General features: G+C 72.6%; 48 protein-coding genes, 1 tRNA gene and 3 pseudogenes (2 of these 52 cut by a window edge). 25 read left to right on the plus strand and 27 right to left on the minus strand.

Going from position 1 to position 56148, the window contains the following annotated elements:
• Positions 1-85: the 5' portion of an HdeD family acid-resistance protein gene (locus ACIA5F_RS15880; RefSeq protein ID WP_399353166.1), read on the minus strand. Its footprint begins 569 nt before the window's first position; the window shows 85 of its 654 coding nt (coding positions 1-85); its start codon is at positions 83-85; its stop codon lies beyond the left edge, outside the window.
• Positions 86-171: 86 nt separating this feature from the next.
• Here ACIA5F_RS15880 and ACIA5F_RS15885 point away from each other — a divergent pair, with 86 nt between their 5' ends.
• Positions 172-957, plus strand: coding sequence for an enoyl-CoA hydratase/isomerase family protein (locus tag ACIA5F_RS15885; protein ID WP_399353167.1), 786 nt, complete (start codon positions 172-174; stop codon positions 955-957).
• Here the strand turns inward: ACIA5F_RS15885 and ACIA5F_RS15890 are convergent.
• Positions 920-1502 (minus strand): annotated as a pseudogene (locus ACIA5F_RS15890) (DJ-1/PfpI family protein). The gene ACIA5F_RS15885 and the pseudogene ACIA5F_RS15890 overlap by 38 nt on opposite strands.
• 119 nt (positions 1503-1621) lie before the next feature.
• Here ACIA5F_RS15890 and ACIA5F_RS15895 point away from each other — a divergent pair.
• Entirely contained in the window at positions 1622-3259 is a 1638-nt protein-coding gene (locus ACIA5F_RS15895; RefSeq protein WP_399353168.1) for an ABC-F family ATP-binding cassette domain-containing protein, read from the plus strand.
• 30 nt (positions 3260-3289) lie between these two features.
• On the opposite strand, the gene ACIA5F_RS15900 is transcribed toward ACIA5F_RS15895, so the two are convergent.
• From ACIA5F_RS15900 to ACIA5F_RS15920, 5 genes are all read right to left on the minus strand, one after another.
• Entirely contained in the window at positions 3290-4069 is a 780-nt protein-coding gene (locus tag ACIA5F_RS15900; RefSeq protein WP_399353170.1) for an SDR family NAD(P)-dependent oxidoreductase, read from the minus strand.
• A gap of 30 nt (positions 4070-4099) precedes the next feature.
• Entirely contained in the window at positions 4100-5278 is a 1179-nt protein-coding gene (locus ACIA5F_RS15905; protein ID WP_399353172.1) for an MAB_1171c family putative transporter, read from the minus strand.
• Entirely contained in the window at positions 5268-5768 is a 501-nt protein-coding gene (locus ACIA5F_RS15910; RefSeq protein ID WP_399353174.1) for a hypothetical protein, read from the minus strand. The genes ACIA5F_RS15905 and ACIA5F_RS15910 overlap by 11 nt, the downstream gene beginning before the upstream one ends.
• Before the next feature lie 285 nt (positions 5769-6053).
• Complete coding sequence (locus ACIA5F_RS15915; protein ID WP_399353176.1) at positions 6054-8585, minus strand: Tex family protein; 2532 nt, start codon at positions 8583-8585, stop codon at positions 6054-6056.
• An 81-nt stretch (positions 8586-8666) separates the two neighbouring features.
• On the minus strand, positions 8667-9530 hold the full coding sequence (locus ACIA5F_RS15920) for a hypothetical protein (RefSeq protein ID WP_399353178.1): 864 nt from the start codon (positions 9528-9530) through the stop codon (positions 8667-8669).
• A gap of 445 nt (positions 9531-9975) precedes the next feature.
• On the opposite strand from ACIA5F_RS15920, the gene ACIA5F_RS15925 reads away from it, so the two are divergent.
• Positions 9976-11583, plus strand: coding sequence for a M1 family metallopeptidase (locus ACIA5F_RS15925; protein WP_399353180.1), 1608 nt, complete (start codon positions 9976-9978; stop codon positions 11581-11583).
• Between the two features lie 109 nt (positions 11584-11692).
• Here the strand turns inward: ACIA5F_RS15925 and ACIA5F_RS15930 are convergent, their stop codons facing one another.
• A complete protein-coding gene (locus ACIA5F_RS15930) occupies positions 11693-13345 on the minus strand; it encodes a bifunctional aspartate transaminase/aspartate 4-decarboxylase (protein ID WP_399353182.1) in 1653 nt (550 codons plus the stop codon).
• Between the two features lie 56 nt (positions 13346-13401).
• Positions 13402-15081: an aspartate-alanine antiporter gene (gene aspT / locus ACIA5F_RS15935; protein WP_399353184.1), complete on the minus strand. Its 1680-nt coding sequence runs from the start codon at positions 15079-15081 to the stop codon at positions 13402-13404.
• Positions 15082-15269: 188 nt separating this feature from the next.
• Here aspT and ACIA5F_RS15940 point away from each other — a divergent pair.
• Positions 15270-15687, plus strand: a pseudogene (locus ACIA5F_RS15940) (MerR family transcriptional regulator); the annotation flags it as partial.
• Here the strand turns inward: ACIA5F_RS15940 and ACIA5F_RS15945 are convergent.
• The 4 genes from ACIA5F_RS15945 to ACIA5F_RS15960 all read right to left on the minus strand — a co-directional run bounded on the left by ACIA5F_RS15945 (position 15681) and on the right by ACIA5F_RS15960 (position 20962).
• Positions 15681-17849, minus strand: coding sequence for a 3-hydroxyacyl-CoA dehydrogenase NAD-binding domain-containing protein (locus tag ACIA5F_RS15945; protein WP_399353186.1), 2169 nt, complete (start codon positions 17847-17849; stop codon positions 15681-15683). The pseudogene ACIA5F_RS15940 and the gene ACIA5F_RS15945 overlap by 7 nt on opposite strands.
• Positions 17850-17931: 82 nt before the next feature.
• On the minus strand, positions 17932-19146 hold the full coding sequence (locus tag ACIA5F_RS15950) for an acetyl-CoA C-acetyltransferase (protein ID WP_399353188.1): 1215 nt from the start codon (positions 19144-19146) through the stop codon (positions 17932-17934).
• Positions 19143-20414 (minus strand): CaiB/BaiF CoA transferase family protein, encoded by a 1272-nt coding sequence (locus ACIA5F_RS15955; RefSeq protein ID WP_399353394.1) that lies wholly within the window; start codon positions 20412-20414, stop codon positions 19143-19145. The genes ACIA5F_RS15950 and ACIA5F_RS15955 overlap by 4 nt, the downstream gene beginning before the upstream one ends.
• Positions 20415-20569: 155 nt before the next feature.
• Positions 20570-20962 carry an MmcQ/YjbR family DNA-binding protein gene (locus ACIA5F_RS15960; protein ID WP_399353190.1) on the minus strand — a complete coding sequence of 131 codons (393 nt, stop codon included), beginning with the start codon at positions 20960-20962 and terminating at the stop codon, positions 20570-20572.
• 96 nt (positions 20963-21058) lie between these two features.
• On the opposite strand from ACIA5F_RS15960, the gene ACIA5F_RS15965 reads away from it, so the two are divergent.
• Positions 21059-22258: a saccharopine dehydrogenase family protein gene (locus tag ACIA5F_RS15965; protein ID WP_399353192.1), complete on the plus strand. Its 1200-nt coding sequence runs from the start codon at positions 21059-21061 to the stop codon at positions 22256-22258.
• 86 nt (positions 22259-22344) lie between these two features.
• Here ACIA5F_RS15965 and ACIA5F_RS15970 read toward each other — a convergent pair whose 3' ends face one another.
• Entirely contained in the window at positions 22345-23022 is a 678-nt protein-coding gene (locus ACIA5F_RS15970; protein ID WP_399353194.1) for an endonuclease V, read from the minus strand.
• Positions 23023-23046: 24 nt separating this feature from the next.
• Here ACIA5F_RS15970 and ACIA5F_RS15975 point away from each other — a divergent pair, with 24 nt between their 5' ends.
• The gene (locus ACIA5F_RS15975; protein WP_399353196.1) at positions 23047-23346 is read left to right on the plus strand and encodes a YciI family protein; all 300 of its coding nucleotides are present in this window, start codon (positions 23047-23049) and stop codon (positions 23344-23346) included.
• Positions 23347-23418: 72 nt separating this feature from the next.
• Here the strand turns inward: ACIA5F_RS15975 and ACIA5F_RS15980 are convergent, their stop codons facing one another.
• Complete coding sequence (locus ACIA5F_RS15980; RefSeq protein WP_399353198.1) at positions 23419-24522, minus strand: WD40/YVTN/BNR-like repeat-containing protein; 1104 nt, start codon at positions 24520-24522, stop codon at positions 23419-23421.
• A 120-nt stretch (positions 24523-24642) separates the two neighbouring features.
• Here ACIA5F_RS15980 and ACIA5F_RS15985 point away from each other — a divergent pair, with 120 nt between their 5' ends.
• From ACIA5F_RS15985 to ACIA5F_RS15995, 3 genes are all read left to right on the plus strand, one after another.
• Positions 24643-25113 carry a (4Fe-4S)-binding protein gene (locus ACIA5F_RS15985; RefSeq protein ID WP_399353201.1) on the plus strand — a complete coding sequence of 157 codons (471 nt, stop codon included), beginning with the start codon at positions 24643-24645 and terminating at the stop codon, positions 25111-25113.
• Between the two features lie 326 nt (positions 25114-25439).
• Positions 25440-27080: an ABC-F family ATP-binding cassette domain-containing protein gene (locus tag ACIA5F_RS15990; RefSeq protein WP_399353203.1), complete on the plus strand. Its 1641-nt coding sequence runs from the start codon at positions 25440-25442 to the stop codon at positions 27078-27080.
• A gap of 419 nt (positions 27081-27499) precedes the next feature.
• Positions 27500-28471 (plus strand): acyl-ACP desaturase, encoded by a 972-nt coding sequence (locus ACIA5F_RS15995; protein WP_399353205.1) that lies wholly within the window; start codon positions 27500-27502, stop codon positions 28469-28471.
• A 413-nt stretch (positions 28472-28884) separates the two neighbouring features.
• Here the strand turns inward: ACIA5F_RS15995 and ACIA5F_RS16000 are convergent, their stop codons facing one another.
• Together ACIA5F_RS16000 and ligD are read right to left on the minus strand one after the other, a co-directional pair.
• Positions 28885-29163, minus strand: coding sequence for a WhiB family transcriptional regulator (locus tag ACIA5F_RS16000; RefSeq protein WP_399353207.1), 279 nt, complete (start codon positions 29161-29163; stop codon positions 28885-28887).
• Positions 29164-29354: 191 nt separating this feature from the next.
• Complete coding sequence (gene ligD, locus ACIA5F_RS16005; RefSeq protein ID WP_399353209.1) at positions 29355-30377, minus strand: non-homologous end-joining DNA ligase; 1023 nt, start codon at positions 30375-30377, stop codon at positions 29355-29357.
• Positions 30378-30452: 75 nt separating this feature from the next.
• Here ligD and ACIA5F_RS16010 point away from each other — a divergent pair, with 75 nt between their 5' ends.
• The gene (locus tag ACIA5F_RS16010; protein ID WP_399353211.1) at positions 30453-31532 is read left to right on the plus strand and encodes an ATP-dependent DNA ligase; all 1080 of its coding nucleotides are present in this window, start codon (positions 30453-30455) and stop codon (positions 31530-31532) included.
• Here ACIA5F_RS16010 and ACIA5F_RS16015 read toward each other — a convergent pair.
• Complete coding sequence (locus tag ACIA5F_RS16015) at positions 31484-32587, minus strand: NAD(P)/FAD-dependent oxidoreductase (RefSeq protein ID WP_399353213.1); 1104 nt, start codon at positions 32585-32587, stop codon at positions 31484-31486. The genes ACIA5F_RS16010 and ACIA5F_RS16015 overlap by 49 nt on opposite strands.
• Positions 32588-32652: 65 nt before the next feature.
• Between ACIA5F_RS16015 and ACIA5F_RS16020 the strand changes: the two genes are divergently transcribed.
• Positions 32653-33285 (plus strand): cupin domain-containing protein, encoded by a 633-nt coding sequence (locus ACIA5F_RS16020; protein ID WP_399353215.1) that lies wholly within the window; start codon positions 32653-32655, stop codon positions 33283-33285.
• 103 nt (positions 33286-33388) lie between these two features.
• Complete coding sequence (locus tag ACIA5F_RS16025) at positions 33389-33898, plus strand: NUDIX domain-containing protein (protein ID WP_399353217.1); 510 nt, start codon at positions 33389-33391, stop codon at positions 33896-33898.
• A 90-nt stretch (positions 33899-33988) separates the two neighbouring features.
• On the opposite strand, the gene ACIA5F_RS16030 is transcribed toward ACIA5F_RS16025, so the two are convergent.
• The 4 genes from ACIA5F_RS16030 to ACIA5F_RS16045 all read right to left on the minus strand — a co-directional run bounded on the left by ACIA5F_RS16030 (position 33989) and on the right by ACIA5F_RS16045 (position 39318).
• Positions 33989-34657 (minus strand): GPP34 family phosphoprotein, encoded by a 669-nt coding sequence (locus ACIA5F_RS16030; protein WP_399353219.1) that lies wholly within the window; start codon positions 34655-34657, stop codon positions 33989-33991.
• Positions 34658-34766: 109 nt separating this feature from the next.
• Positions 34767-36827 carry an MDR family MFS transporter gene (locus ACIA5F_RS16035; RefSeq protein ID WP_399353221.1) on the minus strand — a complete coding sequence of 687 codons (2061 nt, stop codon included), beginning with the start codon at positions 36825-36827 and terminating at the stop codon, positions 34767-34769.
• A gap of 72 nt (positions 36828-36899) precedes the next feature.
• Positions 36900-38255, minus strand: a complete 1356-nt coding sequence (locus ACIA5F_RS16040) for a 6-phospho-beta-glucosidase (protein ID WP_399353223.1) — start codon at positions 38253-38255, stop codon at positions 36900-36902.
• Between the two features lie 76 nt (positions 38256-38331).
• Positions 38332-39318: a helix-turn-helix domain-containing protein gene (locus tag ACIA5F_RS16045; protein WP_399353225.1), complete on the minus strand. Its 987-nt coding sequence runs from the start codon at positions 39316-39318 to the stop codon at positions 38332-38334.
• A gap of 219 nt (positions 39319-39537) precedes the next feature.
• On the opposite strand from ACIA5F_RS16045, the gene ACIA5F_RS16050 reads away from it, so the two are divergent.
• The 3 genes from ACIA5F_RS16050 (at position 39538) to ACIA5F_RS16060 (ending at position 42015) form a co-directional block, all read left to right on the plus strand.
• Complete coding sequence (locus ACIA5F_RS16050) at positions 39538-40206, plus strand: helix-turn-helix domain-containing protein (RefSeq protein ID WP_399353227.1); 669 nt, start codon at positions 39538-39540, stop codon at positions 40204-40206.
• Positions 40207-40270: 64 nt separating this feature from the next.
• Positions 40271-40828, plus strand: coding sequence for a toxin-antitoxin system, toxin component (locus ACIA5F_RS16055; protein ID WP_399353228.1), 558 nt, complete (start codon positions 40271-40273; stop codon positions 40826-40828).
• Entirely contained in the window at positions 40825-42015 is a 1191-nt protein-coding gene (locus tag ACIA5F_RS16060) for an MAB_1171c family putative transporter (RefSeq protein WP_399353230.1), read from the plus strand. The genes ACIA5F_RS16055 and ACIA5F_RS16060 overlap by 4 nt, the downstream gene beginning before the upstream one ends.
• A gap of 66 nt (positions 42016-42081) precedes the next feature.
• Here the strand turns inward: ACIA5F_RS16060 and ACIA5F_RS16065 are convergent, their stop codons facing one another.
• Positions 42082-42858 carry a hypothetical protein gene (locus ACIA5F_RS16065; RefSeq protein ID WP_399353232.1) on the minus strand — a complete coding sequence of 259 codons (777 nt, stop codon included), beginning with the start codon at positions 42856-42858 and terminating at the stop codon, positions 42082-42084.
• 123 nt (positions 42859-42981) lie between these two features.
• Positions 42982-43515 carry a hypothetical protein gene (locus tag ACIA5F_RS16070; protein WP_399353234.1) on the minus strand — a complete coding sequence of 178 codons (534 nt, stop codon included), beginning with the start codon at positions 43513-43515 and terminating at the stop codon, positions 42982-42984.
• A gap of 460 nt (positions 43516-43975) precedes the next feature.
• Between ACIA5F_RS16070 and ACIA5F_RS16075 the strand changes: the two genes are divergently transcribed.
• Positions 43976-45490 carry a YfcC family protein gene (locus ACIA5F_RS16075; protein ID WP_399353236.1) on the plus strand — a complete coding sequence of 505 codons (1515 nt, stop codon included), beginning with the start codon at positions 43976-43978 and terminating at the stop codon, positions 45488-45490.
• Between the two features lie 132 nt (positions 45491-45622).
• On the opposite strand, the gene metG is transcribed toward ACIA5F_RS16075, so the two are convergent.
• The gene (gene metG / locus ACIA5F_RS16080) at positions 45623-47341 is read right to left on the minus strand and encodes a methionine--tRNA ligase (RefSeq protein ID WP_399353238.1); all 1719 of its coding nucleotides are present in this window, start codon (positions 47339-47341) and stop codon (positions 45623-45625) included.
• Positions 47342-47844: 503 nt separating this feature from the next.
• Between metG and ACIA5F_RS16085 the strand changes: the two genes are divergently transcribed.
• The 8 genes and pseudogenes from ACIA5F_RS16085 to ACIA5F_RS16120 all read left to right on the plus strand — a co-directional run bounded on the left by ACIA5F_RS16085 (position 47845) and on the right by ACIA5F_RS16120 (position 53994).
• A complete protein-coding gene (locus ACIA5F_RS16085; RefSeq protein ID WP_399353240.1) occupies positions 47845-48366 on the plus strand; it encodes an RNA polymerase sigma factor in 522 nt (173 codons plus the stop codon).
• A gap of 956 nt (positions 48367-49322) precedes the next feature.
• Positions 49323-50042: pseudogene (locus ACIA5F_RS16090) on the plus strand (IclR family transcriptional regulator C-terminal domain-containing protein); the annotation flags it as partial.
• 681 nt (positions 50043-50723) lie between these two features.
• Positions 50724-50990: a hypothetical protein gene (locus ACIA5F_RS16095; protein ID WP_399353242.1), complete on the plus strand. Its 267-nt coding sequence runs from the start codon at positions 50724-50726 to the stop codon at positions 50988-50990.
• The gene (locus ACIA5F_RS16100) at positions 50971-51483 is read left to right on the plus strand and encodes a DUF6879 family protein (RefSeq protein ID WP_399353244.1); all 513 of its coding nucleotides are present in this window, start codon (positions 50971-50973) and stop codon (positions 51481-51483) included. The genes ACIA5F_RS16095 and ACIA5F_RS16100 overlap by 20 nt, the downstream gene beginning before the upstream one ends.
• 12 nt (positions 51484-51495) lie before the next feature.
• Complete coding sequence (locus ACIA5F_RS16105) at positions 51496-52341, plus strand: helix-turn-helix domain-containing protein (protein ID WP_399353246.1); 846 nt, start codon at positions 51496-51498, stop codon at positions 52339-52341.
• An 820-nt stretch (positions 52342-53161) separates the two neighbouring features.
• A complete protein-coding gene (locus tag ACIA5F_RS16110; protein WP_399353248.1) occupies positions 53162-53374 on the plus strand; it encodes a DUF397 domain-containing protein in 213 nt (70 codons plus the stop codon).
• A 9-nt stretch (positions 53375-53383) separates the two neighbouring features.
• A complete protein-coding gene (locus ACIA5F_RS16115) occupies positions 53384-53566 on the plus strand; it encodes a hypothetical protein (protein WP_399353250.1) in 183 nt (60 codons plus the stop codon).
• A 113-nt stretch (positions 53567-53679) separates the two neighbouring features.
• The gene (locus tag ACIA5F_RS16120; protein ID WP_399353252.1) at positions 53680-53994 is read left to right on the plus strand and encodes a hypothetical protein; all 315 of its coding nucleotides are present in this window, start codon (positions 53680-53682) and stop codon (positions 53992-53994) included.
• An 86-nt stretch (positions 53995-54080) separates the two neighbouring features.
• Here ACIA5F_RS16120 and ACIA5F_RS16125 read toward each other — a convergent pair.
• Positions 54081-54168 (minus strand) — tRNA-Leu (locus tag ACIA5F_RS16125).
• A gap of 204 nt (positions 54169-54372) precedes the next feature.
• A complete protein-coding gene (locus tag ACIA5F_RS16130; RefSeq protein WP_399353254.1) occupies positions 54373-55314 on the minus strand; it encodes a beta-ketoacyl-ACP synthase III in 942 nt (313 codons plus the stop codon).
• Positions 55315-55538: 224 nt separating this feature from the next.
• Here ACIA5F_RS16130 and fdhD point away from each other — a divergent pair, with 224 nt between their 5' ends.
• Positions 55539-56148: the 5' portion of a formate dehydrogenase accessory sulfurtransferase FdhD gene (gene fdhD / locus ACIA5F_RS16135; protein ID WP_399353256.1), read on the plus strand. Its footprint extends 269 nt past the window's final position; the window shows 610 of its 879 coding nt (coding positions 1-610); the start codon lies at positions 55539-55541; its stop codon lies off the right edge, out of view.

The raw sequence follows: 56148 nt of genomic DNA on the forward strand, positions 1-56148 counted from the left end.
AACCGAGCAGGGCCAGCAGCCCGAACCCGCGCCTGAGCTTCTTCCTGTCGCGTGCGGTCCGGGGGCCGGTACGGTCTGCGCCCATGGACGTGCCACCTTTCAGCACCCCCCGGACGGACCCCGTTGACTCTCCCGATCATAGGATCGACGGCCCGGTATAGCATCCGGCGCATGGACGCACCCCTGGACCCGGCGCCGGCCGCGGCTCTCCTGCACACGGTCGCCGACGGGGTCGCGACCGTCGCCGTCTCCCACCCCGCCAAGCGCAACGCCATGACGGCCGCGATGTGGCGCGCGCTCCCGGAACTCCTCACCGGCCTGGCGGCCGACCCCGCCGTACGGGTGCTCGTCCTGACCGGGGCGGGCCCCACCTTCTGCGCGGGGGCGGACATCTCCTCGCTGACGGGCGCCGAGGACCTACGGGCGCTGTCGGTGGTGGCGGAGGAGGCGCTGGCCGCCTTCCCGAAGCCCACGCTGGCGGCGGTCCGGGGATTCTGCGTGGGTGGCGGGAGCCAGCTCGCGGCAGCCTGTGACCTGCGGTTCGCCGAGGAGGGGGCGTCGTTCGGGGTGACCCCGGCCAAACTGGGCATCGTCTACCCGGCCTCCTCCACCCGGCGGCTGGCCGGCCTGGTCGGGCCGTCCTGGGCCAAGTACCTGCTGTTCTCGGCCGAGTTGATCGGCGCGGAGCAGGCGCTGCGGGCCGGGTTCCTCAACGAGCTGCTGCCCGCCGGGCAACTGGACAAGCGGGTGGCGGAGTTCACCCGCGTCCTGGTCTCCCGCTCACGGCTGACCCAGGCGGCGGCCAAGGAGTTCGCGGACGGCCGCACGGACCGGGAGGCGTACTGGGAGGACCAGTACGCCGGGAGCGGCGACACCGCCGAGGGTGTCGCCGCCTTCCTGGAACGGCGCCCGCCGGTCTTCAGCTGGCCGGAAGAGCCGGAAGGGGCGGCCGGGTAGCGCGCAGCGCGGCGACGATCTCCGCCGGGGCCTTGTCCGGGGAGCCCGCGTCGTAGGGCGGCCGGGGGTCGTACTCGATCATCAGCTGCACGGTCTGCGCGACCGTGTCCCCGGCGATCCGGCCGATCAGGTCGAGCCCCATGTCGATCCCGGAGGACACCCCGGCGGCGGTGACGTACTTGCCGTCGTACACCACCCGCTCCCCGGTGGGCTCGACGCCGAAGGGGACGAGCTGGGTCGAGGTAGAGCCAGTGGCCGGTGGCCCGGCGCCCGTCCAGCAGCCCGGCGGCGGCCAGCAGGAGCGAGCCGGTGCACACCGAGGTGGTCCAGGTGGTGGTCGCGTCGACGGCGCGCAGCCAGTCGAGGACGACCGGATCGGCCATCTCCACCTCGGGGTACGGGCCGCCGGGCACGACGACGATGTCGGGACGGGTCACCTCGCCGAGCGCCCGTTCGGCGACGAGCGAGAGCGCGCCGGCGTCCGTCCGAGCACGTTGCGCCGCTGCATGCCCTCCATGGTGTGGCGGGGAGCGGATGGCCGCAATGACGGATCTCCCACCTGTCCGGCCATGCCCGCCGGGGGCGCCGGGGACCGGCCGCGGACCGGCCCGGGGGCTTCGGCCGTCGTCCGGTGGCGGGTGGTCGCGGATAGGATCGGCAGATCATGACTGCAACCCTCGTCGCCAAGAAACTCACCGCCGCGCACGGTGAGCGCACGCTCTTCGCCGATCTCGACCTCGTGGTCGCGCCCGGCGACGTCATCGGTCTCGTCGGCGTCAACGGCGCCGGCAAGTCCACGCTGCTGCGCCTGCTCGCCGGGCTGGACACCCCCGAGACCGGCGAGCTGCGGCTCTCCCCGCCCACCGCCGCCGTCGGCCACCTCCCGCAGGAGCCGGAGCGCCGCCCCGGGGAGTCGGTGCGCGACTTCCTGGCCCGGCGCACCGGTGTCGCCGCCGCGCAGGCGGAGCTGGACGAGGCGACGCAGGGCCTGGTGGACGGGGTCCCGGGCGCGGACGACGCGTACGCGAACGCCCTCGACCAGTGGCTGAACCTGGGCGGCGCCGACCTGGACGAGCGGGCCCAGGAGGTGGCCGCCGAGCTCGGTCTCGCCGTCGGCCTGGACCTCCCGATGACGGCGCTCTCCGGCGGCCAGGCGGCCCGCGCGGGCCTCGCCTCGCTGCTGCTCTCGCGCTACGACGTCTTCCTGCTCGACGAGCCCACCAACGACCTGGACCTGGACGGCCTGGAGCGGCTGGAGCGGTTCGTCAAGGGGCTGCGCGCGGGCACCGTCGTGATCAGTCACGACCGCGAGTTCCTGACCCGGACCGTCACCAAGGTCCTCGAACTCGACCTGGTCCAGCAGCGGATCAACCTCTACGGCGGCGGCTACGACGCCTACCTGGAGGAGCGCGAGCGCGCCCGCGACCACGCCCGCGAGGAGTTCGAGGAGTACGCGGGCAAGAAGTCCGCCCTCGAAGGCCGGGCCCAGATGCAGCGCAACTGGATGGACAAGGGCGTGCGCAACGCCCGCCGCAAGGCGAGCGACAACGACAAGATCGGCAAGAACCTGCGCGGCGAGTCGAGCGAGAAGCAGGCCGCCAAGGCCCGCCAGACGCAGCGCGCGATCGAGCGGCTGGACGTCGTCGACGAGCCCCGCAAGGAGTGGGAGCTGCGGATGGAGATCGCGGCGGCGCCGCGCTCCGGCTCGGTCGTCGCCACCCTGCGCGAGGCGGCCGTGCGACGCGGGGACTTCTCCTTCGGTCCGGCCAGTCTCCAGATCGACTGGGCGGACCGGGTGGCGATCACCGGCGCGAACGGCGCCGGGAAGTCCACGCTGCTCGCCGTCCTGCTGGGCCGGCTGGCCCCGGACTCCGGCGCCGCCACCCTCGGTTCGGGCGTGCTGGTGGGCGAGGTGGACCAGGCGCGCGGGCTCTTCCTCGGCGACGAACCGCTACTGGAGGCGTTCTGCGCGGCGGTCCCGGAGACCGAGCCGGCCGAGGTGCGCACCCTGCTGGCCAAGTTCGGGCTGAAGGCGGTCCACGTGCTGCGCCCGGCCGCCACCCTCTCCCCCGGCGAACGCACCCGGGCGGCCCTGGCACTGCTCCAGGGGCGCGGGGTGAACCTGCTGGTGCTGGACGAGCCGACCAACCACCTCGACCTCCCGGCGATCGAGCAGCTGGAATCCGCACTGGAGGCGTACGAGGGGACCCTGCTGCTGGTCACCCACGACCGCCGCATGCTGGACGCCGTCCAGGTGACCCGCCGCCTGCGCGTCGCGGACGGCGAGGTCACCGAGGTGTAGCCGCCGCCGCGCGCCCGGCCGGGCCGGGGGTCAGTGCTCCCGGTCGGCCGGGGCCCGGCGGGCGCGGGCCAGGTGGCGGGCGACGAAGGTGCGCGGGAGGTGGCGCACGGCCAGGGCGTAGGCCCGGTAGCGGCGGCCGGTGATGCTGAGCGGGCGGCGCAGCGCCAGGTCGCGCAGGGCGCGGGCCACCACGGCCTCCGGCTCCAGCCAGAGCGCCGCGCCCAGGGAGCTGACGTCCATCCCGGCGCGCGCCTGGAACTCGGTGCGGGTGAAGCCGGGGAGCACCGCCAGGACCCGGACCCCGTACGGTTCCATGTCCACCCGCAGCGATTCGCTGAAGGCGGTGACCCACGCCTTGGCGGCCCCGTACGTCCCGGTCGGCAGGAGCGCGGCCACCGAGGAGACGTTGACGACCGCGCCCCGGCGGCGTTCGCGCAGGCCGGGCAGGACGGCGTGGGTGAGGCGGAGCGGGACCTTCACGAGCAGGTCGAGCATCCGCTCCTCGTCCTCGACCGGCTGGTACGGGAAGGGCGCGGGGAGCCCGAAGCCCGCGTTGTTGACGAGGATGTCCACGGGCCGGGTCCGGTCGGCCAGCCGCCCGGCGACCGCCGCGCACTCCCGGTCGTCCAGCAGGTCGGCGGGGAGCACCTCGACGACCGTGCCGAACTCCCGGGCCAGTTCCCCGGCGACGGCGTCGAGCCGTTCCTTGTCGCGGGCGACGAGGACGAGCCGGCAGCCCTTGGCCGCGAAGCCCCGGGCGAAGGCTGCGCCGAGTCCGGCGCTGGCCCCGGTGATCAGTACGGTGGTCATGCCGGTGTCACTTCCCGGTGGTGGTGCGGGTCACGGAGCGAAGGCCGTGGTGGACGGCGAGGCGTAGGCCTGGGCGACGTCGACGAGGAAACGCGCCTCGTCCTCCAGGCCGCCGCCCTCCTCCGAGGTCTGGATGGCCGGGGGCAGTTCCAGCCCGGCCGCGTCGCCCGCCTGTCCGGGCAGTCCGGCGAGCTTCACCTGCCGGGCCTCCTTCAGTACGCAGGCCAGCGCCGCCGCGGTGCGCCGCTGTTCGGGGACGCCGCTGCCCGCGACATGGGTGCGGGCGAGTTCCGGCACGCCCGGGGCGACGTACTCCCCCAGGATCAGGATCGCGTCGCGCGTCTCGATGACCTTGCGGTACACGAGCAGGTTGCGCGGGACCGGTGGCCACAGCAGTTCGACCACCCGGCCGGAGCGCGGTTTGGTGAGGGCCACGTGCGGCACGGCCTGGACCAGGTCGCGCCAGAGCGGCCAGAGCCGCCAGGCGGTGGTGATGTCGGCGGCGGTGCGGCGGAAGGTGAACAGGGTCGGCACGAGGATCGCGGCGGCGCGCAGCAGGCCGTGCAGGTTCATCAGCAGCGGCAGGGCGGGCATCGCCCAGACGGCGGCGAACAGGGCCTTGAGCAGGTACGCGAACCAGAACAGTCCGGCGAGCGCGGTGCCGAGCCCGAACAGTCGCAGTCCGGCGGCCAGTCCCCGGCTCTCGGTGCGGCGGCTGTAGCGCCAGCACAGGAAGACGCAGGCGGTGTTGGCGACCAGGTGCGCGGAGATCAGGACCAGCCAGTACGCGAGGGAGGGGACCGGGTCCCCGGCCGTCGGCATGGTGTGCGTGCCGTGCGCGGGCGCGACCAGGTCCAGTACCACGAGCGAGGTCAGCCAGCCCAGGGTGCCGAGCCCGGCGGCGAGCTGGAAGAGGCGGCCACGGGTGGCGGAGGCCACGAAGTAGAGGACGGCTCCGGCCGACAGCACGCCGATGAGGTTGCGGACCAGGCCGACGCCGTGCGAGTAGCCGGGGTCGCGCAGGGCCCAGGTGACGACGGCGGGGAGGTTCAGGGTCATCGCGGCGGCGGCGGTGGCGACGGCGAGCCAGAGGCCGCGCTGTTGCGGGGAGCGCAGGGCTCCGGGGGCGCGGAGCAGGACCGCGACCCACAGGCACACCACGCTCGGGACGGCGAGCCAGTCGCCGAAGGCCGTCAGTTCAGCCCCCATGGGTGCCCCGCTCGTACCCCATGGCGGACTCCAGCCGGGCGAGGGTGTCACGGGCCTCGGTGGAGGACGGGGAGCCCGCGCCCGCCGTACGGATGCGGATCATGCTGGCGAGCATCTCCGCCTCCTGCTCCTGACGGGTGGTGTAGTTGGTGCGTCCCAGGACGACGGGGGCGTGGCCGTCGGTCTCCTCGCCCTCCAGCGAGTGGTGACCGAAGAGGATGTGCCCGATCTCGTGGAGCACGATGTGCTCCCGGTGGAGGGGGGTGGTCTGGGCCTCGTAGAAGACGTAGTCCACGCTGGCGGTACCCACCCACAGCCCGCAGACCCCGGACTCCGCCGCCTCTTTGGGGAGCGGATGGAGCCGGATGGGGCGGCCCCGCTGCTCGGCTATGCGGGCGCACAGCCCCTCCAGGGAGAACGGGTGGGTCAGGTCCAGATGGCCGAGAATCTTCTCGCACCTTTTACGCAGGCTGAGTCGCGGGTGGGGCATATGATCCCTCTTCGGACCCTTTCTCGGGCAGCGTCGGTAGGCGTGCGTGGGCATGGGCATGGTGTCCTGTGCCTTCAAGGCGGCCTCGGGAAAGTGGGGGGAATCCGGTCCTGAGAGGGAGAAACGGAAGCCCGACCGCCGGTTGGCGAACGGGCGTTCCACCATGCCTACAGATTTCCTACGGGAGTTGGCAAGGGATGCCCCGGCCCGGGGAATCAATTCGGCCATCCGGTTTCGGGTGCCGCGCGCACCGTGGTACGCGCGGCGACGGACCGGGAGGGAGCGTCAGCGCTTGCGCCGCTCCTCGGGTCCGGTGAGGCCCGCGCGGCGCAGGGCGTCGGCCATCGCGCTGTTGCCCGGGGCCCCGGCGCCACCGCCCTGCCGCTGACCTCCCTGACCCTGACCTTGTCCTTGTCCTTGCCGCTGGCCCTGGCCCTGGCCGCCCTGGCGCCTGCCCTGGCCGTCCTGCCGCCGGTCGGCCTGGCCCTGACCCTGGCTCCGGCCTTGTCGCTGCCCCTGCCCCTCGTTGCGGCCCTGGCCGTCCTCGCGACCGCCGGCCGTACCGCGCTGGCGGGGCGGACGGCCGCCGCCACCGCGCCGGCCGGGGGTGCCCGGACCGTCGGCCCCGGCCTCCGCCTCGTCCTCCAGCCGCAGGGTCAGGGAGATCCGCTTGCGCGGGATGTCCACGTCCATGACCTTCACGCGCACGATGTCACCCGGCTTGACCACGTCCCGGGGGTCCTTGACGAAGTTCTTCGACAGCGCCGAGACATGGGCCAGCCCGTCCTGGTGGACGCCGATGTCGATGAAGGCGCCGAAGGCGGCCACATTGGTGACCACCCCTTCCAGGACCATCCCGGGGGCCAGGTCGCCGATCTTCTCCACGCCCTCCTTGAAGGTGGCCGTCCGGAAGGCGGGGCGCGGGTCGCGGCCCGGCTTCTCCAGCTCGCGCAGGATGTCGGTGACCGTGGGCAGGCCGAAGACCTCGGTGACGAACTGCTCCGGCCGCAGGGAACGCAGTACGGCGGTGTTCCCGACCAGGGACGCCACCTCCCCGCCCGCCGTGCGGCCCATCGCCCGGACCACCGGATACGTCTCGGGGTGCACGGCGGAGGCGTCCAGCGGGTCGTCCCCGCCGCGGATGCGCAGGAAGCCCGCGCACTGCTCGTACGCCTTCGGGCCCAGCCGGGCCACGTCCTTGAGGCCCTTGCGGCTGCGGAAGGGGCCGTGGGCGTCGCGGTGGGCCACGATGTTCCCGGCGAGCGTGCCGCTGATGCCCGACACGCGCGAGAGCAGCGGTGTGGAGGCGGTGTTGACGTCGACACCGACGCCGTTCACACAGTCCTCGACGACCGCGTCGAGCGAGCGGGAGAGCTTCACCTCGGACAGGTCGTGCTGGTACTGGCCGACGCCGATCGACTTGGGGTCGATCTTGACCAGCTCGGCCAGCGGGTCCTGGAGGCGGCGGGCGATGGAGACGGCGCCGCGCAGCGACACGTCCATGTCCGGGAGTTCCTGCGAGGCGAAGGCCGAGGCCGAGTAGACCGAGGCGCCCGCCTCCGAGACCATCACCTTGGTGAGCTTCAGCTCGGGGTGGCGGGTGATGAGCTCCCCGGCCAGCCGGTCGGTCTCGCGGGAGGCCGTGCCGTTGCCGATGGCGACCAGCTCGACGTCGTGCTCCTTCGCCAGCCGGGCGAGCTTGGCGAGGGACTCGTCCCACCGGTTGGCGGGCACGTGCGGGTGGATCACCTCCGTGGCCACGACCTTGCCGGTCGCGTCGACGACGGCGACCTTCACCCCGGTGCGGAAGCCCGGGTCCAGGCCGAGGGTGGCCCGGGTCCCGGCGGGCGCGGCGAGCAGCAGGTCGCGCAGGTTCGACGCGAAGACGCGCACCGCCTCGTCCTCGGCGGCCTGGCGCAGCCGGGTCCGCAGGTCGAGACCGAGGTGCACCAGGATCTTCGTGCGCCAGGCCCAGCGGACCGTGTCGGTGAGCCACTTGTCGCCGGGGCGGCCGTGTTCCGAGGGGACCGCGATGCCGAAGCGGCGGGCGACCATGGACTCGTAGGCCGAGGGCCCGGGGAGGTCGGAAGGCTCCTCCGGTTCCAGCGTGAGGTCGAGGACCTCCTCCTTCTCCCCGCGCAGCAGGGCGAGGACGCGGTGCGAGGGCAGCGCGGTGAAGGGCTCGGCGAAGTCGAAGTAGTCGGCGAACTTGGCGCCCGCCTCCTCCTGGCCCGCGCGGACCCTGGCGGCGAGCCGGCCCGCGCCCCACATGCGTTCGCGCAGTGCGCCGATCAGGTCGGCGTCCTCCGCGAACCGCTCGGTGAGGATGGCGCGGGCGCCCTCCAGGGCGGCGGCCGGGTCGGCCACGCCCCGGGCGGCGTCCACGAACGCGGTCGCCACGGCGGCCGGTTCGGCCTGGGGGCCGGTGAGCAGGGCATCGGCGAGGGGCTCCAGACCGGCCTCGCGGGCGATCTGGGCCTTGGTGCGCCGCTTGGGCTTGAAGGGCAGGTAGATGTCCTCCAGCCGGGCCTTGGTGTCGGCCGCGTCGATGCGCGCCCGGAGGGCGGCGTCGAGCTTGCCCTGCTCGCGCACGGAGTCGAGGATCGCCGCGCGCCGGGCCTCCAGCTCGCGCAGGTACCGCAGCCGCTCCTCCAGGGTGCGCAGCTGGGCGTCGTCGAGCATCTCGGTCGCTTCCTTGCGGTAGCGCGCGATGAACGGCACGGTGGAGCCGCCGTCGAGCAGCTCGACGGCGGCCCTGACCTGCCGCTCCCGTACGCCGAGCTCCTCGGCGATCCTGCCTTCGATGGACGTCGTCACGATCGGGTTCCGCCTGCCTTCGTCTGCACTGGAAGGCTGCCAATTGTGGCAGGTGACGGTGGCGGACGCGGGGAGCCCTGCTCAGCCCCGGCCGATGAGGTCGGCGGGGAAGGCCCCGGCCTGGGCCGCCTTCGCGACGAAACCGCCGACGATCTCGGTGAGCCGGGCCACGCCGTCGGCGCCGAGGTGGCGGTAGGGGGCGGAGTCGAGCCGGTCGGTGTCGCTCTCCACCTGTTCGCGCAGGTCCTTGCCCTCCTCGGTGAGGTCGCCGGCCGCGTCGAGCAGGCCGCGCTCGCGCAGGCGGCCGACCGCGGCGTCCAGGTCCTCCTGCTCCCAGCCCCGGGTGGTCCTGACCCACTTCGGGGTGAGGCCCTGGCCGCTGGCGGTGTGGGCGGCCATGGCCTCCAGCGGGTCCAGCCCGGCGAGGAGCAGGGCGGCCACGTGGCCGTCGCCGCGGTGTTCGCGCAGCAGGGTGGTGGCGTGCCACAGGCGCAGGTGCGGTTCCCCGGGGACGGGGAGGTCGGCGTGGGCGGAGCAGAGCGTGCGGGCGGCCCGGGTGCAGCCCTCGGTGGCGCGCAGGGCGAGCTCGGCGGCCTCGGCCAGCTCGGGCGAGTCGACGGTCTCGGGGCCGAGCAGCCGGCGCAGCGTGCTGTCGGCGGCCCGCAGCCGGGCGGCGAGGACCTCCTCGGGCGTGGCGGTCTCCCAGACGGCGGGCAGGTGCCGGGCGACGAGGTCGTGGCGGTAGCCGAGGAAGGCGGCGGACACCACGCCCGCGCCGACGGTTCCCATCGCGGCGGCGCGGGTGACGAGGGTGACCACCAGCGGGTCGGTGATCCCGAGGGCGGCGAACTCCTTGGCGAGGTCCGGCGAGAAGTAGACGCTGGAGTGGAACGGGTTGATCGCGCTCTGGGAACAGCGACGGACGGTGTGCAGATCGAAGGTCATGGCCTGAAGATTACCGACGGTCACGTAGGCGCGGAAGGCCGGAACGCGCCTCACCGGTCGCCCCGTTCCGGGCGCCACCGGCCCGTTCCTGGTCCGGAAAAGGGCCCGTCCGGCACTCCGCACAGCCGCCGGAAGTGTGGTTTCCGGCCATTCTCCGGCGGCTTCCGGCACCGGCCTTCCCGTGCCCGCAGCCGGTCCGCCGCGCCGGTTCCCCGGCCCGCGCGACACCTTCCGGGGCCCTGTGCCTGGCGCGTTCGCGCCGTTCCCCGGGCCACCCGCCCGCCTCCGGTCCGGGCCCGCCCGGGGCTCCGGCCGGACCGCGCGCCACCGGCCTGTGTCGGCCGAATGGCGATCATGTGACAGCAGGGACCATGGACATGACGAGGGGCTCCGGGCATGAATACGCTCGAACGGAACCTCCTCTCCTCACCACTTGGAGCCCTTCGTGCACCGTAAAGTCATCGCCCCGAGCGTCCTCGCCGCCTCCCTCCTGCTGGTGATCCCTGCGTCGGCGGCGAGCGCCGGTCCGGGCGCGCCGGGTATCGGCGATCCCTACTACCCGGCCAGCGGGAACGGCGGCTACGACGTCTCCCACTACGACCTGAGACTCAAGTACCAGCCGAAGACGGACCTCCTCGAAGGCACCGCGACGCTCCTGGCCACCGCCAAGCAGGACCTGTCCCGCTTCAACCTCGACTTCGGTCTCCAGGTCAGCGAGGTCCGCGTCAACGGCGCCAAGGCCACGTTCGCCACCTCCGGCACCCAGGAGCTGGAGGTGACCCCGGCCAAGCCGCTGGCGCGCAACACCCCGCTGACGGTCGTCGTCAAGTACGCGGGCAAGCCCTCGGAGCTCAAGGTCGACGGCTGGACGGCCTGGCACCGCACCCCGGACGGCGGGGTCGCGGCGCAGGAGCCCGACTCGGCGATCTGGTGGTTCCCGAGCAACGACCACCCGCTCGACAAGGCCACCTTCGACGTCTCCGTCAACGTCCCCGACGGCACCCAGGCCATCAGCAACGGCGTGCTCCAGTCGCAGAGTTCCCGGCTCGGCTGGACCCGGTACAACTGGCGCTCCAACAAGCCGCAGGCCACCTACCTGGCCACCCTCGCCGTCGGCAAGTTCGACATCACCACCGACAGGACGGCGAGCGGGCTGCCGATCCTCAACGCCTACAGCAAGGACCTCGGCGACTACGCGGGCGCGGCGCGCGCGAGCGTGGAGCGGACCGGTGAGGTCGCGGAGTGGCTGGAGGGCGTCTTCGGCCCGTACCCCTTCAACGCGCTGGGCGGGTACGTGCCCAACGTGAACGCCGGTTTCGCGCTGGAGACGCAGACCCGGCCGTTCTACGGCCCGCGCCAGTTCCAGAACGGCGCCAACGTCTCGGTCGTCGTGCACGAGCTGGCCCACCAGTGGTACGGGGACAGCGTCTCCGTCGAGGGCTGGAAGGACATCTGGATCAACGAGGGGTTCGCCCGCTACAGCCAGTGGCTGTGGTCGGAGAAGGAGGGCGAGGGCACCGCGCAGGAGCTGGCGGACTGGGCCTTCTCCACCCGCCCGGCCTCGGACCCGTTCTGGCAGGTCAAGCCGGGTGACCCGGGTCCGGAGAACCAGTTCCACGGGGCCGTCTACGACCGTGGCGCGATCGCCGTGCAGGCCCTGCGCAACCACATCGGCGACGAGAAGTTCTTCCAGATCCTCAAGGGCTGGCCGACCGAGCACGCCCACGGCAACGCGAAGGTGAGCGACTTCGTCCGCTACGCCGAGCGGGTCTCCGGCAAGCCGCTCACGGCCCTCTTCGACACCTGGCTCTACACGCCGGGCAAGCCCGACGCCTCGGCCCTGAACCCGGCCGTCGCGAAGGCGGCGGGCCGGTCCCTCTCCGCCCCGGCGCAGCAGGCCGAGCCGAAGTCCTGGAAGAAGATCGCGGAGACGAACTCCGTCCACGACCGCTCGGCCGGCACGAACGGGAACGGGAACAAGGGCGAGCAGCCGCAGGGCAAGGACGAGCGGTCGAAGGACCAGCGCCAGGACGACCACGGGCACGCGCACTGATCCACGGCCCGTACTGGTCCACGGCCCGCGCCGACCCGCGCGCCGCCGTCCCGTCCGCGCGGCGCGGCGGCGCGGCGGCGCGCGGACGGGACGGGACGGGACGGCGGGATCATCCGGTGGAGCGCTGCCACTCGCTCGCGTAGTCGTTGAAGATCCGCCGGACGTGGTGGCCGATCTTCAGGTAGTCCAGGTCGTCGAGGTTGGCCAGGGAGACCCGGACCGACCACTCGGGGCCGTCGAAGCCGCCGCCGTTGAGGAGCACCACCGAGGTCTGCTCGGCGAGGCGGAAGAGCGGGTCGACGGGTTCGTAGGTGTTGGCCAGGAAGGCCGCGAACTCCTTGCCGTGGACGCGCTCGGCCTCGGCCATCAGGTCGAGTTCGATGTAGTAGCCGGCCCGCTTGTCGTCCTGGGAGACCTTCATCTGGGCGCCCTCCAGGAGGAGAGCGAGGCGCCGGTGGACGATCTCCCGGATGCGCTCCTTGTACGCCTGGCCCTCCTCCAGCATGTCGAAGAGCGAGAAGAGCGTCATCATCACCTGCTGCGGCAGTGACAGGCCCGCGGTGTGGTTGAGGGCGACCAGCCGGGAGTCGGCGACCAGCCGGTCGATGAAGCGGATCTCGCCGGGTTCGAGGGTGAGCGTGCCGTAGCGCCTGGCGAGGCGGTCCTTCTCCGGCTGCGGGAGGTTCGCGATCATCTCGTCGACGACGTTGTCGTCGTGCAGCCCGATGACCCCGAGCCGCCAGCCGGTGCACCCGTAGTGCTTGGAGTACGAGTACACCAGCAGCGTGTTGCGCGGGAGGTCGGCGGCGAGGGAACGGAAGCCCGGGACGAAGGTGCCGTAGACGTCGTCGGTGACGATCAGCAGGCCGGGGTTGCTGGTGGCGACGATCTCCTTGATCTGGCGCGCGACCCGGTCGCTGAGCGCGAGCGACGGCGGGTTGCTCGGGTTGACGACGCAGACGAGCTTGACGGCCGGGTCGGCGAGCTTGGCGACCTCCTCCTGCGGATAGCGCCACTGGCGCACGCCGGTCTCCGCGAAGAGGCTCGCCGAGACGTTGACCACGTCGAACTCGAAGTCGTCGAGTTCCGGGATCTCGATGTACGGGGTGAAGACCGGGGTCATCAGGGCGATCTTGTCGCCCTTGTGGAGGATGCCGTTCTTCATCAGCGAGTCGAAGACGTAGCACATGGCGGCGGTGCCGCCCTCGGTGGCGAACAGGCTCAGTTCGTTGCCCTCGGGGGGCCGCTTGTCGAACATCTCGTCGCCGATGTAGCCGCGCACGATCTGCTCGGCGTGTGCCAGCATCCGGTCCGGCACCGGGTAGTTGTCGCCGGTCACCGCGTCGGTCAGCTCGTGGACGAAGGCGTCCTTGTCGAAGGCCCAGCGGTCCAGGGCGTACTGGACGCACGCGGAGAGCAGTTCGACGCCGGGCAGCTCCGGATGACGGCGGACCCAGGAGTCGAAGCGCTCCCCGACCCCCTTCTTCTCCGGCATGCCGCCGAGGTTGTCGGCGGTCCACACCCGCCGGGACTCGTCCAGGGCGAAGTAGCCGAGGGCGTAGAAGGCCTCCCGGGGGCCGGTGGCGATCCAGTTGGGGTTGCCGCGGCCCGCGTTGAGCATCGCACGGGCGGTGGTCCCCTTCTGGCCCGGCTCGTTCTCCTGGGCCGCCTGCGCGATCCGGATGAACTTGTCCTTCAGCTCGAAGGGGCTGAGCCGGGCGAAGGACTGGATCTCCTCGCGGCTGAAGCGGGTCTCGGGCACGGCGGGTCCTTTGCGTCGGAGGGTCGGCGGTGCCGACGGTGCCGGTGGGGAGCCCGTCAGGCGCCGAGGACGCCGACGAGGATCGGGCCGGTGAGCGGCAGCAGGAAGTTGGACAGGGTGTAGGTGACCGTGTAGCCGAGCATCGGGACGGAGCTCTGGGCGACCTGGGTGATCGAGGTGATGGCGGGCGTGGAGCACTGCTGTCCGGCGATGGCGCCGATCAGCAGCGGCTTCTCGATGTGCAGCAGCTTGCGGCCGACGACCAGCGAGATCGTGGCCGGTACGAGGACCATCGCGATCCCGGCGAACGGCAGCAGGGCCCCGTACTCCTTGAGCAGCGGCCAGGCCTGCGGTCCGGAGGTCAGGCCGGTGCAGGCGATGAACACCGCGAGCCCCATGTCCTTGATGGTGGTCGCGGCCTGCGGGGGGAAGGCGCCGAAGGTCTGCTTGAACGAGCGGAACCAGCCGAAGAGCAGTCCGGAGATCAGGCAGCCGCCACCGGTGCCCAGGGAGAGGGGGATGTCACCGAGGCGGAAGACGACCTGGCCGAGGAGCGAGCCGGCGGCGATGCCCAGGCCCAGGTAGACGAAGTCGGTGGAGTCGTTGCGCACCACCGCGCCGATCTTGCCGACCAGCCGGGTCAGCCCGGAGCGGGCGCCGACCAGGGTGACGACGTCGCCGCGGTGGACGACGGTGTCGGGGGTGGCGGGCAGGTGCTGGTCGTTGCGGAGCACCTCGGTGACGTAGACGCCGTCGCGGGTGAACTCCGGGTGCTCGCGCTGGATCTGGTCCAGGGTCTTGCCGGAGACGGCCTTGTCGGTGACCGCGACCTGGCTGGTGGCCAGGGGGGTGTCCAGGCCGGGGATGCCGGGGGTCTCGGGGCCGATGGAGCGGCCCGCCGCGATGGTGTTGGCGCGCCGGCCGACGAGCAGGACGAGGTCGGAGAGGGTGAGTTCGAGTCCGGGCTCGGGGGTGAGGGTCTTCGAGCCCCGTTTGACGGCCTCCACGGTGACCCGGCCGCCGAACCTCGACTCCAGTTCCCCCAGGCTCAGGCCGTCGGCGAGGGTGACCATGTACGTACGGCCCACCAGGCCGGGCATGGCCTCGCGCTCGTCGCTCTCCAGGCCGCTCTGACCGCCGCGCATCCGCTCCCACAGCTCGCGCGAGGCGTCCCGCAGGTTGATGCGCATCATCATCGGCATGATCTGGCTGGTGTAGATGACGATGGTGATGAGGCCGAAGAGGTAGCAGACCGTGTACGCGGTGGCCACGTGGCCCTGGTACTCCTGGATCTGGGCCGGGGTCAGGTTGCTCAGCTTGGCGATGGCCTCGGTGGCGGTGCCGACGACGGCGGACTCGGTGGCCGCGCCGGCCAGGATGCCCGAGGCGGTGCCCACGTCCAGGTCGAACGCCTTGGCCAGGCCGAAGGCGATGCCCAGGACGCAGACGAGTTCGATGAGGCAGAGGGCGAAGAAGCGCAGGCTCTTGCGGTTGAGGTTGGCGAAGAACTGGGGTCCCGCCAGGTAGCCGAGGGCGAAGATGAAGAGGGCGAAGAAGATCGTCTTCACATCGGGGTCGATCTCGATCTTCGCCCAGGCACCGAGCAGGAGCGACACGATCAGCGTGCCGCAGATCCCGCCGAGCGTGATGGGGCCGACGCGCAACTTGCCGACCAGGTAGCCGACGGCGAGGCAGAGGAAGAGCGCGAGTTCCGCGTGGTCGCGCAGGACACCCATCGGGCCTCACCCGGCCTTGCGGGGCACGAAGGATGCTCGGGGTGCAGGGGGCTCAGGATGCGGTACGGACAGCGGAATCAGCATGCCTTCACCCTGGCGCGGCGGGTGGGGCACCGCTCACCGGGCAGGGCCGTCCGGGTCACGCGGTCCCCTCCCGGGGCCCTGGTCACGGGCGGCGTCCGGTCGTTTTGCCCCACCGGTGCGGCGGCAGTACCGGGGGAGAAGAGGCGGAGCGGAGAGCGGGGCGCGGACGATGGCCGACCAGGCGGCCGGGCCGGTTCACCCTCGACGAGCCGGCGGCCCGGGCGGGCGTCACCGTCCGCACCGTACGGTTCTACGGCACCCGGGGGCTGCTGCCGCCGCCGGTGATCGGTCCCCGCCGGGTGGGCCACAAGATCCGGAAGAGACGGCCCAGCCCTGATCGAGGAGTTGCGGCACCAGGGCATGCCCCTGTCGGCCATCGAGCGGTACCCGGACACCCTCCCCCGCGACCTGAGCGCGCACGACCTGGCGATCCACCGGGCACCGGTCGCCGGCCGGGCCCCGGACGCGGCGCAGGAGGTGTCACGGGCCGAGCTGGAGAGGCGGACCGGGCGGGGTCAGTCGGTGAAGGTCTCGCCGCGCTCCGCCCTGGCCACGAGCGAGTCGGGCGGGGTGAAGCGCTCGCCGTACGCGGCGGCCAGCTCACGGGCGCGGGCGACGAAGCCCGGCAGGCCGCCTTCGTAACCGTTGACGTACTGGAGGGCGCCACCGGTCCAGGCCGGGAAGCCGATGCCCATGATGGAGCCGATGTTGGCGTCGGCGACGGAGGTGAGGACGCCTTCGTCGAGGCAGCGGACGGTGTCCAGCGCCTCGGAGAAGAGCATCCGCTCCTTCATGTCGGTGAACGGGATCTGTGCGCCGGGCTTGGTGAAGCGCTCGCGCAGCCCCGGCCAGAGCCCGGTGCGTCTGCCGTCCTCGTACGTGTAGAAGCCGGCGCCGCCGCTGCGGCCGGGGCGGCCGAACTCGTCCACCATCCGGTCGATGACCGTGTCGGCGGGGTGCCCGGGCAGCTCCCGGCCCTCGGCCTCGTACGCCTTGCGGGTCTCGTCGCGAATCCTGCGCGGGAGGGTGAGGGTCAGCTCGTCCATCAGGGAGAGCACCTTGGCCGGGTAGCCGGCCTGGGCGGCGGCCTGTTCGACGGAGGCGGGCTCGATGCCCTCGCCGACCATGGCCACGCCCTCGTTGATGAACCGGCCGATGACGCGCGAGGTGAAGAAGCCGCGCGAGTCGTTGACGACGATCGGGGTCTTGCCGATCCGGCGCACCAGGTCGAAGGCGCGGGCGACCGCCTCGTCGCCGGTCCGCCCGCCCCTGACGATCTCGACCAGCGGCATCTTGTCCACGGGGGAGAAGAAGTGCAGGCCGATGAAGTCGGCGGGCCGCTCCACCCCTTCGGCCAGCCCGGAGACCGGCAGGGTGGAGGTGTTGGAGCAGAGCAGGGCGTCGGGCGCGACGACGCCCTGGACCTCCTGGAACACCCGGTGCTTGAGCGCGGTGTCCTCGAAGACGGCCTCGATGACGACGTCGCAGCCCGCGAGGTCGGCCGTCTCGGCGGTCGGGGTGATCCGGGCCAGCAGCGCGGCGCGCCCGGCCTCGGTGGTGCGGCCCCGGGAGACGGCCTTGTCGAGCAGTTCCTCCGCGTACGCCTTGCCCCGGGCCGCCGCCTGCGGGGTGACGTCCTTGAGCACCACCTCGATTCCGGCGCGGGCGCAGGAGTGGGCGATGCCCGCGCCCATCATGCCCGCGCCGAGGACGGCGACCTTGGTGACCGTGCGCGGCGGGACGTGCTGCGGGCGGCTGCGGCCCGCGTTGACGGCCTGGAGGTCGAAGAAGAACGCCTGGATCATGTTCTTGGCGGTCTGTCCGGTGACCAGCTCGGTGAAGTAGCGGGCCTCGATGGTCAGCGCGGTCGCGAAGTCCACCTGCGCGCCTTCGACGGCGCACGCGAGGATGTTGCGCGGCGCCGGGTACGGGGCCCCGTTCAGCTGCTTCTTCAGGTTGGCGGGGAAGGCCGGGAGGTCGGCGGCCAGTCTCGGGGTGGCCGGCGTCCCGCCCGGGATCGTGTGGCCGGGGACGTCCCAGGGCTGCCGCGAGACGGGGTGCGCGTCGATGAAGGCGCGGGCCTTGGCCAGCATCTCCTCGGGTGTGGCGGCCAGTTCGTGGACCAGGCCGTGTTCCAGGGCGCGCCGGGGCGTGTACCGGGTGCCCTGGAGCAGCACCTTGAGCAGGGCGTCGGTGATGCCCAGCAGCCGGACGGTACGGGTGAGGCCGCCGGCGGCGGGGAGCAGGCCGAGGGTGACCTCGGGCAGGCCGATGCGGGAGGCGGGGTCGTCGAGGGCGACGCGGTGGTGGGAGGCGAGGGCGATCTCGTAACCGCCGCCGAGGGCGCTGCCGTTGACGGCGGCGACGACGGGTTTGCCGAGGGTCTCGATGCGGCGCAGCGACGCCTTGATCGCGGTGCCGGTCTCGAAGGCGAGCCGGGCGTCCTCGGGGCGGAGCCGGATCATCTCCTTGAGGTCGCCGCCCGCGAAGAAGGTCTTCTTGGCGGAGGTCCAGATGATGCCCCGGAGGGAGTCCTTCTCCGCCTCGGCGCGATCGGCGACGGCCGCGATGGACCGGGTGAAGGCCCGGTTCATCGTGTTGGCGGACTGGCCGGGGTCGTCCAGGACCAGGGTGACGACGCCGGTCCCGTCCTGTTCCCAGCGGATCGTGGTGGACTCGCTCATGTGCGCTACTTCCGTGTCGGAGGCGGGGTCGGGGAGGGCGGGGCGCGGAGAGGGCGGGGCGCGGGGTCGGAGGCGTTCGGGTTCAGAGGCGTTCGACGACGGTGGCGATGCCCATGCCGCCGCCGACGCAGAGGGTGGCGAGGCCGTAGCGCTTGTCCTGGCGTTCCAGTTCGTCCACGAGGGTGCCCAGGATCATCGCGCCGGTGGCGCCGAGCGGGTGGCCGAGCGCGATGGCGCCGCCGTTGACGTTGACCTTGTCCAGGCCGATGCCCATGTCCCGGACGAAGCGCAGGACGACGCCGGCGAACGCCTCGTTGATCTCGACCAGGTCGATGTCGTCCATGGTCAGCCCGGCCCGGGACAGGGCCTTGCGGGTGGCCGGGGCGGGGCCGGTGAGCATGATGGTGGGTTCGGAGCCGGAGACGGCGGCCGAGACGATGCGGGCGCGGGGCCGCAGGCCGCCGCGCTCGCCCGCCTCGCGGGAGCCGATGGCGACGAGCGAGGCGCCGTCGACGATGCCGGAGGAGTTGCCCGCGTGGTGGACGTGGTCGATCTTCTCGACCCAGTGGTACTTCTGGAGGGCGACGGCGTCGAACCCGCCGAGTTCGCCGATGTCCGCGAAGGACGGCTTGAGGCGGGCGAGGGAGTCGGCGGTGGTGCCGGGGCGCATGAACTCGTCGTGGTCCAGGACGACGAGGCCGTTGCGGTCGGTGACCGGGACCACGGACCGGGCGAAGCGGCCGTCCTTCCAGGCGGCGGCGGCGCGCTCCTGGGAGAGGGCCGCGTACTCGTCCACGTCGCGCCGGGAGAACCCCTCGATGGTGGCGATCAGGTCGGCCCCGATGCCCTGCGGGACGAAGCCGGTGTCCCAGTTGGTCATCGGGTCGGCGAACCAGGCGCCGCCGTCGGAGGCCATCGGGACGCGCGACATGGACTCCACCCCGCCCGCCAGGACCAGGTCCTCCCAGCCGGAGCGGACCTTGGCGGCGGCCATGTTGACGGCTTCCAGGCCGGAGGCGCAGAAGCGGTTCTCCTGTACGCCCGCCACGGTGTCCGGGAGTCCGGCGGCGATGGCCGCGATCCGGGCGATGTCGGAGCCCTGGTCGCCCACGGGGCCGACGACGCCGAGGACGATGTCGTCGACGGCCGCCGGGTCCAGGCCGGGGTTGCGCTCGCGCAGGGCGCGGATGAGGCCGACGACCAGGTCGATCGGTTTGGTGCCGTGCAGGGCGCCGTTGGCCTTGCCCCGGCCGCGCGGCGTGCGGATCGCGTCGTACACGTACGCTTCGGTGCTCATGGGTCGAGCCTTTCGTGGTGCGTGGGGGCCGGGGCTCCGGCCCGGGGACCGGGTCCGGTGGTCCCAGGTCCGGTGGTCCCAGGTTCGGTGACCCCGGGTGCGGTGGCCGCCCGGCCGGGGTCGAGGAGGCCGGGCAGGCCCCAGTCCCGGGCGACCTCCCCGGTGTGCGCGCCCGGCAGGGCGGGCGGACGGGTGACGGCGGCCGGGGTCGCGGAGAACCGGGGCGCGGGGGCGGGCTGGACGGTCCCGCCGAAGGTCGTGAAGGTGGAGCGGGCGGCGAGGTGCGGGTGGTGCGGGGCCTCGCCCAGCGAGAGCACGGGCGCGACACAGGCGTCGCTGCCCGCGAAGACCTCCGTCCACTCCTGTCGCGTACGGGACCGGAAGCGGGCGGCGACCAGGGCGCGCAGTTCGCCGTGGCGGGCGGGGTCGGTGCGGTCGGGGGCCCGGTCCGCGATGCCGAGGAGTCCCGTGAAGGTGTCGTAGAAGCGCTGTTCCAGCGCGCCGACCGCCATGTACCGGCCGTCGGCGGTCTCGTAGGTGCCGTAGAAGGGGCAGCCGCCGTCCAGGAGGTTGGCCCGGCGCCGGTCCTGCCAGGCCCCGGCGGACAACATCCCGTGGATCATGGTCGTGAGGTGGGCGGTGCCGTCGACGACGGCCGCGTCCACCACCTGGCCGCTGCCGGTGGCGCGGGCGTGCTGGAGCGCGGCGAGGACGCCGATGACCAGGTAGAGCGAGCCGCCCGCGTAGTCCCCGAGCAGGTTGGCGGGGACGGCCGGGGGCCGGTCCGGATCGCCGATCATGCCGAGGGCTCCGGTGACGGCGATGTACGCGATGTCGTGTCCGGCGGTCCGCGCGAGCGGGCCCTGCTGGCCCCAGCCGGTCATCCGGCCGTAGACGAGCCGGGGGTTGCGGGCGTGGCAGTGGCCGGGGCCGACGCCGAGCCGTTCGGCGACCCCGGGGCGGAACCCCTCGATGAACACATCGGCCCGTTCGGCCAGTTCCAGCACCCGGGCGGGGCCGTCGGCGGACTTGAGGTCGACCAGGACGGAACGCTTGTTGCGCTGGGTGAGGTCGTGGGCGGGGTCGATGCCGAGCGCGCCACCGCCGGGCCGGTCCACCCGTACGACGTCCGCCCCCAGGTCGGCGAGGAGCATGGCGGCGAAGGGGCCGGGGCCGATGCCCGCCAGCTCGACGACGCGCACCCCGGCGAGCGGTCCGGGCCCGGGCGCACCCGGCCCGGCGCCGTTCCCGTCGTCCGTCACTGCCATCGGGCCCCCGGTGTCCGTGGATTCCTGGATCTGGTGCACGGCCGTACGGGACGACCGCGCGAGACGGCCGTGCGACACGACCGAACCGTGTGACACCACTGGTGTCACACCGGTGATGCTAGGAACCGGGCCCCGGCCGGCACAAGAGCGGGCGCTCAGCCGGTGGCGCCCGTCCGGGCGTCCAGTTCCCTCACGTACCGCTTGAGCGCCACGGTCCGGTAGCTCTCCTCCACCCACTCGCACACCATCTCGACCGGGGGCGCGCCCCTCCCGCCCAGTGGCACGGAGACCCAGCCGGAGCGGCCCAGTCCGTACCCGGTGGGCTCGGCGCCGGGCGCGGCCATCGCGTGCCCGTGCAGCGTCTCGTCCATGAGCTTGACCGAGAGCCCCGGCCCTCCGGGCCCGTCGGGGTCCCCCAGGAAGACGAAGATCTTCTTGCCGACCTTCATCACACAGTCCTCGGGCCCCCACGGATGGTCCTCGAACGCCTCCGGCAGCCCGAGGGAGAACTCCCTCACCGCCTCCCACGCGCGTACTCCGGCCGCCATGAACGCCTCCGCTCGTCCGCGGTCCACGCCCGTTCGCGCGGACCGTCCCTCCCCACGCTAACCTCAGCCACCGACACCAGCGCCGGAAGGACGGCCATGCACGCACAGGTTCGCCAGGATCGTCCGCAACGGGCCTACGACGTCGTGCTCTTCGGCGCGACCGGGTTCGTGGGGGAGCTCACCGCCCGGTACCTCGCCGCGCACGCGCCCGCCGGCTGCCGGTGGGCGCTGGCCGGCCGGGACCGCGGGAAGCTGGAGCGGCTGCGCGAGCGCCTCGCCGCGACCGACCCGGCCCACGCGGAGCTGCCCCTGCTCCGGGCGGACGCCTCGGACGCGCGGGCGCTGCGCGAACTGGCCGCGTCCACCCGGGTGCTGGCCACGACCGTCGGCCCGTACACCTGGTACGGGGCGCGGCCCGTGGCGGCCTGCGCCGAGGCGGGCACGGACTACGTGGACCTCACCGGTGAGCCGGAGTTCGTGGACCGGACGTACGTCGAGCACGACGCGCGGGCCCGGGAGACGGGGGCGCGGCTCGTGCACGCCTGCGGCTTCGACACGGTCCCGGCCGATCTCGGGGCGTACTTCACGGTGCGGCGGCTGCCCGAGGGCGTGCCGCTGAGGGTCGACGGCTTCATGCGCTCCAACGCCTTCTTCTCGGGCGGGACCCTGGCCTCCGCCCTCACCGCGCTGGGGCGCGGGCCGCAGACACTGGCCGCCGCGCGCGCCCGTCGGCTGTACGAACCCCGGCTGCCGGGGCGGCGGGTGAGCGGTCCGGTGGGCGCGCCGAGGTTCAGCCGGGAGACCGGTGCCTGGGCCCTGCCGCTGCCCACCCTGGACCAGCGGACGGTGACCCGCTCGGCGGCGGCGCTGGAGCGGTACGGCCCGGACTTCCGCTACCGGCACTACGCCTCCGTCCGCCACCTCCCGGTCGCGGCGGCCGGGGCGGCGGCGGTCGGCGGGGCGGTGGCCCTGGCCCAGCTGCCCGCGGCCCGGCGGTGGCTGACGGCCCGCTGGGAGCCGGGCCGGGGTCCGGACGCGGAGCGGCGGGCGCGGAGCTGGTTCACGGTGCGGTTCGTGGGCGAGGGCGGCGGGCGGCGGGTGTTCACCGAGGTCTCGGGCGGCGACCCGGGCTACGACGAGACGGCGAAGATGCTGGCGGAGTCGGCGCTCTGCCTGGCCTACGACGCCCTGCCGCGGACCGCCGGACAGGTGACGGCGGCGGTGGCGATGGGCGACGCCCTCGTCACCCGCCTCCGGCGGGCCGGGATCGGTTTCCGGGTCGCACACTCCCGCTGACCGCTGACCGCTGACCTCGGCCCGGCGGCACTTCGAGGAACCGGAGAGGAGCCGGAGAGGAACCGGAAGCGCTTCGGGGACACGGCCTACCGTGCCTCGCGCAGTGCGCGGCGGCAGAGGGAGTCGGCGCGGCGGGTGGTCTCCGGAATCCGGAAGCGCGGGCTCAGGGCGAGCGCGTGCGCGCAGGCGTTGTCCAGCGAGACGCGGTGGCCCACCGAGACGTAGACGGGCTTGATCCCGTCCTGGGTGCGCAGTGCCCGTCCGACCACGGCTCCGTCGGCCGCGAGCAGCGGGGCCGTGTCGCCCCGCAGGGCGCCCGGTTCCTCGTGGCGGAAGGTGAACGGGTTCTTCGCCACGCCGATGGCGGGCAGGCCGGTGACCACGCCGAGGTGGCAGGCGAGGCCGAAGCGGCGCGGGTGGGCGAGGCCGTAGCCGTCGCAGACGACGAGGCCGGGCCGGGCGGTCAGGGCGCCGAGGGCCTCCAGCACGGTCGGCAGCTCGCGGAAGGCGAGCAGTCCGGGCACGTAGGGGAAGCTGACCCGGCCGACGGCGGTGGCCTCCTCGACGACGTCGAGGGTGGCGGCGTCGAGGACCACGGCCGCGGCGGCGACCAGGTCGCGCTCGTCGTCGTAGGCCACGTCCACACCCGCGACGAGCCCTCGGCCGGGCGGCGGGCCGGGTTCGGTGAGCACCACCCGAAGGCGCAGTCCGTCCTGGACCGCACGGGCCTCTGCTTCGTCCGCGGGGGTCTTCGTCCTCGTCATGAGGTGCGAGAGTAGCCTGACGGCATGTTCGTCATGGAGCTCACCTACACCGCGCCCGTCGAAGCCGTCGAGGAGGAGATGGACGCCCACATCGCCTGGCTGGACGGCTACTACGCGGCGGGCGTCTTCCTCGTGTCGGGCCGCAAGGTCCCGCGTGACGGCGGGGTGATCCTGGCGGCCGGGGTCTCCCGGGCGGAGGTCGAGAAGATCGCGGCCGAGGACCCGTTCACGGTGGCGGGCGTCTGCGCCTACCGCATCACGGAGTTCATCGCCACGAAGACCTCCTCGGACCTCTCCCCGGTCCGGGAGAACCCGGTGGTCTGACGGTCTCCCGCACCGGTTCCCGGCAGCGCCGCCGGGAACCACCGAAGTCCGGTCGGCGCCGCCGGGGACCGGTCAGCGCCGCTCCAGGCGGGCCACCCGGCCCTTCTCCCCCGCCGCCCAGCAGCCCCTGTCCGCCGCGCAGTCGACCGTGTCGAACGACCCCGCCTCCAGCGCCCGCCAGCTGCGGCCCCCGTCCGTCGTCACGTCCGTACCCGTCGGCCCCACCGCGAGGGCGGTGCCCCGGGTGTACGGGTACCAGGCCGCGCCCGAGCGGTAGGCGGGCGGCGGCGCGGTCGCCGGGCGCCAGGTGCGGCCCGCGTCGGAGGAGACGGCCCCGGCCTGCGGGGAGGGCTGCCCGGTGCGGTAGTCGCCACCGACCGCGAGGCCCGTCGCGGGGTCCCGGAAGGCGAGGGCGAAGACCCCCCGCGCCGGGTCCCCGGCCGGGACGGTGGAGTCCGCGGCCGTCCAGGTCAGGCCGCGGTCGGCGGAGTGCAGTATCCGCGCGACGGACCCGCCGCCCGTGGCCAGCCAGACGTCGCGCGGGCCGGAGCTCACCAGGCACTGGCCGCTCGCCGCGAAGCCCGCCTCGCCCGGCAGCGCCTCGGGCATCCCCGCGTTCGGCAGCACCCGCCAGCTCCGCCCGCCGTCGTCCGTGGCCAGGACGCGGAACCTGCCGTCCACCGGGTCGCTCATCGCCAGCCCGTGGCGGACGTCGAAGAAGGTGAGGCAGTCGTAGAAGGCGCGCGGGTCGGGGTTGCGGAAGGTCTCCGTCCAGGTGGCGCCGCCGTCCTCGGTGCGCAGCACCCTGGACGCCCCGCCCTCCCCGATGGACAGGGCCACCGCGCGCCGCGCGTCGAAAGCCTCGATGTCCCGCAGCTCCAGCCCCTCCGCGACCGCGCCCGGCGGCGAGACGTCCCGCCAGCTGCGGCCCCCGTCCACGGTGCGCAGGACCGTCCCCTTCGAACCGGCCACCCAGGCCGTGGAGCGGCTGACCGCCGCGAGGCCCCGGAAGCGGGAGTCCTCGCCGGTCTCCTTCAGCGCCCAGCCCGCACGGCCGGACCCGTCCCCCAGGCCCTGCGGCCCGTCGGCGGCCGGACCGGACGCCGCCTGCGCCGGACCGGCCACCACCCCCGCCACCAGAGCCACCACGCACACGCCCACTCCCAGAAGTCTCATGGCGCCGGAAGCTAACGCACCCCGGATTCCCCGTCCAGAGCGCGCCCACGACCACTCCCGCCGGCGCGGGCAGGGCCATGAGCGGATGAACCTTTCCGGCCACCGCACTAGGCTGAAACCATGCCCTCCAGGGAACCCGAGGTACCCGAAGCGCCCGAAGCGCCCGAAGCGGAAGCGTCCGGGACGGCGTCGCCCAGGTCCTACGACGGCCGGCGGGTCACCGTCACCTTCGAGAGCGGACGGTGCCTGCACGCCGCCGAGTGCGTGCGCGGGCTGCCGGAGGTGTTCGACACCGCCCGGCGCCCCTGGATACGCCCGGACGGCGCCGATCCGGAACGGGTCGCCGAAGTGGTCCGGCGCTGCCCGTCGGGCGCCCTGCGGTACCGGCTCGCCGAGGGCCCGGCCGAGCCTCCGGACCGGCCCACCACCGTCGTACGGTCGCCCTCCGGCCAGTTCGTCGTGCGCGGCGAGCTGAACGTGACGGCGCCGGACGGGACGGTCCGCGCGGAGACCCGGGTGATGCTCTGTGCCTGCGGGGCCAGCGCCGGTCAGCCCTACTGCGACCACTCCGGTCCCTGCGGCACGGGCTGAGGCCCTTCGCCGCGCCCCTGGCCTTCACCCGCACCCGCACCGGCATCGGCGCCCGCACCGGCGACGTGCGTGGGCGCCCGGCCGCCCGCCCGCCCGCCCGTCTAATTCGTTTGCGGGCCGCGCGCACCGTCCGTAGCGTCGTAGGCGCCCCATCGCCGCCGAAACGGAGCAGGACATTGCTCGTCTGAGGTCCGAGACACCGACCGAGGTCACCCTCGCCGGGCACCGGTAGCGACATCCGGTCCCCCGCGTCGTCGCCCGGCCTTGTGGCCGTCGGCTGTCTCCCCGCGTTGCACGCACCGTTCCACGCGACCTGGAGGCCTCGTATGAGTCATTCCCCTGCTTTCGTCAGCTGCTCCTCCCTCTCCTTCGGCTGGCCCGACGGCACCCCCGTCTTCGACGGGTTCCAGCTCTCGGTGGGCCCCGGCCGCACCGGCCTGATCGGGCTCAACGGCTCCGGCAAGTCCACCCTGCTGAAACTTCTCGCGGGCGAACTGACGCCCGGTGAGGGGAAGTTGTCCATCGCCGGGACGACCGGCCACCTCCCGCAGAACATCACCCTCGACACCGCCCTGCGCGTGGACGAGGCGCTCGGCGTCCGCGCCACCCGTACCGCTCTGCACGCCATCGAGGCGGGCGAGGCCACGGAGGCGAACTTCGCCGCCGTGGGCGACGACTGGGACGTGGAGGAACGGGCGCTGGCCACGCTCGACCAGCTCGGGCTGGCCCGGATCGGCCTGGACCGTACGGTCGGGGAACTGTCGGGCGGCGAGGCGGTACTGCTCAAGCTGGCCGCCCTGCTGCTCGCCCGCCCGGACGTGCTGCTGCTGGACGAGCCCACGAACAACCTGGACCTGCGGGCCCGGCGCCGTCTGTACGCGGCGGTCGAGTCCTGGTCCGGGGTGATGATCGTGGTCAGCCACGACCGGGAGCTGCTGGAGCGGGTCGACCAGATCGCCGACCTGCGCGAGGGCGAAGTCCGCTGGTACGGCGGGAACTTCACCGACTACGAGGAGATGCTCGCGGCCGAACAGGAGACGGCCGAACGGCTCGTCCGGGTCGCGGAGGCCGACGTCCAGCGCCAGAAGCGCGAACTGGCCGACGCCCAGGTCAAGCTGGCGCGGCGCAAGCGGTACGGCCAGAAGATGTCCGACAACAAGCGCGAGCCGAAGATCGTGATGAACGCCCGCAAGCGCGCGGCGCAGGAATCGGCCGGCAAGCACCGGATCATGCACACCGAGAAGCTGTCCCGGGCGAAGGAGCGGCTGGACCAGGCGGAGGGAGCCGTCCGCGACGACGACCGGATCCGCATCGAACTGCCCGCGACCCAGGTCCCAGCGGGGCGGCGCGTCCTGACCCTGAACAACCTGTGCCTGGCGCACGGGACCCGGGTCCGGGGCGAGTGGGAGCTGCGCGGCCCGGAACGGATCGCGCTGGTGGGCCGCAACGGCTCGGGCAAGACCACCTTGCTGCGCACGATCGCGGGAGCGCTGGACCCGGTCTCCGGGGAGGCGGTGACGCATGTGCCCGCACGGTTCCTGCCGCAGCGGCTGGACGTCCTGGACGAGAGCCGTTCGGTGGCCGAGAACGTGGCGCGGTTCGCCCCGCAGGCCACGGACAACCTGATCCGGGCGCGGCTCGCGCACTTCCTCTTCCGCGGCGCCCGGGCGGACCGCCCGGCGGGCACCCTGTCGGGCGGCGAACGGTTCCGGGCGGCGCTGGCGGCACTGCTGCTGGCGGAGCCCGCCCCGCAGCTGCTGATGCTGGACGAACCGACCAACAACCTGGACCTGGCGAGCGTGCGGCAGCTGACGGACGCGCTGGAGTCGTACGAGGGCGCGCTCGTGGTGGCGGGCCACGACGTGCCGTTCCTGGAGTCGATCGGGATCACCCGGTGGCTGCTGCTGGACGGCGAGCTGCGGCCGACGACGGCGCAGGAGGTCCGGGAGACCTTGTGGCACACGTGAGCGCGCGACGGAACGGCCCGCGACGGGACGGCCTCCGCCGCACCACCGTCTGACGGGGACCCGCGCGGGCCACCCGGCAGGCCCGCCCGCTCTGCGGCACCGGGCCCGGGGTCCGGGGTCCGGGGTCCGGGGTCCGGGCCGAACCCCCGGCCCTTCTCAGGCCTTCCTCCACCACCGCTCCACCACCGCTCCGGCACGGCTCGGGCGGGGTCAGGGCGTCAAGCGGGGACAGCGGACCACCTGTCGGCGTGACTTTCCCTGTTCGGAGGCTCTTCAAACCACTCCTCATCTGCGCAGATAGCTGGATGTAACTAGACATATAGCTGCCTGGGACTTGGCTGGCCTTGATGTCGGGCTTAACCTACGACTCCGTAGGCTACGGAACCGTAGGTATTCGCTTTGTCCCCCCAGGAGCACCCGTGACGATCACCTCTCCCCACCTCGGCAGCTCGGAGGCGTGGACCGACGCCAAGCTGCTGTACGCGCTGGAAGAGGTGGTCGAGAAGGAACTGAACCGCCACCTGAAGGTCACCAAGGACTGGATGCCCCACGAGTACGTCCCGTGGAGCGACGGCCGGAACTTCCCGGGCTTCTTCGAGGACGGCACCGCCTGGGAGCCGGAGCAGTCCAAGGTCACCGACATCGGCAAGATCGCGCTGGTCGTGAACCTGCTGACCGAGGACAACCTCCCCAGCTACCACCACGAGATCGCTTCGCTCTTCGGCCGCAACGGCGCCTGGGGCACCTGGGTGCACCGCTGGACCGCCGAGGAGGGCCGCCACGGCATCGTGATGCGCGACTACCTGCTGGCCTCGCGCGCCGTGGACCCGGACAAGCTGGAAGCGTTCCGGATGCAGCACATGTCGGAGGGGTTCGAGTCCGACAACCGCCACTCGATGCTGCACTCGGTGGCGTACGTCGCCTTCCAGGAACTCGCGACCCGCATCTCGCACCGCAACACGGGCCACCAGTCCGGCGACCCGGTCTGCGACCGGATGCTCGCCCGCATCGCGCAGGACGAGAACCTGCACATGGTCTTCTACCGCAACCTGCTGGGCGCGGCCTTCGAGCTCGCCCCCGACCTGACGATGCAGGCCGTGCGGGACGTCGTGGTCAACTTCCGGATGCCCGGACACGGCATGCCCGGCTTCGAGCGGATGGCCGCGCAAATGGCGATCGGCGGGGTCTACAACCTGCGGATTCACCACGACGACGTACTGAGCCCCGTGATCCGCTTCCTGAAGATCATGGACATCGACGGCCTGGGCCCGGACGGGCACAAGGCGCAGGAGGAACTCGGCCTGTTCATGAACGGCCTCGACTCCGAGGCCCGCAAGTTCGACGAGCGCCTGGCCGCCCGCGCGGCGCGCATCGCGGCCCGCAAGGGCTGACCGATTCCCGCTCGCCCACACAAGTGACGCCGATCGCCCTGGCGGAGCCGCGCTCTGCCAGGGTTTCGCGTCATGACCTCGCTCCGGGTGGACATCGACCGGCGGACCCGTTTGACCCGTGCCCCGGGCTCCTCGCCGGTCTCCTTGCGGCGAGGCCCGGCGCGCGCAGGACCACGTACGGGCCGACCGGCTGGGCACCGCGGAACCCGACCTCGCCGATGCCCGCCGCCCGGCCCGGACCCTGACCTCCCTGAGCACAGCCACAACCTCCTTCGCCACCACGACGTGGCACTCCGCGAGCGCCCTGCGAGACGCGGAGAACCCCTTGGAGGGGTGGGACGGAGGGGATGACGGGCCGACGTGCGGGCTGGTGCGGCGGGGCGGGGGCGGGGCGGGGCGGGGCGCAGACCTGATCAGAGGCGCGGGCGCAGCGCGAGGCGCTCGGACTCCGAGAGGCCGCCCCAGACTCCGAAGCGCTCGTCGTTGGCCAGGGCGTACTCCAGGCAGGCGGCCCGGCCCTCGCACGCCCCGCACAGCCGCTTCGCGTCGCGCAGGGACGAGCCGGGCTCCGGGAAGAAGAAGCCCGGTCCCGTCTGGGCGCACAGGGCGAGCTCGTACCAGGCGGTCGTAGTGCCCGTGGCCTTGGTCGTGGCAGCGGGGGCACCGTCAGTGGCAGTGGTGTTCATCGACATGCCGAGACATTGACCGCCGCCGATGGACGTCCGATCAACGCCTGATCAACCCCCCTGTCACAGCGCCGCAAGCATCCGGCACCCGGGCGGTGTCAACCGTTTCAAACCGTGTCAGCGGTGCCTGAGTACCGCCTGACCGCCTGACCGGTCAGGCGGTCAGGCGGTAGTTCCTTCCCGCCGGAGTGGTCCTGTCACTGCTCCTCGTGCCGGGCCCGGCTGGGCTGGACGCGCTTGGGCTCACCCGGCATCTTCGGGTAGTCCGGCGGGTACGGCAGGTCACCCAGGCCGTGGTCGTGTTCGTGGCGGTCCGCGAGTTCCAGGACGGCGTCCAGGGCGAAGGCGTGCTCGTCCATGTCCGCGTGCAGGTCGCCCAGTTCGGCGAAGCGCGCCGGCATCGTGACGATGTCGAAGTCACGTGGCTCCGCGGCGTCCACCTCGTCCCAGCGCAGCGGCGCCGACACCGGGGCGTGCGGGCGGGGACGGACGGAGTAGGCGGAGGCGATCGTGCGGTCACGGGCCGTCTGGTTGTAGTCGACGAAGATCCGCTCGCCGCGTTCCTCCTTCCACCAGGCCGTGGTGACCTTGCCCGGCATCCGGTGCTCCAGCTCCCGGCCGAGGGCGATCGCGCACCGCCGGACCTCGGTGAAGGTCCAGCGCGGGGCGATCGGCACGAAGACGTGGAGTCCGCGCCCGCCCGAGGTCTTGGGCCAGCCGCGCAGGCCCAGTTCCTCCAGCAGGGCGCGCAGTTCGTGGGCGGCCACCACCGCGTGGTGGTAGTCGGTGCCCGGCTGCGGGTCCAGGTCGATCCGGAGTTCGTCGGGCCGGTCGGTGTCGTCGCGCCGCACCGGCCAGGGATGGAAGGTGAGGCAGCCCAGGTTGGCGGCCCACAGGACCGCGGCCGGCTCGGTCGGGCAGATCTCATCGGCCGTGCGACCGCTCGGGAAGGCGATGTGGGCGGTCGGAATCCAGTCGGGCAGGTTCTTCGGTGCCCGTTTCTGGAAGAAGGACTCGCCTTCCACCCCGTCCGGGAACCGCTCCAGGGTCGTGGGGCGGTCGCGCAGGGCGCGCGTGATGCCGTCCGCGACGGCCAGGTAGTACTGGGCGACATCCCGCTTGGTGAGGCCGCGCTCCGGGAAGTAGACCTTGTCCGGGCTGGACAGCCGCACCGTCCGCCCGCCCGCCTCCAGCTCGATCGCATTCCCGGCAGCACCCATGTGCGCCACGGTAGGCGGGCCCGGCCGGGCGCGCACACCGGGCGGGGCCGGACGTACCGCCGCAGAATCTCAGACATGGATCTGCCGGTGATGCCCCCCGTGAAACCGATGCTCGCCAAGGCCGTCACGGCTATTCCGCCGGGCATGCAGTACGAGGCCAAGTGGGACGGCTTCCGGGCCGTCGTGCACCGCGACGGTGACGAGGTCGAGATCGGCAGCCGCACCGGCAAGACGCTGACCCGGTACTTCCCCGAGCTGGTGACGGCCTTCAAGGCGAGCCTGCCGGGCCGTTGCGTCGTGGACGGGGAGATCGTGATCGTCCACGACGGGCGGCTCGACTTCGACCGGCTGACCGAGCGCATCCACCCCGCGCGCTCCCGCGTCGCCCTGCTGGCCGGGGCGACGCCCGCCAGCTTCGTCGCCTTCGATCTGCTCGCACTCGGTGACGAGGCACTCCTCGACGCCCCGCTCACCACTCGCCGTACCGCGCTCGTCCAAGCCCTCTCCACCGCCCGGCCCCCCGTCCATCTCGCACCCGCGACCACCGACCCCGCTCTCGCGCGGGAGTGGTTCGAGCGATTCGAGGGCGCCGGGCTCGACGGGGTGATCGCCAAGCCTCTCGATCTCCCCTACCGGCCCGATGCCCGTCTCATGTTCAAGATCAAGCACGAGCGTACGGCCGATGTCGTCGTCGCGGGTTTCCGTTTCCACAAGAGCGGTCCGATTGTCGGATCGCTGCTCCTCGGCCTGTACGACGGCCACGGAACGCTCCAGCACGTCGGTGTCTGCGCCGCCTTCCCCATGAAGCGCCGCGCCGAACTGGTCGTCGAGCTCGAACCGCTCCGCATGCCCGACCCCGGCTCCCATCCCTGGGCCGCCTGGGCCGAGGAGTCCGCCCACGAGAGCGCCCGGCTGCCCGGCGCGCAGAGCCGCTGGACCGGCAAGAAGGACCTGTCCTGGGTCCCGTTGCGCCCCGAACGGGTCTGCGAGGTCAGGTACGACCACATGGAGGGCGACCGTTTCCGGCACACCGCACAGTTCCGCCGCTGGCGCCCCGACCGGACGCCGGAGAGCTGTACGTACGCCCAGCTGGAGGAGGTCGTCCGCTACGACCTCGCCGAGGTCCTCGGCCCGGCCCCCGCCCCACCCCGCTGACCCGCCCCACCCCGCTGATCCTCACCGCGCCGCGCCGCCCGGTGGGCCTCCACCGCCCGGCGGATCTCCTCCGCGACCAGGTCGGCGTGGAGGGCGACGGCCGCGCGCACCCCCTGGGCCGCCGCTCCGGCCACCTTCTCCATCGGGGCCGTCACATTGCCCGCCACCCACACCCCCGGAAGGGCGGTGGCCCCGGTCGCCGGGTCCGACTCCACGCAGTCACCGATCACCCGGCCGTCGCGCTCCAGTACGGTCGTCGGCAGGCCCAGGCCGCTCAGCACGCCCGAGCGGGCGGTGAACCGTGGCGCCACCACGAGCGCCCGGCACGGCACGGTGGCCCCGTCGGCCAGGGTCACCCCGGTCAGCCGGTCCTCGGCCACCACGAGGCCGGTCACCTCGCCCTCGGCCACCACGACGCCCCGGGCGGCCAGTGACTCCCGGTCCTCCCCGGTGAGCCGCCAGGTGTGGGACAGCAGGGTCACCCGGTCGCTCCACTGGCGCCACAGCTGCGCCTGGTGGACCGCGAGGGGGCCGTCCGCCAGCACCGCGAGCGGCTGGTCCCCGACCTCCCAGCCGTGGCAGTACGGGCAGTGCAGCACGTCCCGTCCCCAGCGCTCGCCGAGGCCCGGGACCCCGGGGAGTTCGTCCAGCAGACCGGTGGCGACCAGCAGCCGCCGCGCCCGGACCGTCGAGCCGTCCGCGCAGCGGACCAGGAAACCCCCTTCGGGCAGCCGGTCGGCGGCGACCACCGTGCCCGTGCGGAGCCGCCCGCCGTAGCCGGCCACCTCCGCCCGGCCCTCGGCCAGCAGGTCCGCCGGGCTCCTCCCGTCATGGCCGAGGTATCCGTGCATCCGTGCGGCGGGGGCGTTGCGCGGGTGGCCCGAGTCGAGCACCAGTACCGACCGGCGGGCCCGCACCAGCGTCAGCGCCCCCGCCAGTCCGGCGGCCCCGCCTCCCACGACCAGCACGTCGCACGCGAACGGGTCCGTCACCGCCCCGCCCCTGCGGGCCTTCGCCGTGTCCAGGGGGCTCACACCGGTCATCATGTCGTCCATGCCCCGAGGGTGCGCCGGAACCCCACCGCTTGACAAATGCTCTTGCCGAAGCGGCAAATAGATCCATGGACACCGAGAAACGGGACGAAGAGCTGACGGACGTACTCGACGCCGTGGGGCCACGGCTGCGCGCGCTGCGTCTCCAGCGCGGCGCCACGCTGGCCCAGCTCGGCGAGGCCACCGGAATCTCGGTCTCCACCCTCTCCCGGCTGGAGTCCGGGCACCGGCGCCCGACCCTGGAGCTGCTGCTGCCGCTGGCCAAGGCGCACCGGGTGGCGCTCGACGAGCTGGTCGGCGCCCCCGAGACCGGTGACCCCCGGGTCCGCCCGCGCCCCTTCGTCCGCAACGGCTCCACCTACGTGCCGCTGACCCGCAACTTCGGCGGCGTCCACGCGTTCAAACAGATCCTGCCGCCCCTCGACGGCCCACCGCCCGAGCCCGAACTCCGTGTCCACGAAGGGTACGAGTGGCTGTACGTGCTCTCCGGGCGGCTCCGGCTGCTGCTGGGCGAACACGATCTCGTCCTGACCGCGGGTGAGGCAGCCGAGTTCGACACCCACGTCCCGCACGCCTTCTTCAACGCGGGCCCGCAGCCGACGGAGTTCCTCAGCCTCTTCGGCCCTCAGGGCGAACGCATCCACGTCCGCGCCCGCCCCGGCGTCGGCAGCACCGGCAGCACCGGCCCTGCCGGCCTCTGACCCCTACACGCCCACGCGCCGCCACAGAGCCGTACCGCCACGAGAACGCCCCCGCGCGAGCAGCGGAACCGACGAGAGCAACGGGAAGCAGAGGACCGACCCCATGACCATCCCTCACGAACCCCTCGAACGCCCCCAGCCGCCCGAACGCCCCGAGCGGGCCGTCCCCCGGCCCAACGCGGTCGTCGGCGTCGGCCTGGTCGTGGTCGGCGCGGACGGCCGGGTACTGCTCGGCCAGGCCCACGACGGCCGCTGGGAGCTGCCCGGTGGGAAGGTCGATCCCGGGGAGGGCTTCGAGCAGGCCGCCGCGCGGGAACTCGCCGAGGAGACCGCCCTGCGGGCGGACGCCGAGGGTGTCCGCGTCCTCTCCGTCCAGATCGACGCGCGGTCCGGCACCACCCGGCTGACGGCAGCCGCCGTGACCACGACCGCGCAGGGCACCCCCACCGTCACCGAGCCGCACAAGATCGCCCGCTGGGAGTGGTTCGCCCCGTCCGAGATCCCCGAGGCCCTCTACGCCCCGTCCGCCGCCGTGCTCCGCGTGTGGCGCCCCGAGCTGACCACCCTGCCGCACGTCCCCTCGTACGACTACCCGACCCCCGGCCGCGCCTAGTGCTGTGGCGGCTGGGCGCCCGGCGCCCGGCCGCTCCCAGGGGTGGGTGCTGCCCCGGCGGCCACGGGGCAGCGCCCGGAGCGCCGGCGCCTATCCGGCGGCAGCGGCGGCGGCCGTCATGACCGTGACCGCCGCCATGGCCGCCTGCATGTCGCGGATGGCGGCGCGGACGCTGTCGGCCGCCCACTGCCCGGTGGCTATCTCGGCCATCCGCGGGGCGGTCTGCCTGCGCGGCAGGTCGGGGAAGGCCAGCCGGTGCAGGCCGGCCGAGTGGATCAGGGCGATGAGGCCGGCCGTGCGCTCGTCCGGCTCGGCCCCCTCGATCACGACGGACCTGAGCCGGGCCCGCAGCGCCTCCTCCACCGAGCCGTCGGCCGCCGGGTAGCGGCGGCGCAGCGGGAACAGGCCGAGGACCCGGTGCTCCGTCTCCAGGACCACGCCGCGCCCGCGCAGACCCTCCAGGGCGGCGGCGACGGCCTTGGTGTGGTCCTTCGTCAGCCAGTCCGTCACCCGGCGGTTGCTGCGCCCCCGCAGCCACGTCCCGATCAGCCCGGTCCGGCTGTCGAGCAGTGGTTCCCCGGTGGGCGAGGTGTCCACGAGAGCGAAGTACTTGCCCGTCACGGACACCCGCCCCGCCAGGACCAGTTCGAGCAGGATGCCGCCCGCCACGGCCCATCCCGCGGCCTGCCGCTGCTTCGCCGACCCGGACTCGTCGTCCAGGGACAGCAGCATGATCTCCTCTGCGAGTGTGATCCCCATGAGCGGTACCCCCGTCGTTCTCCACGTGCCTCAACCCGTGTGACGAGCGGGGGCCGTCGAAGGTTCCACCGGAGGCCACATCGGCCGGTCGGCGCCGGCGCCCCCTCGCTCATCCCCGCGCCCCCGCCCTCGGCGCGAAGTCCCCCTCGGCCAGGTCCTCCGCCAGCAGCCGCTTGGCGATCGCGTCCGCCGCCGCCCGCAGTTCGGCGCTCCCCGGCCGTCCCCGGTCCTGCTCCAGCCGGTCGCCGAGCCACTGCCCCCAGGCCCGCGAGATCACCGCGGCCTCCCGCTCCCCCGCCGGGGTGAGCGAGAAGTACGTGCCCTCCCGGGTCAGGTACCCCTCGTCCGTCATCCGGTCGAAGACCGGCAGCAGGACCTCCGGCGGCACCGAGCGCCGGTTCGCGACCGTCCCCAGGGTGGCGTGGCCGACCGTCCGGGTCAACAGTTCCACCTGCATCACCGCCCAGGCGCCCGCCATGTCCAGCCGGGTGTCGGACCCGGCCACGATCTCCCGCGCCGTACCCGGACCCATGCCCCGGACGAGTTTGCCGACCGCCAGTTCCAGCAGCTTCGCGGAGCCGCCGGAGGAGGTGACCGGCGAGGAGAAGCCGTCGCCCATGTCCGCCGACCCGGCCCGTGCGCTGTCGTGGAGTTCGACCTGCTTGAGGAAGAGCGCGACGACGAACCCGAGCAGCGCCACCGGCACGGTCCACAGGAACACCGTGTGCACCGTGTGCGCGTACGCGTCGATGATCGGGGCGGCGGCGGCCGGGCCGAGCCCGTGCACCCCCTCCGGGCTCTGCGCGGCCACGCCCAGCCGCACCGGATCGGCCCCGGTCGTCCGGGCCGCCTCGGCGACCCCCTTCGCCAGCGCGGGCTTGAGCGTGTTCGCGTAGATCGTCCCGAAGACCGCGGTCCCGAAGGCGCTGCCGAGCGTCCGGAAGAAGGTGACGCCGGAGGTGGCGGTGCCCAGGTCGGCGTAGGCCACGGTGTTCTGCACGGCGATCGTCAGCACCTGCATGGAGAGGCCGACCCCGGTGCCGAAGACGAACATGTAGAGCGATTCCAGCCGGACGCCGCTCTGCGGCCCCATCAGGGACATCAGGTACAGGCCCGCGGCCATCACCAGGCAGCCCACGATGGGGAAGATCCGGTACTGCCCGGTCCTGCTCGTGACGTTGCCGCTGAAGACGGAGGCGATCAGCAGGCCGAAGACCAGCGGCAGGGTCCGTACGCCCGACATCGTGGCCGAATCTCCGTCCACGTACTGCAAGTACGACGGCAGGAACGTCATCGCGCCCAGCATCGCGAAGCCGACGACGAAGCTGAGCACCGAACAGACCGCGAAGACGTGGTTGCGGAAGAGCCGCATCGGCAGCATCGGTTCCGCCGCACGCGTCTCCACCCGGCAGAACAGGGCCAGGGCCACCGCGCCGCCCGCGAAGAGCCCGATGATCGTCCAGGAGCCCCACGCGTACTGGTTGCCGCCCCAGCTGGTGGCCAGGATCAGGGCGCTGGTGCCCGCCGCGACGAGCGCGATGCCCAGGTAGTCGATCACCGTGCGGCCGGCCGTACGGACCGACGGGATGGTCCGGGCGGCGGCCAGGACCACCAGGATCGCGATCGGGACGTTCACGTAGAAGGCCCAGCGCCAGCTCAGGTGGTCGGTGAAGAGGCCGCCCAGCAGGGGGCCGATCACCGTGGCGACGCCGAAGACTCCGCCGATCGCGCCCTGGTACTTGCCGCGTTCGCGCAGCGGCACCACATCGGCGATCAGCGCCATCGCGGTGACCATCAGGCCTCCGGCGCCGATGCCCTGGACGCCCCGCCACAGGATGAGCAGGGTCATGTTGCCGGCGAGACCGCAGAAGAACGAGCCGGTGATGAAGACGATCGCGGAGAGCTGGAAGATCAGCTTCCGGCCGAAGAGGTCGCCGAACTTGCCCACCAGCACCGTCGCCACGGTCTCCGCGAGCAGGTACGAGGTCACCACCCACGACATGTGCGCCGCGCCGCCGAGATCCGCCACGATCGTGGGCAGGGCGGTGCCCACGATCGTCTGGTCGAGCGCGGCCAGCAGCACCCCGAGCATGATCGTGCCGAAGACGATGTTGCGCCGTCTGCGGTCGAGCACGGGTGGCGCCGCGGCTGCGGCGGGGGCGGTGGTCACATCTCGCACTCTCACAGCGCCCCCGCCGCTCCGCCTGCGGCACGGGGCCGTACGGGTGAACCCGGTGCGGCGTCAGCGCAGGTAGGACAGGCCCGGGTGGACGGCCGTGTACCCGTCCAGCAGCTTGCGGGCCACCCCCACCGAGTCCACCAGGGGGTGCAGGGCGAACGCCTTCACCGCGGCGGTCCGCGAACCGCTCGCCGCGGCCTCCAGGACCTCCCGCTCGACGGCCTTGACCGCCGTCACCAGCCCCACCGCGTGGAGCGGCAGCGGGGAGACCCCCACCGGGTGGGCGCCGTTGGCGTCGACCAGGCAGGGCACCTCGATCACGGCCTCGGCGTCCAGGACCGCGAGGGTGCCCCCGTTGCGGACGTTGAGGATCAGCGTGGCCCGTTCGTCCCGGGCGATGGCGCGCATCAGGGCGAGGGCGACCTTCTCGTAGCCGCCGGACTCCAGGTCGCTCTCGTCGCGCGCGCCCACCCCGGCCGCCTCGCGGTTCTCGGCCATGTACGTCGCCTCGCGCTCGGCCCGGGTCCGGTCCCAGGCGGCCAGCGCCGCCCCGGCGGGCTGCCCGGCGCGGCCGGCCTCGGCGTAGAAGCCGTGCTGCTGGTCGCGCAGGAAGGCGCCGCGGGTCTGCCCGGCCTCCTGGTAGGCCCGTACGGTGTCACGGTTGAAGTAGTAGTAGTGCAGGTACTCGTTGGGGATCGCGCCCAGCGAGCGCAGCCACTCGGCGCCGAAGAGCCGTCCCTCCTCGAAGGACTCCAGCGCCTCGGTGTCGGCCAGCAGCCGGGGCAGTTCGTCACGTCCGCCGACGCGCAGCCCGCGCACCCAGCCCAGGTGGTTCAGGCCCACGTAGTCGACCCACGCCTCCTGCGGGCGGGCCCCCAGGAGCCGGGCGACGCGCCGGCCGAGCCCCACGGGCGAGTCGCAGATGCCGATCACCCGCCCGCCGAGCTCCTCGGCCATCGCCTCGGTGACCAGCCCGGCCGGGTTGGTGAAGTTGATGACCCACGCCTCGGGGGCGATCCGGGCGATCCGGCGCGCGATCTCCCGCGCCACCGGAACGGTCCGCAGTCCGTACGCGATCCCGCCCGCGCCGACCGTCTCCTGGCCGAGGACCCCCTCGGCCAGGGCGACCCGCTCGTCCGCCGCGCGCCCCTCCAGGCCGCCGACGCGGATGGCGGAGAAGACGAAGTCGGCCCCGCGCAGGGCCTCGTCGAGGTCGCCGGTGACGGTGACGGACGGGGCGTCCGCGGCGCCGGAGGCGGCGGCCTGGTCGGCGAGGACACGGGCCATGGCACCGAGCCTGCCGGGGTCCTCGTCGTACAGCGTCACCTGGGAGACACGGCCTTCGGCATGGTCGCCGAGGAGCGCTCCGTACACGAGCGGGACCCGGAAACCGCCCCCGCCGAGGATCGTCAGCCGCACGTCCTTACCGCCCTTCGCCGGTGTCCGGCGGCGCACCGCCGGACACGATCGAGGGCACCAGTCTCCCCCGGCCGGATCACTCCCCCGGTGTCGGGACGGCCCGCAGCCGGGGTCCCTGCGGGTGCGCGGCGGCGCCGGCCGGGACCGGGCCCGCCGGGATGCCCTGCGGCGTCGCGAGGATCAGGGTGATCCGGGTCAGTCCCATCGCGCCGAGCATCCGGCTGGATTCGGCCACCATCCGGCAGCGCACCACGCCCCGGAGCGGGTCGGGGTGGCGGACGGTGCGGACCGCGCCGTCCTGTTCGGCGGCCTCGGCGCCGTGCGTGCTCAGCCAGTGCGGCACCCCGTACCGGTAGGCCGCCTCCATGAACGGGTCACGGGCCACCTCCTGGCGGATGCTGCGCAGCCCCTCGTCCTCCGGGGCTCCGGCCAGCGCGGTCGCGAACTGGGCCAGCAGCGGGACGCACCAGCCCGGTTCGTGGTCCTCCAGCACGCCCGCCGCGTCGGGGTGGAAGAGGACGAAGCGCAGGAAGTTGTCGTCCGGCAGGGCCGTGGGGTGCGGTCGCACCGTCCGGAAGAGCTGGTCGAAGGCGGAGTTGGTGAGCGCGACGTCCCAGCGGTGGTCCACCAGGAAGCTCGGGTAGGGCACGGCCTCCATGAGGGCCGCGTAGTCGCACAGGTAGTCGCGCTGGGCGGGGTCCTCGGGCAGCCGGTTCTCCTCGGCGGCCCGCCAGGTGGGCGGGGGGTCGCGGTCGACCATGACCCGGAAGAGCCAGAAGCACTGCCGCTCGCTCATCTCCAGGGCCTCGGCCAGAGCGAGCAGTTTGCGGTCCGTCCACTCCTTGACCAGGCCGCGTTCCCAGTTTCCGTACGCACGCACACTGATGCGCAGGCGTGCGGCGAGGTCCTCCTGACTCAGTCCGAGTTCCTCGCGACGCTGGCGCAAAATCTCCTTGCGCCGTTCCGACCGCACGGCGCCGCGTGCGGACTCCTCGCCCGCCAGGCGCTCCTCACCGGCTCGGGCGAGGCCACCGAACGGGCTCACCGCTGCGAGATGTGGCACCGAGAGCTCCCCCTCCTCACGGTCTGGATCTTCATTTCCGTGTGGCGATCCTGCTACCGACTTCATTCGAGTGTCAACTATTGTGGCAATTCCGGCCTCGTGGCAGCTCATTCGCGCCACAGCTGTGGCACGTTCTGGCCCTTCCGGGGCCGAGCGGCTAGATTCCAGGGGCCGACCATGTGCCCCGTACCGACCTCGTGCGATCTAGGAGAACCACTGGTGACAGACGGCTTCCCGGCTCCCGTCGCGGTGGCCAACGCACCCCTGGCAGACACCGTCACGCGCGTCGCCGAGCTCGCGGGCAAGATGGGCCGCGACCTGAACCAGGTCTTCGACCTGCGACGCCTCTCGGAGGCTTCCGGTGTGCCCACGGACGTGGTCAGGACGCTGCTGGACGGCCGGTCCGCGGGCGAGCCCGACCTCCAGACGCGTTTCCTCCAGCGCCTCGACCTGCTCCGGCGGACCCGGGTCAAGACCAACGGCCGCCGCTACACGCAGCAGGAGATCGCGGACGGCGCCGGCATGTCCCGGCAGCAGGCCGGTGCGCTGATCAACGGCGACCGCCGCCCCACCATGGAGCACTGTGACGCGATCCAGCGGTTCTTCGGGGTGCACGCGGGCTTCCTCACCGCCCACGACGCGGACGCCCTCACCGACGCCCTCCAGCGGACCGAGCAGCAACTGCTCCAGGACTTCGCGGGCCGCGCGCGCGAGAGCGCCCCGGCCCCGGCCGCCCCGGCGGGCGATCCACTGGCGCGGCTCCTCCAGAACCACGGCGTACGGGGCATCGCCTGGCGCGCCGCCCAACTGCCCAGCGACAAGCACCGGGACAAGGTGACCGAATGGCTGGACATGCTCCTCGAAAGCGTCAAACCCAACGAATCCTGATCCAGTCGGAAGTCTGGGTCCGATCCTGAAAGTCCTGATCCGGTCCGCGCCGACGGGGAGAACGGTGAGCATAGGCAGAGAGCAGCGGCGGTTGTGCGGCGAGCTGGTGGCCGGCATCCGGCTGACCGCCCCCGTGGAACCCCTGGACCTCTACGCCGCCCTCTGCGAGGGCATGAGCAGGCACCGCGGCCGTCCGGTGGAGTTCCGGATGGCCTCGTTCCCCCCGGGGACGGCCAGCGGTCTCTGGCTCGACATGGCGGACCGCGATCTGGTGGTCATCGAGGAACGCACCGCACCCGGCCACCAACTGGTGATCCTGGGTCACGAACTGTGGCACATGAAGGCCGGGCACTGCGGCCACCACGTCGACGGCGCCGCCGTCGCCGCCCGGCTGCTGTCCGACGAGGCCGACATCGGCGAGACGGTCCGCCGCGTCGCCGCGCGCACCCGCGCCGACGTCCGGGAGGAGACCGAGGCCGAGACCTTCGGCCTGCTGCTGGGCAGCCGGTGCCGGAGCTGGCTGGCCGGATCGGCGAGCCACCGCGCCCCGGCCCAGCGCGACCAGCTGGCGGGCCGCATCGAGGCTTCGCTCGGCTACCGGGGGCACAGGAACGACCGTTGAACGGCAAGGACTACTACATACCGGCGGCGGCGATGGCGATCGCCCTCGCCTTCAAGCTGCCCGCGCTCCGGTACAGCTGGCGCGATCCGCTGCTGCGCTCGGTCTGCGCCCTGCTGACCCTGGCCGGAGCGGTCTTCACCTTCGCCGCCCCGCCCACCATCGAGGCGGTCAACCGCTGGACCGGCATCACCAACGTCTCGGCGCCCCTGGTGTACTGCCTGATCACCGCGTTCAGCGCCTCCTGCCTGGTGCTGATCGTCAACTGGCGGGGCGGCCCGCCCGAGCGGACCCGGCGCACCTCACGGCGGTGGATACTCGGCTACTCGGCCGTGATCGTCCTGCTGGTCGTGCTGTTCCTCCTCGGCGAGACCCCCGTCGAGCGGCTGCGCGACTTCGACACCTACTACGCGAACACCCCGTACATCGGGCCGATGATCGCCACCTACCTGCTGGCGCACCACGTGGCCGCGGTCGTGATGGTGGCCATGTGCTGGCGCTGGTCCCTCCAGGTGCGCGGCTGGCTGCGGGCCGGGCTGATGATCATCGTCTGCGGCTACCTCTTCAACCTCAGCTACGACGCCGCCAAGATGTCCGCCGTCGTCGCCCGCTGGACCGGCCACGACCTGGACCACCTGAGCACCTTCGTCGCCCCGCCGCTGGCCTCCGTGGGCGCGCTGATCAGCGCGATCGGCTTCGTGCTCCCGCTGGTCTACCAGCGACTGTCGGACAACTGGGAGATCTGGACGACGTACCGGCGGCTCGGCACGCTCTGGCAGGAGGTGCAGATCTCCGCGCCCGAGGGCACCCCCTGCGTACGGATGTCCTGGTGGTCCGCCGCCGAGCTCCGGGTGATCCAGCGCGAGTCGGACATCCACGACGGTTTCCTGCACCTGGGACCGTACTTCGACAAGGACCGCCGGGACGGCGCCTACGCCCACGCCCGCGCGGACGGCGCCGACGAGGAGACCGCCCGCGCGGTCGCCGACGCGGCCATGGTCGCCGCCGCCGTGCGGGCCCGTACGGCGGACCCCGAGGGCAAGGTCATCGGGGCCGTCGAGGAGAGCTTCCTCGACACCCCGGACGGGCCGCGGGACCTGCTGCGGATCTCCCACGCCCTGCGCCACTCGCCGGTGGTGGAGGCGGTCCGGCGGCAGACGGCGGCCTCGGGGGGCGGACGGCCGGTCTGAGCCCCGGGCCGGTGCGCGGACCGCCGCCCGGCCGGAACACCGCCGGCCCCGGCCGCCCCCGGCCAGTCAGCCGCCGAGGGCCAGGTCCAGGGCCGGGAAGAGGTTCTGGAAGGCCCCGGCCGAGTCGGTGCCGTCCCGGCCGTAGGGCGCGTCGAAGCTCCACACCATGAACAGCAGGAAGACGATCAGCGCGCTGAACAGCCCGGCCAGCAGCAGCTCCCGCCCGGAGCGGCGGATCTGCAGGGTGAAGATCAGCCCGACCGTGACCACCCCGCCCACCAGCAGCCCGAACCACACCACGTCCGGCAGGGTGGACTCGTCGCTCTGGGTCCGCGAGTGCCGCGCGTCGTCGGCGGTGGCGATGTGGTCCAGCAGCGGCTGGTACGCGTGTGCCTGGAGTTCGTCGGCCGGGCTCTGGTGGGTGACGTCGCGGCGCAGCGCGCCGAGCAGCCGCGCCCCCTCGGCCGAGGCGGGCCGGCCCGAGGTGAGCAGCGGCCAGTCGACGGCGACGGTGTGGGAGACGTACGCGGCGACCTCGCCGCGAATCCGGTCGCGGACCGGGGCCGGGTAGACGTCGGCGCGCTGGGTGACCTCGTACAGCGACTGGGCCTCGCGGCGCACACTGTCCTCGGCGGCGCTCCGCGCCTCCCAGACGCCCGCGATGGCCAGGCCCAGCACGATCGCGTAGACCACGCCGACCATCATCGTCATGTACTCGATGACGTCGGGGGTTTCGCTGGTGTCCTCGTCGGCGGCGACCCGGCGGTGCCGGATCGCGGTCATGGTGAGGACGACGGCGCAGACGAGCGCCATGGCGATGGCCAGAACCAGCCATTCGGACACGTGAGTTCTCCCGTGGTGGATCGACGAAGGAAGGAAGGGGGTGAAGGAAGGTGAAGGAACGGGTGAAAGACACAAAGGGGGACGGAAGGCCCGTGAGGCGGCCGGATCAGGGACGCGAGCGGGTCAGCCGCGGCTCCTGGAACGCGGACGCAGCGCGACGGCGGCGAGGACGGCCGGGGTGGTGACGACGACCACGGACATCACCGTGGAGATCCCTTCCGGGCCGCGCCGCCCCAGGGCCGACGAGCGGTACGCACGCACGCGCAAGGCGGGCCGGGACGCCGCGGCCGGGGCCTGCGCCCGGCCGGGAGCAGTCGCTCCGCCCGGCCGGGGTCCGGTCCCGCGCCCTGACCGGGGCGCGGGCCCCGGCGGCTCCGCCTCCCCGGCCCCGGCCTGCGCGGAAGGCACCGGCGCCTCCGGCGGGACGGGGGCTCCGGACGGCGCGGGGGCGCGCCCGGGGTGGCGCACGGTCGGCCCCCCGGGCACGGCCACCCGTACCGGGGGCTGCGCGGAGGGGAGCGCCACGGGCGGACGCGGGGGCCCGGCGGGCACGCACACGTCGATCCGGACCCCGTCCCCGGCGACCGCCACATGGCCGTGCAGCGGGCAGAGCACCGCCACCAGGCCGGCTCCGGCGAAGTACTGCCAAGCGGTCACCGCACGTCCTTTCCGGTTCCGCGCCGGTACGGGGCCGGCGAAGGGGTACGGCTGAAGAAACGATCCCGGCGCGGCTACGACACGCGGGGAACACATCAAGATCGCCGACGGGACGTCCCGTAGGGCCCTCCCCACGGACGACCCACCCCGCGCGGCGGGTGTGACAGCAGGGCGTGACGGGTGTGACAGCAGGGCGTGACGGGTGTGACAGCAGGGTCGAATGAGACATACGCCCCCCCCTTGACGCTCCCCTGGCACCCCCTGGCATCCCCACGTTTCCCGCCTCACCCCGACGGCCCACTCCGCCACGGCACCCGCTCCCGCGCCGCCCCATGATCGGAGGAACGCCCCCGGGCCCGGCCCGGCCTGACCCCGGCCCGGCCGGGCCCGGCCCCGCCCGGAACGCGCGAGGGGCGCACCGGGGGCACCCGGGGGACGTACGGACGAGGGACGGTGGCGGGTGGAAGCGGACGGCGGCCCGAAGGCCCCGGCGGCGAGGACGTTCGCCTTCCCCAGCGCGCTGACCGTCCTGGCCCTCGTCACGGTCGCCGTCTGGCTGCTGGCCTTCCTGATCCCGGCCGGCACCTACGACCGCGCCGCCGACGGGGCCCCGATCTCCGGCACCTACCACCGGGTCGAGACCACCCAGAGCCTCACCGACCGCCTGAACGACCTCTTCCTCTCCCCCGTCAACGGCCTCTACGGCATCCAGGACGTCCGGACCCGCCAGGTCGGTCCCAGCCTGACCGGCGCCCTCTACGGCAGCGCGGGCGTCTTCCTCTTCGTCCTCGCCATCGGCTCGTTCATCACGGTCGTCTTCGCCACCGGCGCCCTCGACCGCGGCATCGCCCGCCTGGCCCACCGGCTGCGCGACCGCGGCGCGCTGCTGATCGCCGCCGTGATGCTGGTGTTCTCGGTGCTCGGCACGGTGGAGGGCTTCGCGGAGGAGACGCTCGGCTTCTACGGCCTGCTGGTGCCGATGATGCTGGCCCTCGGGTACGACCGGCTCGTCGCGGTGGGCGCCGCGATCCTGGGCGCGGGCGTCGGGGTGCTGTGCTCCACCGTGAACCCCTTCGCGACCGGGGTGGCCTCCTCGGCCGCCGGCGTCTCGCTGGGCGACGGCATCGCGCTGCGCGCCGTGATGTGGGTGGTCCTGACGGCCGTCACGATCCTCTACGTGGTCCGGTACGCCCGGCGCGTCCAGAAGGACCCGGCCCGGTCCCTGTGCGGCTTCCTGCCCGGCGACCGCGAGCAGCGGGCCGCGGCGCACACGGCGGAGGAACCGGAGCTGACCGGGCTGCACCGGACGGTGCTGGTCCTGCTCGTCCTGGTCTTCGCCTTCATGATCTTCTCGGTGGTGCCCTGGGCCGGCGCGCTCACCGGCTCGGCGGAAGCGGCCCCGTACCCCTGGGAGCTGGGCTGGTCCTTCCCGCAGCTCTCGGCGCTCTTCCTGTGCGCGGCGGTGCTGGTGGGCCTGGTGGCGCGGATGGGAGAGGCGAAGCTCAGCGCCACCCTCGTCCGGGGAGTCGCCGACTTCGCCTCACCGGCGCTGGTCATCATGCTGGCCCGGGGCGTCACGGTCATCATGAACAACTCCCAGATCACCGATACCGTCCTGAACTCCGTCGAGGGCGTGGTGGCGGGCACCACGGCCGGGGTCTTCGCGGTGATCGTCTTCCTGGTCGACCTGCCGCTCGCCTTCCTGATCCCCTCCACCTCGGGCCACGCCACCCTCGCCATGCCGGTGCTCGCCCCGCTCGCCGACTTCGCGGGCGTCTCCCGCGCGCTGGTGGTCACCGCCTGGCAGGCGGCGAGCGGCTGGATGAACCTCTGGGTGCCCACCACCGCCGTCACCATCGGCGGTGTCGCCCTCGCCAAGGTCGGCTACGACCGGTACCTGCGCTTCGTCTGGCCGCTGCTGGCGATCCTGGCGGTGCTGATCTGCGCCTTCCTGGTGCTCGGCGCCACGGTGTGACCACCGGCCGCGGCCCCGGCGCGTACCCCACCCGCACGGGGTACGGGTGGCACGCACGCCCGAGGGGCGCGACCCCCGCGGGTCGCGCCCCTCGTCCGTCAGGCCCGTCGGGCCGTCATGCCCGTACGGGTGTCAGCCCGCCTCGGAAACGCCGCCGAAGCGCTCCCGGTAGGACTCCAGGTCCTCTTCGGTGATCTTCGCGAAGAGGACCGGCGGCACGGTGAACGGCGTTCCCGCCGGCACCGCGTCGAGCGCCCTGGCCTGCTCCGGGGTCACCCACGCCGCCGTGTCGTCGGCGAGCGCGAACGCGGAGCGCATGGCGCGCGCCGAGGCCGGGATGAAGGGCTCGGAGACCACCGAGTAGAGGTGGATGAGGTTCATCGCGGTGCGCAGGGTGAGCGCCGCGCCCTCCGGGTCGGTCTTGATCTCCAGCCAGGGGGCCTTCTCCTCCAGGTACGAGTTCCCGGCCGACCACAGGGCGCGCAGCGCGGCGGCGGCCTTGCGGTACTGGAGGGCCTCCATGTGGCCTTCGTACTCGGCGAGGAGTTCGGCGATCTGCTCGCCGAGCCGCGTCTCGGCCTCGCCCGCGGCGTTGCCCGCCGGGACGTCGTCGCCGAAGCGCTTGCGGGAGAAGGACAGGACGCGGTTGACGAAGTTGCCGAGGGTGTCGGCGAGGTCCTTGTTGACCGTGGCGGTGAAGTGCTCCCACGTGAAGGACGAGTCGTCGGACTCGGGCGCGTTGGCGATGAGGAAGTAACGCCAGTAGTCGGCCGGGAGGATCTCCAGCGCCTGGTCGGTGAAGACGCCGCGCTTCTGCGAGGTGGAGAACTTGCCGCCGTAGTAGGTCAGCCAGTTGAACGCCTTGACGTAGTCGACCATCTTCCACGGCTCGCGGGTGCCCAGCTCGGTCGCGGGGAACATCACGGTGTGGAAGGGGACGTTGTCCTTGGCCATGAACTGGGTGTAGCGGACGTCCTCGGCCTCGTACCACCAGGACTTCCAGTCGCGGGCCGAGGGGTCGAGGTCCGACCACTCCTTCGTCGCGCCGATGTACTCGACCGGGGCGTCGAACCAGACGTAGAAGACCTTGCCCTCGGCGGCCAGTCCGGGCCAGGTGTCGGCCGGGACCGGGACGCCCCAGTCGAGGTCGCGGGTGATGGCGCGGTCGTGCAGGCCCTCGGTCAGCCACTTGCGGGCGATGGAGGAGGCGAGCTGCGGCCACTCCTCCTCGTGGCGCGCCACCCAGGTCTCGACCTCGCCCTGGAGCGTGGACTGGAGGAGGAAGAGGTGGGTGGTCTCGCGGACCTCCAGCTCGGTGGAGCCGGAGATGGCCGAGCGGGGCTCGATCAGGTCCGTGGGGTCCAGGACGCGGGTGCAGTTCTCGCACTGGTCGCCGCGGGCCTTGTCGTAACCGCAGTGCGGGCAGGTGCCCTCGACGTAGCGGTCCGGCAGGAAGCGGCCGTCGACCGGCGAGTAGACCTGCCGGATCGCGCGCTCCTCGATGAAGCCGTTCTCCTGGAGCTTGCGCGCGAAGTGCTGGGTGATCTCGACGTTCTGCCCGGAGGAGCTGCGGCCGAAGTAGTCGAAGGACAGCTCGAAGCCGTCGTAGACCGCCTTCTGGGCGTCGTGGGCCTGCGCGCAGAAGGCGTCGACCGAGAGGCCGGCCGCCTTCGCGGCGAGTTCGGCGGGGGTGCCGTGCTCGTCGGTGGCGCAGATGTAGAGGACGTCGTGGCCGCGCTGGCGGAGGTACCGGGAGTACACGTCCGCCGGAAGCATCGACCCGACCATGTTGCCCAGGTGCTTGATCCCGTTGATGTAGGGAAGCGCGCTGGTGATCAGGTGTCGAGCCATCCTCGGATGCTCCATTTCATATGTGCGGGTACAACGTGACGTGACAGATGGTGATGCGGTTCATCGTATCCAACCGCCGAAAAGCCACGTGCCGCATTTTCGCAGGGTGGACGGAACGCAAAAAGCGAGGGCAGTGACCTCTCCGTCACGGCCCTCGCGATGGGCCCATGCTACAGCCGGGTGACGGCGCCCCCGACCGTCCCGACCAGCGGTCGGGGGCGGGCCGCCGGGACCACCGGTCCGCACCGGACCGGACCGGGACGGGCCCGTTCGCGCATACGTAACCGCCGGGGCTCAGCATGATCAGCATCAGTCACGACCTGATCACGACCCGATCACCATCGGCCGTAATATTTCCAGCTTTCTTCTCTGCGCCCCCTGAGTGCGCCCGCGCTGGTTTGCTGGCACCGCACACGGGACGGGGTGGAACAGTGAACGATGGCGGACCGGAGGAGTCCGGTGGGGCCGTGGGACTACCGAGCCGGTACCGGCGGCCGACGCCCATGAGCCAGTGGAACTCGACGGCGCGCCTGTCCTACTGGGCCTTCCACACCAACCGGCGGCCCGTGTACATGCGCTTCGCCTATCTCCAGCTGGGCACCGACGCCGCCGCCGAGGAGGCGGTGCACGCCACCTTCGACTCGATCATGGGCGAGTGGCTCCGGATGCTCCACATGGACCGCCTGGACGCCTACGCCTGGGCCGTCCTCAAGCAGCGCATCGCCGACCGGCTGTGCCTGCGCGGCACCTCCCCCGTCCCGATGGACACCAGCGCCTTCGAGGCCGCCCTCAAGGAGGTCCACGCCGACCGGTACGCGGTACTCACCGACACCATCCGCTTCTACGCGGCGGTCTCCCGGCTCCCCGAGCGCCAGCGCGACACCGTCACCCTGCGGTACGGGCTCCAGTGCAGCCCCGGCGAGGCCGCCGCCGTGATGGGCGTCGACGAGGCGACGGTCCGCTCCCACCTCGGCCAGGCGCAGCGGCGGCTCGCCCGCCTGCTCGACACGTCCGCCGAATCATGAGGCGGCGCGAGGACCGGGACCACAAGGGCCGCGAGGACCACGAAGACCGTGAGGACCGCGAACACCTCCAGAATCACCAGCACCACGAGGACCGCCAGAACCGCCAGAACCATCAGGAGCCCGGACACCCGGGCCGTCCGGAGCACCGGGGGGAACCCCAGGGCCCGGACCACGGGGAACGCGGGCACCACGGCCAGGAGAACGGCCGGACCCGGCGCCCGCTGGCCGACTTCCTGGCCCGTGCGGGGGTCCGCGACCGGTACCCGCACTACGACCTCGGCGCCGCCGAGGCCCGGCTGCTGCGCGCGCCCCGGCTGCCCGCCGCCCGGACCCGCTCCCGGCGGCACTCCACCGGCTGGAGCGACCCCACGCGGGAGCGCCCGCTCGACACCGAACGGGCCCGGCTCGACCTCAGGGCCGCCTGTCTGGCGGCCGTGTGCGCGCCGAAGGCCGAGACGCACCTCGACTCCTTCCTCGACAGCGGCCACATCGACCTCGCCGGCGCCCTCGTCTTCGGCTGCCTGCTCCACCTCGCGGGGCTGCGCGAGGGCGCCCGGTTCTGGTGGCAGTTCGCCGCCGGTTCCGGGAGCGCCCGGACCGCGCCGGCCGCGTACTGCCTCTTCCTCGACCACTCCCGGCGCGGCGAGCACCACGACGCCCGGGTCTGGGCGCGCGAGCTGGGCCACCGCGGCTTCCGGCCGGGCGGTCGCCGGGAACTGCGCGAGGTACGGCTGTGCGCGCAGGCGGCCGTCCTGCGCTACGTGGACCAGCTCGACGACCCCGATCTGGGCCAGGTGCCGTTACCCCGCCCGGGGCTGCCCGGGGTGCTGGCCGTGTTCCTGCCACCGCCCCCGGCTCCGGCCGCCGTGTCCCGCCTGGGCCCGGGACCCCTGCGCCACCCCGCGCTGACGGCGGCGGCCCGCCGTCGCGGCGCCCCGGCGGGCACGGGCGAGGCCCTGGCCCAGGCCCGGCGCGCGCTGGCCGTCGTCCAGGTCCTCGAACGGCACCCGCTGGGCGTACGGACCGGCCAGCTCGGACGGGAGGCGGGCCTGGCCGAGGCGGAACTCCGGCCGCTGCTCGCGATGTTGTGCGAGGAGGGGTACGCGTACCGTCCGGGCACCGGGGTGTACGGGCGCGGGCCCGCCCTCGACCGGCTCGGCGCTCCCGGTGGCGGGGGCCTGGCGGGTCAGCTCCAGCGCACCCTGGCCCTGGCCCGGGACAGCGCGGGCGCCGCCGTGTACCTCAGCCGGTACGCCGACGGCGAGGTCCGCATCACCCAGACGGCCGACGGGCCCGGCACCCCGCCCGTGCGGGAGTGGGTGGACTTCCGCGCGGCGGCGCACGCCAGCGCGGTCGGCAAGTGCCTGCTGACCCAGCTCGACCACGAGGGCCGCGCCGACCACGTGGCCCGGCACCGGCCCGCCCGGTTCACCCCACGGACCATCACCGACCGGCGGGCCCTGTTCACCGCCCTGGACGCGGTGGCCCCGGGAGCCCCCGTCTTCGACCTGCGCGAGTACGCGCCGGGGGTCGTCTGCTCGGCCGTGCCGATCACGACCGGCGAAGCCGCCGGAAGCCTCGCGCTCTCCCTGCCCGTGGCCCAGGCCCACCGGCTGCGTTCCGCCACCGACACCCTGCGCCGCAAGGCCGTCCCGGTCCTCCTCGCCCTGCTCCTGACGGGCGCGATCCCCCCGGACACCGGGGAGACCGAAGCCGGGCAGGTCCCACGTCACCCCGGACTCCCTGAGCCGGCCGACACCCCGGCCCGGCCCGCGAGGGCCCCCGTCACCCCGGAGACCCTGCGCCACCTGCGCAGCCTCTTCCCCCACCCGCTCACCCGTACCACGTCCCCGGCGGGCGGACCCCACCTGGTCAGCGACACCACCTCGGCGGCGGCCTACCTCTTCGAAGCCCCCCCGGACACCACCCGCCCCGGCCTGGCCCTCCCCCACACCTTCACCCACATCACCCCGGGCACCCTGACCACCCCGGACGGCCTGGTCGTCCTCCACCCCTGACCCCGGGGGCCCGGCCCCACCAACAGCCCGGAAACGCAGAAGAACCCCACCGGAGTGGGGTTCCTGCTGGTGTCCGAGGGGGGACTTGAACTCTCCACTCGGGCACCAGCTTCTGACGTTGCTGACCTGCGGAAACGTGTCTCACAGGGCCAGTTTCAACGGTTCGAACGGGGCACGCGTACCCCCTGTTTCGGCCCGTTTCTGACCGCTGCGAGTCCCGCACGGGTCACGTGGCCAACCCCAGTTCGTGCCAGTCTCCGCAGGCACCCTTGACGCCGTGCGTCGAGGGGATGAGGCTCCCTGCAAGCGAGTGCAACCACATCGACACAGGGAGCAGCCATGGCGTACAAGTTCCTCGGGATCATCCCCGACACCGGCAAGGACGACTCGCCGACGATGTGGCTTCACGAGGAGACGGGAGACCTCCTGATCCAGTCGTACAAGGCGACCAAGGAAGAAGTGAAGGAGTGCCAGGAAGTCGGCTCCGTACCGGGACACTCAACGGACGTGCCGGATCACGAGACGATCATCCGGCTTCCCGCAGCCATGCTGAAGTACATCCCGCGACAGGACGGAGACGCCGCAGATGCAGCCCCCAGCACGTGAACCGCTGTCCCGCGCTCAGCGGTCCGCCGTTCATCTGGAGGTGCGCGACCACTACCAGAGCGAGGACCCGGACTTCCTTGCCTGGTGGGAGGGCCACCGGTTCCACGTAGACAACCGGGAGACCTGGTGGGAGGGCTGGCACGACGCCGTACACAGTGCCGTGGCTCGGGGTGTGGCTGTGCGCCGCGCCCGCGTCGTATCCGAACCGCTGTCGGAATACGTTCGTTTCGAGTACGACTACGCCGTGACGAACCTCGCTGCGGGCGAGCAAGTTCGTTGGCTCCCCCGGCGCCGAGCCAAGGACCTGGCCATTCCCGCAGTGGATTTCTGGGTGTTCGACGAGGAGTCGGTTCTCTTCCACTACTTCAGTGGGGACGGCCGGCTCATGGAGCGCGAGTACGTCAAGGATGGCGTGCTGGCTAAGTGGTGCGTAGATTCCTTCGAGGCGATCTGGGATCGTGCCACGCCACACGAGGAGTACAAGCCGGTCTGACCGGCCCGCACCATGGCCATTTCAGGATCATCGAGCGTCCAGGCGGCCCGGAAGGTCCTTGCCGATCGCCTTCGGGAGATCTGCGCGGACGCCGGGTTGGACGGCAAAACGCTCGCACGTGCGTGCGGCTGGCATCCGTCCAAGGTGTCGCGGATCTCGACTGCGAAAACGTCGCCGTCGGCCGACGACATCCGGGCGTGGTGCCAGGCGTGCGGCGAGGAAGACCAGACGGACGACCTCATCGCTTCACTGCGTGCCGTCGAGGGAGTGTGGATCGAGTGGCGCCGTGCGGAGCGCGCCGGCCTGCGACGGTCCCAGGAAGAACGTCTTCCGCTGTACGAACGCACCCGTCGGTTTCGTTCCTACTCGTCATGGGCCATCCCGGGTCTCATTCAGACCCACGGGTACACGGAGGACGTACTCCGGACCATCCAGAGGCAGCGGGCGATGGACGATGTAGCTGATGCGGTAGCGGCCCGCATGGAGCGTCAGCGCGTGCTGTACGAGGGGAACCGTCGCTTTGCCTTCCTGATCGAGGAGTCGGTTCTCCGGAACACGCTCAGCACGGCGCAGACGCAGCGGACGCAACTAGAGCACTTGCTCACGGTGAGTCGCCTGCCGAACGTCAGCCTGGGTGTGATCGCCGTGTCCCAGAGCCGCCCCCGACTACCCGTCGAGAACTTCTGGATCTACGACGCGTCACAGGTCAACGTCGAGTTGGTATCTGGCTACCTCACGATCACGCAGCCCAGCGAGATCGCTGCCTACGCCGACATGTTCGCGGGGATGGCCGAAATGGCGGTCTACGGGCCGAAAGCCCGCACGCTGATCACAGAGGCCGTGAACGCTCTCAGGTGACTGCCTTGCAATCACGTGCAATCACATAGCCGTTGCTCGTTCCTCACTTCTACGGTCGTTCCATCGACCTCGGAAGCGATCGGGAGGGCGCGGCGTGATGAAGACGGAACCGAATCGGTGGCATGAGGAGCCGGTGGTACTGCCGATGCGGGTGGAACGGGCTCAGCCTCGTCCGGTGCCGGGTTGCCCCGAGTGTGCGCGGCTGGGCCGGCTTCGGAAGGCGGCGAGGCTGGAGGGCGACGGTACGACGGTGGCCGACTGCAACATCCTGCTGCGGATGCACGGGACCGGGCACTGATGGACATGCGGACGTGGAGAGATGCGAGGGCTCAGGCCACGGACGCGGCGGAGTCCATACGCGCGACGCTCGCCGCCTGGGTCTCCCCGAGTCGGTCTGGTGCGGTGTCCGGCCCGCGGTGACGCACAACGGGCATGCGTACGTGCACCTGGGCATGATCCGCGCTGACACGGTCGAGCAGATCGCAGAGGCTCTGCGAGTGCCTTCGGCTCCCTGAGCCGATCACAGAATCCTGTCACCGCCGCCCTCCCGGCGGGAGGCGGGTAGTCCCCCGATCGACAAGCCGTTGAGCAGGGACAGGACGTGTCTCGTCCGGGCTGACGTGCCCAGGCTCCGGCCCGGGTCCGCCCCTTGACCGGGGTGCTGCCCTGGGCAGTGAGGGCAACCGCTTCGGACCTGGGGAAACCGAAGCACCCCAGCCCCCACCCCGATCACTGAGCAACAGGAAGGGCTGGTGGTCGGGGTGGGTTGCACGACGGCACGGGGACCGATTCCCCGTTCGGCACGTCGGAAGGGACAGCCATGATGACCGCAGTGACCGAGTTCGCGTTCCGCACGTCGAGCGCGTGCCAGTACAACAAGAAGGACCCCCGGTGTGTGGAGGTCGCGACCAACGTCCCCGGCAAGGTCGCGGTACGCAGCACCGTGACGGGCCGGACGGTCGAGTTCACGGCCGAGGAGTGGACCGACTTCCTGGGCGGTGCCAAGCTGGGAGAGTTCGACGTGGTCGCGTAAGGAGTTGTCATGGAACAGTGCCCCCGGTGCGGTGGCAGCGTGGAGAACGACCCGGAGCACACCGGGGTGATGCGCTGCATGTCGTGCTGGGAAGTGGTGGCACTGCCCGCTGAACGGCCCTGTCCCGGTCACCGCCCGGTTCTCATCGCGGCGTTGCGGACGCTCGCACAGTTCCGGGACCTCCGCCGCTGACCAAGCAGACGAACGCCCCTGCCGATTCGGCAGGGGCGTTCTTTGGATCGTTCGAACGTTCAGAGCGAGGCACGGAACGGATTGACGTCGCGACGTGGACGGATCACGATCTCGTGTCCGCCCGGGACGGCTTCAAGCTGTACCGGGGCGAGGCGGGTGGCCCGCAGGACCCGGAGAAGGTCTCGGCACGGTGGCGCACCCTGCGTACCCGGTTGAAGCTCCCCGAGAAGTTCCGGATGCACGACTGGAGGCACAGCAAGGTCACGAACGATCTGGAGGCCGGGGAGAACCCCGTAGAGGTCTCCGCGAACGTCCGGCACCACTCGCCGGGCTGCACCATGGCCCGGTACGGGCACTCACGTAAAGACGGAGCGCGCCGACTGGCCGCCTCCGGAGCAGGCCGACTCGGCCTGTCATCCCTGGTCTGAACCGGGAGTCTCTGGGCCGTTGGTCACGTGGTGGGTCACGTAGCCCCTAGAAATGCAGAAAACCCCTGATCAACAGGGGTTTTTACTGGTGTCCGAGGGGGGACTTGAACCCCCACGCCCGATAAAGGGCACTAGCACCTCAAGCTAGCGCGTCTGCCATTCCGCCACCCGGACCAGGTGATCGGCCCCGGTTTCCCGCGGCGACATGGACAACAATAGCAAAGGATCGGCGGGGTTCCGACCACGTATTGCGGTCCGGGGCGGCGCGCCACGCCGGGCTGACCTGCGCGCATGCGCGGAAGGCGGTACGGGCGGGCCGCCCGCCGCCGTCCCGGCGGGCGGCCGGGACGGTGCCCGCCGGGACGGACGCGCGGGGTGTCACGGGCAGTGGATGACCTGGCCCGCGTAGGAGAGGTTGCCGCCGAAGCCGAAGAGGAGGACGGGGGCGCCGGACGGGATCTCGCCGCGCTCGACCAGCTTGGACAGGGCCATCGGGATGCTGGCCGCCGAGGTGTTGCCGGAGTCGACGACATCGCGGGCGACGACGGCGTTGACGGCGCCGATCTTCTGGGCGAGCGGCTCGATGATCCGCAGGTTGGCCTGGTGGAGGACGACGGCGGCCAGTTCCTCGGGGGTGACCCCGGCCTTCTCGCAGACCTTGCGGGCGAGCGCGGGCAGCCGGCTGGTGGTCCAGCGGTAGACGGTCTGGCCCTCCTGGGCGAAGACCGGCGGGGAGCCCTCGATGCGGACCGCGTGGCCCATCTCCGGGACCGAGCCCCACAGCACCGGCCCGATGCCGGGCTCCTGGCACGCCTCGACCACGGCCGCGCCCGCGCCGTCGCCGGTGAGGACGCAGGTGGTGCGGTCGGTCCAGTCGGTGATCTCGGTCATCTTGTCGGCGCCGATGACCAGGGCCCGGGTGGCGGAGCCGGCCCGGATGGCGTGGTCGGCGGTGGCCAGGGCGTGGGTGAAGCCCGAGCAGACGACGTTGAGGTCCATCACGGCCGGGCCGGAGCCCATGCCCAGCTTGGCGGCGACGCGGGCGGCCATGTTGGGCGAGCGGTCGATGGCGGTGGAGGTCGCGACGAGGACGAGGTCGATGTCGTCCGGGGTCAGGCCCGCGCTCGCCAGGGCCTTGCCGGCGGCCTGGAAGGCCAGCTCGTCCACCGGCTCCTCGGGGCCCGCGATCCGGCGGGTCCTGATGCCGACCCGGGAGCGAATCCATTCGTCGTTGGTGTCGACCATGGCCGCGAGGTCCTCGTTGGTGAGCACTTTCGCGGGCTGGTAGTGCCCTAGCGCCACCACGCGTGAACCGGTCATGGGCGGGGTCCCCCCTCGTACGACAGCAGGATCACCCAGCTTCGCCTGCTACTGGCGGGTACGGGGGCGCGTGACCCGACAGGATTCGGGCACCGGAATTTGGAGATTCCCGAGGATCTGCCAGCCGGGGGCGGCGGCGGAAGCGGAACCGGGAGAATGAGGCCGCCAGATACCGACTCGACGAGGAGTCACCGAATGAACACAGAACAGGTGGGCTGATCGCCATGGGGCGGGTCACCGAGCGCCGTCGTGTCGTCCGTATCCGGAACGGGGTGGCCGGGGTCCGACCGGACACGCTGGTGGCCGAGGAGCCGCTGGAGATCCGGCTGAACGGGAAGCCGCTGGCCGTCACGATGCGCACGCCGGGCGACGATTTCGCGCTGGCGGTCGGGTTCCTGGTGAGCGAGGGGGTGCTCGGCTCCGCCGGGGAGGTGCGGGCCGTCACCTACTGCGAGGGGGCGGTCCCGGCCGTGACCGGGGGCGGCTCGAACATGTACAACGTCGTCGACGTGCGGCTGGCGGCCGGGGTCCCCGTTCCGGACATCACGCTGGAGCGGAACGTCTACACCACCTCCTCGTGCGGCCTGTGCGGCAAGGCCAGCCTGGACGCGGTGCGTACGGCGACCCGGTTCCCGGGGGCCTGCGCCGCCGGGACGGTACGGATTCCCGCGCCGCTGCTGGGCGAGCTGCCGGACCGGCTGCGCACGGCCCAGAAGGTCTTCGACCGGACGGGCGGACTGCACGCGGCGGGGCTGTTCTCGGCGGCGGGCGAGCTGCTCGACGTACGGGAGGACGTGGGGCGGCACAACGCCGTCGACAAGATCGTCGGGCGGG

Origin of the sequence: Streptomyces sp. NPDC051567, assembly GCF_044454165.1 — a bacterium.
GTDB lineage: Bacteria > Actinomycetota > Actinomycetes > Streptomycetales > Streptomycetaceae > Streptomyces.

Bases quoted from the DNA above. Each gene is read 5' to 3' on its own strand.
- ACIA5F_RS15885 (WP_399353167.1), top strand. From the start codon at position 172: ATGGACGCACCCCTGGACCCGGCGCCGGCCGCGGCTCTCCTGCACACG.
- ACIA5F_RS15895 (WP_399353168.1), top strand. From the start codon at position 1,622: ATGACTGCAACCCTCGTCGCCAAGAAACTCACCGCCGCGCACGGTGAG.
- ACIA5F_RS15900 (WP_399353170.1), bottom strand. From the start codon at position 4,069: ATGACCACCGTACTGATCACCGGGGCCAGCGCCGGACTCGGCGCAGCC.
- ACIA5F_RS15905 (WP_399353172.1), bottom strand. From the start codon at position 5,278: ATGGGGGCTGAACTGACGGCCTTCGGCGACTGGCTCGCCGTCCCGAGC.
- ACIA5F_RS15910 (WP_399353174.1), bottom strand. From the start codon at position 5,768: ATGCCCCACCCGCGACTCAGCCTGCGTAAAAGGTGCGAGAAGATTCTC.
- ACIA5F_RS15920 (WP_399353178.1), bottom strand. From the start codon at position 9,530: ATGACCTTCGATCTGCACACCGTCCGTCGCTGTTCCCAGAGCGCGATC.
- aspT (WP_399353184.1), bottom strand. From the start codon at position 15,081: ATGGGTGTCCTGCGCGACCACGCGGAACTCGCGCTCTTCCTCTGCCTC.
- ACIA5F_RS15945 (WP_399353186.1), bottom strand. From the start codon at position 17,849: ATGAGCGAGTCCACCACGATCCGCTGGGAACAGGACGGGACCGGCGTC.
- ACIA5F_RS15950 (WP_399353188.1), bottom strand. From the start codon at position 19,146: ATGAGCACCGAAGCGTACGTGTACGACGCGATCCGCACGCCGCGCGGC.
- ACIA5F_RS15955 (WP_399353394.1), bottom strand. From the start codon at position 20,414: ATGGCAGTGACGGACGACGGGAACGGCGCCGGGCCGGGTGCGCCCGGG.
- ACIA5F_RS15960 (WP_399353190.1), bottom strand. From the start codon at position 20,962: ATGGCGGCCGGAGTACGCGCGTGGGAGGCGGTGAGGGAGTTCTCCCTC.
- ACIA5F_RS15965 (WP_399353192.1), top strand. From the start codon at position 21,059: ATGCACGCACAGGTTCGCCAGGATCGTCCGCAACGGGCCTACGACGTC.
- ACIA5F_RS15970 (WP_399353194.1), bottom strand. From the start codon at position 23,022: ATGACGAGGACGAAGACCCCCGCGGACGAAGCAGAGGCCCGTGCGGTC.
- ACIA5F_RS15975 (WP_399353196.1), top strand. From the start codon at position 23,047: ATGTTCGTCATGGAGCTCACCTACACCGCGCCCGTCGAAGCCGTCGAG.
- ACIA5F_RS15980 (WP_399353198.1), bottom strand. From the start codon at position 24,522: ATGAGACTTCTGGGAGTGGGCGTGTGCGTGGTGGCTCTGGTGGCGGGG.
- ACIA5F_RS15985 (WP_399353201.1), top strand. From the start codon at position 24,643: ATGCCCTCCAGGGAACCCGAGGTACCCGAAGCGCCCGAAGCGCCCGAA.
- ACIA5F_RS15990 (WP_399353203.1), top strand. From the start codon at position 25,440: ATGAGTCATTCCCCTGCTTTCGTCAGCTGCTCCTCCCTCTCCTTCGGC.
- ACIA5F_RS16000 (WP_399353207.1), bottom strand. From the start codon at position 29,163: ATGTCGATGAACACCACTGCCACTGACGGTGCCCCCGCTGCCACGACC.
- ligD (WP_399353209.1), bottom strand. From the start codon at position 30,377: ATGGGTGCTGCCGGGAATGCGATCGAGCTGGAGGCGGGCGGGCGGACG.
- ACIA5F_RS16010 (WP_399353211.1), top strand. From the start codon at position 30,453: ATGGATCTGCCGGTGATGCCCCCCGTGAAACCGATGCTCGCCAAGGCC.
- ACIA5F_RS16015 (WP_399353213.1), bottom strand. From the start codon at position 32,587: ATGGACGACATGATGACCGGTGTGAGCCCCCTGGACACGGCGAAGGCC.
- ACIA5F_RS16020 (WP_399353215.1), top strand. From the start codon at position 32,653: ATGGACACCGAGAAACGGGACGAAGAGCTGACGGACGTACTCGACGCC.
- ACIA5F_RS16025 (WP_399353217.1), top strand. From the start codon at position 33,389: ATGACCATCCCTCACGAACCCCTCGAACGCCCCCAGCCGCCCGAACGC.
- ACIA5F_RS16030 (WP_399353219.1), bottom strand. From the start codon at position 34,657: ATGGGGATCACACTCGCAGAGGAGATCATGCTGCTGTCCCTGGACGAC.
- metG (WP_399353238.1), bottom strand. From the start codon at position 47,341: ATGGCTCGACACCTGATCACCAGCGCGCTTCCCTACATCAACGGGATC.
- ACIA5F_RS16085 (WP_399353240.1), top strand. From the start codon at position 47,845: ATGAGCCAGTGGAACTCGACGGCGCGCCTGTCCTACTGGGCCTTCCAC.
- ACIA5F_RS16095 (WP_399353242.1), top strand. From the start codon at position 50,724: ATGGCGTACAAGTTCCTCGGGATCATCCCCGACACCGGCAAGGACGAC.
- ACIA5F_RS16100 (WP_399353244.1), top strand. From the start codon at position 50,971: ATGCAGCCCCCAGCACGTGAACCGCTGTCCCGCGCTCAGCGGTCCGCC.
- ACIA5F_RS16105 (WP_399353246.1), top strand. From the start codon at position 51,496: ATGGCCATTTCAGGATCATCGAGCGTCCAGGCGGCCCGGAAGGTCCTT.
- ACIA5F_RS16110 (WP_399353248.1), top strand. From the start codon at position 53,162: ATGATGACCGCAGTGACCGAGTTCGCGTTCCGCACGTCGAGCGCGTGC.
- ACIA5F_RS16115 (WP_399353250.1), top strand. From the start codon at position 53,384: ATGGAACAGTGCCCCCGGTGCGGTGGCAGCGTGGAGAACGACCCGGAG.
- ACIA5F_RS16130 (WP_399353254.1), bottom strand. From the start codon at position 55,314: ATGACCGGTTCACGCGTGGTGGCGCTAGGGCACTACCAGCCCGCGAAA.